Source organism: Microbacterium martis (genome assembly GCF_047246685.1).
Lineage (GTDB): Bacteria > Actinomycetota > Actinomycetes > Actinomycetales > Microbacteriaceae > Microbacterium.
Genome location: NZ_JBFOKT010000001.1, coordinates 1,187,846 through 1,245,516, shown reverse-complemented (window position 1 = coordinate 1,245,516; position 57,671 = coordinate 1,187,846). Strand labels below are relative to the sequence as shown.

Genomic DNA, 57,671 nt, shown 5'->3' with positions numbered 1-57,671 from the left:
CGAGATCTTCTTCGATCGCGGTCCCGCCTACGGCGACGACGGAGGCCCCGCGGCCGACGACACGAGGTTCCTCGAGATCTGGAACCTCGTCTTCATGCAGGACTTCATCGAGAACGTCCGCGGCAAGACCGAGTTCGACATCGTGGGCGAGCTCCCGATGAAGAACATCGACACCGGGATGGGACTCGAGCGTGTCGCGTTCCTGAAGCAGGGCGTCGACAACATGTACGAGACCGACCAGGTGCGGCCCGTGCTCGACCGCGCCGTCGAGCTCTCGGGTCGACGCTACGGGGCCGTGCACGACGACGACGTGCGCTTCCGGGTGATCGCCGACCACGTGCGCTCGTCGCTGATGCTGCTGTCCGACGGCGTGCGTCCGTCGAACGAAGGCCGCGGATACATCCTCCGCCGCCTCATGCGTCGCACGGTGCGCGCGATGCGCCTGCTGGGCGTCGACGAGCCGGTCTTCCCCGAGCTGTTCGCGGCGTCGCGCGACGCCATGAAGCCGGTCTACCCGGAACTGGAGCGCGACTGGGCGACGCTCTCGGCGTCCGCCTTCGCCGAGGAGGAGACCTTCCGCCGCACGCTCGCCGCGGGGTCGACGATCCTCGACCTCGCCCTGGACCAGACCAAGCAGAGCGGGGGGAAGACCCTCAGCGGCCCCGAGGCGTTCCTGCTGCACGACACCTACGGGTTCCCCATCGACCTCACCCTCGAGGTCGCCGAAGAGGCCGGCCTCGACGTCGACCGCGCCGCCTTCGACAGCCTCATGCAGGAGCAGCGCCAGCGCGCCAAGGACGACGCCCGCAATCGCAAGCGTCAGCTCGCCGACGTGTCGGTCTACCGCGATCTGCGCGCTCTGGGCGAGACGGGCTTCGACGGGTACACGGCGCTCGAGGTCGAATCGCGCGTTCTCGGGATCCTCGTCGACGGCGCCCTGGCGCGCAGCGCGACCGAGGGGCAGATCGCCGAGGTCGTGCTCGCCGAGACCACCCTCTACGCCGAGTCGGGCGGCCAGGTGGCCGACAAGGGCACCATCGTCGGGCCGGGCTTCGAGCTCGAAGTGCTCGACGTGCAGCGTCCGGTGCCCGGACTCATCAGCCACACCGTCGAGGTGACCCGCGGAACGGTGGCGGTGGACGATGCCGCGACGACGATGGTGGATGCCGCCAACCGCCGCGCCGCCCGCCAGGCGCACTCGGCGACGCACCTCGTGCACGCCGCCCTCCGCGACACGCTCGGGCCGTCGGCCACGCAGTCCGGCTCGCTGAACCGCGCCGGGTACATGCGCTTCGACTTCGCCTGGTCGCAGGCGCTGTCGGGCGAGACGCGATCCGAGATCGAGGAGATCACCAACCGCGCCGTGCAGGACGCCCTCGAGGTGACCACGCGCATCGTCTCCCTCGAGGAGGCGAAGGATGCCGGAGCCATGGCGCTGTTCGGCGAGAAGTACGGCGACGTGGTGCGCATGGTCGACATCGGCGGCCCGTGGTCGCGCGAGCTCTGCGCGGGCACGCACGTGAGCACCAGCGCCGAGATCGGCCTGGTCAGCGTGGTCGGCGAATCGTCGGTGGGCGCGTCGAACCGCCGCATCGAAGCGCTCGTCGGCGCCGATGCGTTCCGCGAGCTCGCCGCCGAGCGCGCTCTCGTGTCGCAGCTCACGAGTTCGCTGAAGACGCCGCGCGAGCAGCTGCCCGAGCGCATCGCGGATCTCGCGGCGAGCCTCAAGGCGGCGGAGAAGCGCATCGCGCAGTTCGAGGCCAAGGAGCGCGCCGGGCAGGTGCCCGCGATCGCCGACGCCGCCAGGCGCGTGGGCGCGTTCCTCGTCGCGGCGCAGGAGGTCGGCGACGTCGCATCCGCCGACGACCTGCGCGACATCGTGATCGGAGTGCGCGATCGTCTCGGAGCGGAGGCGGCCGTGGTCGCGCTCGGCGCCGTCGTCAACGGACGGCCGGTCGTCGTCGTCGCGACCAACGACGCGGCGCGCGCCGCCGGCGCCAAGGCCGGAGCGCTGGCCAAGCGCGCAGCCGGGATCCTCGGCGGCGGTGGCGGCGGTCGAGACGACGTCGCGCAGGGCGGGGGAGCCGACGTCTCGGCCTTGTCCGCTGCCCTCGAGTCGGTCTCGCAGGAGCTGCACGCCGCGTGAGCGGGTTCCGTCGCGGGGTGCGGCTCGGCATCGACGTGGGGCGCGCGCGTGTCGGCGTGGCGCGGTGCGACCCCGACGGCATGCTCGCGGTCCCGGTCGAGACGGTCGCTCGAGGGGAGCACTCGCTCGACCGCCTCGTCGAGATCGCCGCCGAGCACGAGCCCCTGGAGTTCGTCGTGGGGTTGCCCGTGAATCTGCGCGGCACCGACACGGCCTCCACCGCCGACGCCCGGGAGTTTGCCGCGGCGCTGCAAGAGCGCAGCGGCATCCCCGTGCGGCTCGTCGACGAGCGGCTCAGCACCGTCACCGCGCACGCAGCGCTCCGATCCTCCGGGAGATCCCAGAAGAAGTCTCGTAGCATTGTGGATCAGGTCGCTGCCGTGGTGCTGCTGCAGCAGGCGATCGACACGGAGAAGAGCACCGGGAACCCGGCCGGCGCCACCATTCCGCAGGACGAGGAGCCCGCCTGATCATGTCCGAACGCGAGAGTGCGTCCCCCCAGCACGATCCCGACGCCCGCCTGGGCGACCTGTTCGAGAACCTGCCCGCGCCGACGCGACAGATCCCGACCGTGGACACCAGCGGTCCCGTGCCCGGCTCGCGTCGTGCGGCGCGGGAGGCCGCGGGCCGCTCGGCCGCCCCGAAGGACGCCGATCCGACCGCACCCGAGGGCGCGATGTCGGACGCCGACGACGCACCCAGGGGCGCGCGCGGCGGCGACGAGACATCGACGGCGGCGACGTCGGGTGACGGCGCATCCGCGGCATCCGCGGCGTCCGCCCCTCGCGACGTGCCCGAGGCGCCCGCGCCGCTCGGTGGCGGCCTCGACGACCTCTTCACGCCCACGCGCGATCAGGCGACGACGGCGCGCCCGAAGAAGAAGCGCCGCACCGGCTGCCTGGTCGCCCTGATCGTCGTGGTCGCGCTCCTCGGCGGCATCGCCGCCGGGGGGATCTGGGTCTGGAACAGCTACGGCGACAAGATCAGTGAGGCGATGGGGTGGGGCGAGCCGAAGGACTGGGAGCCCGGACTCGCGACCGGTGAGGCGCTCGTCACGATCAAGGAGGGCGACACCGGTGGTCCGGTGTCGACCGCGCTGTACGAGGCCGGGGTGACGAAGACCGAGGACGTCTTCTACGACTACCTGATCAACGAGAACATCGCCGTGACCTTCTACCCGGGGGTGTACCGGCTGCAGGAGAAGATGACCGCCGAGGCGGCCCTGGCGGCGCTGCGGGACGAGGCGAACAAGCTCGAGAACACGGTGTCGATCGCCGAGGGCGGGACGATCGCCTCGTCGCTGCCGGGTATCGCCGAGACCCTCGGCATCCCGCTCGAGGAGCTCCAGGCCGCCGTCGCCGACCCGTCGGCCTACGGCGTCGCCGCGCCGAGCCTGGAGGGCTGGCTGTTCCCGGCGGTCTACACGTTCGATCCCGAGGTCACGGCGCCGCAGGTCATCCAGCGGATGGTCGACCGCACGCGCGAGTCGCTCACGGCGGCGGGCGTGGCCGACGCCGACGCGGAACGGGTGCTGACGATCGCCTCGATCATCCAGCGCGAGGGCAGGACCGACGATTTCGCGAAGGTCTCGCGGGTGATCCAGAACCGCCTCGACATCGACATGCTGCTGCAGATGGACTCGACGGCCCAGTACGGTTACGGATCGCTGCACGAGGGCGTCGTGTCGAGCTCTGCCGAGGCGCTCGAGAGCGACAACGCCTGGAACACCTACATCCACACCGGTCTGCCCGTGACGCCCATCGCCAGCCCCAGCGACGCGGCCATCAAGGCCGCGATGAATCCCGCCGACGGTCCGTGGCTGTACTTCGTCACGATCAACCTCGCCACCGGCGAGACGCAGTTCTCCGAGACCCTCGCCGAGCACGAGCAGGGCGTGGAGAAGTGGCGGGAGTGGTGCCGTGCCAATCCCGACGGCGGCTGCTGAGACCGTGCCGGCATCCCGACTCGCGGTCTGGGGCGACCCGATCGCGCATTCCAAGTCGCCCGCCCTGCACGCCGCCGCCTACCAGGCGCTCGGCCTCGACTGGGAGTACACACGGCGGCAGGTGACGGCGGAGTCGTTCGCGGCGGCACTCGGCGGGCTCGATGCGACCTGGCGCGGGCTCTCGCTGACCATGCCCCTCAAGGAGGAGGCCTTCCGCGCTTCGGCCACCCGCGATCCCCATGCCGAGCTCACCGGTGCGGTCAACACGCTGCTCCTCTCCGACCGGGTCTCAGGCTTCAACACCGATGTGGGCGGCATCGTCGACGCGCTGACCGAAGCGGGGTTGGACGGTGCGCGGCAGGTGCGCATCGTGGGGGCGGGGGCGACGGCGGCATCGGCGCTCGTCGCCGTCGCCGAGCTGGGCGCCGGACACGTGGAGGTGTCGGCTCGTCGCCCGGAGCGCGCCGCAGGGCTCGTGATGCTGGGCGAGCGCCTGGCGGTGCCGGTCGTCGTCCGTCCGCTCGACCAGCCGACCGCCGCCGCGGAGCTCACCATCGCGACGCTGCCCGGCGGCACGGAGCTCGCCGCCGACACCGTCGCATCGCTGGCCGCTGCCGGCGGGACGCTCTTCGACGCGGCGTACGCACCCTGGCCCTCGGCGCTTGCGACGCAGTGGAGCGGAGGTCCGGCCGTCTCGGGTCTCGGGATGCTGCTGCACCAGGCCGTGCGCCAGGTCAGGATCTTCCTCCACGGCGACCCGATGGTCCCGCTTCGGGACGAGGAAGCGGTGATCGCCGCGATGCGCGCCGCGCTCTGACGGCGACGCGGAGACGGCGCCCGACGAAACGCGGCGCAGGAGCGACGTCGGGGCATGGGAGACTGGGGAGATGCTCCGCGTGCTCACGGCCGGCGAATCGCACGGCCCAGAACTCATCGCCGTCATGGAGGGCCTGCCCTCGGGCGTCCCGGTGTCGTCCGAGGCCATCCAGGCCGACCTGGCTCGTCGCAAGCTCGGCTACGGCCGCGGCTCGCGGATGAAGTTCGAGCAGGACGAGCTGTCGATCTCGGGCGGCGTGCGCCACGGCAAGACCCTGGGGAGCCCCATCGCGCTGCGCATCGGCAACACGGAATGGCCGAAGTGGATCGAGGTCATGAACCCCGAGCCGACCTCGCTCACCGACCGGTCGCGGGGGCGCGGTGCGCCGCTGACACGGCCGCGACCCGGGCACGCCGACCTCGTGGGCATGCAGAAGTACGACTTCGACGAAGCACGTCCGATCCTCGAGCGGGCGAGTGCGCGGGAGACCGCCGCTCGGGTCGCCCTGGGCGCGATCGCCCGATCCTTCCTCGGCGAGCTCGGCATCCGCCTGGTCAGCCACACGCTGTCGATCGGTCCGGTGCGCGTGCCGGAGGGGGCGCCCCTTCCCACACCCGACGACGTCGACACGCTCGATGCCGATCCGCTGCGGTGCTTCGACCCGGCCACCTCGGCGCTGATGGTCGCCGAGGTCGACGACGCCAAGAAGGACGGCGACACGCTCGGCGGCATCGTCGAGGTCCTCGCCTTCGGTCTTCCGCCCGGCCTGGGATCGCACGTGCACTGGGATCGGCGCCTCGATGCGCGGCTGGCGCAGGCACTGATGAGCATCCAGGCGATCAAGGGCGTCGAGGTGGGCGACGGCTTCGAGACCACCCGCCGACGCGGCTCGGCCGCGCACGACGAACTGTTCGCCACGGCTGACGGCATCACGCGCGGCTCGGACCGCGCCGGCGGCACCGAGGGCGGCATGTCCACGGGGACGGTGCTCCGCGTCCGCGCCGGGATGAAGCCGATCGCGACGGTTCCGCACGCGCTGCGCACGATCGACGTCGCGACCGGCGAGGACGCGACCGCCCATCATCAGCGCTCCGACGTCTGCGCCGTGCCCGCGGCGGGCGTCGTCGCGGAGGCGATGGTCGCCATCGAGCTCGCGCGCGCCGTGCTCGAGAAGTTCGGCGGCGACAGCATCCGCGAGACGAAGCGCAATCTCGACGGATACCTCGCCGGCATCCCGTCCGAGCTGCGCACGACTCCCGCGTCCGAAGCGGCGCTCATCGCGCATGACGAGCGAGGCTGACCCGCTCACGCTGGTGCTGGTGGGCCCGATGGCCGCTGGCAAGACCAGCGTCGGTCGCCGCGTGGCCCGACGGCTGCGAGTGCCGTTCATCGACACCGACAAGCGCATCGTGGCGCAGCACGGCCCGATCCCCGAGATCTTCGCCGAGCAGGGGGAGCCGCGGTTCCGTGAGCTCGAACGCGCGGCCGTGGCGACCGCCCTCGCCGACGGCGGCGTCGTCTCGCTCGGCGGGGGAGCGGTGACCGATTCCGGAACGCGCGAGCTGCTGCGGCAGCATCCGGTGGTCTTCCTGACCGTGAGCGCCGAAGCCGTCGCCGACCGGATCCGCGGCGGCAACCGTCCCCTGCTGAAGGGGGAGGATCCGCTGGAGCGCTGGACGCGCATCCTCGAGGAGCGGCGTGGATGGTACGAGGAGGTGGCCGCGGTGACGTTCGACACGTCCCGGCGGCCGATGCAGAGGATCGCCGACGAGATCGTGGCGTGGAGGAGAGAGCAGGGATGAGCACGACGACCATCAGCGTCACCGGGGCCGACGCGTACGACATCACCATCGGACGCGGGGTGCTCGACGACGTCTCCGCGGCGCTCGCACCCGGAGTGCGCAAGATCCTCGTCGTGCACCCGCCGACCCTCGCGGCACGGGCGGCGGAGCTGCGCGAGCGGTTGCTCGCCGATACGGCGAACGGGTCGCGCGAGGTCCTGCTGGCGGAGATCCCCGACGCCGAGCAGGGCAAGCGGGTCGAGGTGGCGGCGTTCTGCTGGCAGGTGATGGGACAGGCCGACTTCACGCGCAGCGACGCCGTGATCGGCTATGGCGGCGGTGCCGTGACCGACCTCGCCGGGTTCGTGGCGGCGACGTGGCTGCGCGGCGTGCAGCTGATCCAGGTGCCGACGACGGTCCTCGGACTCGTCGACGCGGCCGTGGGCGGCAAGACCGGCATCAACACGGCCGAGGGGAAGAACCTCGTCGGCGCGTTCTGGGCGCCGACTGCCGTGATCGGCGACCTCGACGAGCTCGGCAGCCTCAGCGCGAACGAGGCGACGGCGGGCTACGCGGAGGTCGTGAAGGCCGGCTTCATCTGGGCGCCCGAGATCCTCGACATCGTCGAGGCCGACCCCGCCCGCGCGGTCGACACGACGACCGACGAGTTCCGCCGCACGGTCGAGCTCGCCATCGGGATGAAGGCGGAGGTCGTCTCGGACGACTTCCGCGAGGCCGGTCTGCGCGAGATCCTCAACTACGGTCACACCCTGGGCCACGCCATCGAGCATGCGGAGCGCTACCGCTGGCGCCACGGAGCGGCGATCTCGGTCGGCATGCTCTACGCCGCCGAACTGTCCCGCCTCGCCGGACGCCTGCCGGATGCCGCAGCCGAGCGGCACCGAACGATCCTCGAGTCGCTCGGGCTTCCGACCTCCTACCGCCCCGGGGCCTGGCCGCAGCTCCTCGCGACGATGCAACGCGACAAGAAGAGCCGGGGAGGGATGCTGCGCTTCATCCTCCTCGACGACATCGGCAAGCCCACCGTGCTCCAGGCGCCCGACGAGTCGCTGCTGTTCGCCGCGTACCAGGAGGTGGCGGGGTGAGCGTCGTCGTCCGGCGCGTCCGCGCCGATGAGGGCGAGCGGGTGCGCGACCTGCGACTCGATGCGGTGCGTGACGTCGCCGCGCCCATCGCCTTCCTCTCCACCTTCGAGGAGGAGGCCGGGCGGGACGACGACTTCTGGGCGGCCCGGGCGGCAGGCAGCGCCGAGGGAGACGCCGTGGCGCAGTTCGTCGCCGAGACGGCGGACGAGTGGGTCGGGACCGTCACGGTGATCCGCCGCTCGCCGGGCGAGACCGATCACCACGGCCGTCCGGTGACGGCCGCGCGCGGGGACGTCGTCGGCGTGTACGTCCGACCCGAGCACCGCGGATCGGGCACGATCGGCGCGCTGCTCGACGCGGCGGCCGACTGGGCGCGGAGCCGGGGTGATCGTGCGCTCAGCCTCGACGTGCACGAGGACAACGCGCGCGCCCAGGCCGCATACCGGCGGGCCGGCTTCCACGACACGGGCGGTCGCTTCACGGCTTCCATCGGCCCCGAGATCGAGATGAGCCGCCCGCTCATCGCCGAGGGCGGTGCATCGTCATGACCGGCGGTCGACGTCTGCTGCTCGTCAACGGGCCGAACCTGAACCTGCTCGGAACGCGCGAGCCGACGATCTACGGCACCGCGACCCTGGCCGACGTCGAGCGGATCACGGCCGACGCCGCGGCATCGCTCGGATTCGAGGTGCGGGCGGTGCAGAGCAATCACGAGGGCGTTCTCATCGACGCCATCCACGCGGCCCGCGAGGACTGCGCCGGCGTCGTGATCAATCCGGGCGGACTCACCCACACCTCGGTGGTGCTCCGCGACGCGCTCACCGGCGTCTCCCTGCCCTTCGCCGAGGTGCACATCTCCGACGTGTACGCGAGGGAGGAGTTCCGGCACCACTCCTTCCTGCACGACGTCGCGGCGGTGCGGGTGATCGGGCAGGGCGTCGACGGGTACGCGCGGGCGGTGCGAGAGCTCGTCGCCCTCATCCCGTAGAATCGACTGTCGGCTCGGCGCGCTTCGCGCGAGGAGGCCGGCCCCGCAGACTCAGGAACGGAACTCTCAGCGCATGGCATCTACCGCAGACATCAAGAACGGCGTCGTTCTCAGCATCGACGGACAGCTCTGGAACGTCATCGAGTTCCAGCACGTCAAGCCCGGCAAGGGCGGCGCGTTCGTGCGGACGAAGCTGAAGAACGTCGTGTCGGGCAAAGTCGTCGACCGCACGTACAACGCCGGCGCCAAGATCGACATCGAGAACGTGGACCGCCGCGACTTCACGTACCTCTACGCCGACGGCGACAGCTTCGTGTTCATGGACACGTCGGACTACGACCAGATCACCGTGGGCGCGGCGACGGTGGGCGACGCCAAGAACTTCCTGCTCGAGAACCAGCAGGTGACCATCGCCCTCAACAACGGCAACCCGCTGTACATCGACCTGCCCGCGTCGGTCATCCTCGAGGTCACCTACACCGAGCCGGGCCTGCAGGGCGACCGCTCGTCGGCGGGCACCAAGCCGGCGACCGTCGAGACCGGCTACGAGATGCAGGTGCCGCTGTTCGTCGAGACCGGCACCCGGATCAAGGTCGACACGCGCACGGGCGACTACCTCGGTCGCGAGAAGTAAGGCGTGAGCGCCCGGACGAAGGCGCGCAAGCGCGCACTCGACATCCTGTTCTCCGCCGACGTCCGTGGCGACGACCTGTCGGTGACCCTCGCCGCCGAGGCGAAGCGCGCGGCGAGCGAGCCCGCCCGCGAGGCCTCCTGGCTCTATGCGCGCGAGATCGTGGACGGCATCATCGACCAGCGCGACGAGATCGACGAGCAGATCACCACGCACAGCCGCGACTGGAGGCTGGAGCGGATGCCGGCCGTCGATCGGGCGCTGCTGCGCATCGGGGTGTGGGAGATCCTTTACAACGACGAGGTCCCCACGGCCGTCGCCATCGACGAGGCGGTGGAGCTCGCCAAGGAGTTCTCGACCGACGATTCCGGCGCCTTCGTGCACGGCGTGCTCGCGCGCGTGTCCCGCGCCGCCTGACCCGTCGGCACGGCCTCGCGCGGGGCGCACGACTGTCGGTGACAGGGGAGAGGATGGCGGCATGATCCTGCCGCTCGACGCCTCCCCGACGGGTGATCCCTCCGGTGCCGACTGGCGCTCGCTTCTCGGGGCACCCGGCCGCGATGCCGCCGCGACACCGCTCGCTTTGGGGATCGAGCTGCGCATCCGCGACGCGAGCGGCACCAACCCGTGGGCCGCGCGACCGCAGCGCACCGCCACGCCGCGCGACGTCGCGAAGCGCACGGGGGAGGTCGTGCTCGGCATCCGTCCTCTCGAGAGAAGCGCGGCGACCGGCGCGTGGGTGCAGGGTGCGGCCACGTGGGACGCCGTTCGGCGCTCACCCGCACAATACGGTCGCGCGCGCTCACGCTGGTTCGCCGATCTGCTGAGCATCGCCAGGGACACGCTGTTGTCGGGCACCGCGGGGGACTGGCTGGTGGTCGACCTGATCGAGTCGGCTCTGCTCTGGGGGCACCTCCGCACGGCCGCCGATGCCGGGATCCCGCTCGTCGCCGTGCAGAAGAGCACGACGGTGGTGCTGGCCGAGGTGGCCGAGATCACGGCCTCGGTGGAGCGCGACGACGACGGGGACCTCCGAGTGCGCGCGCAGGCCGCGATCGACGGGCGCCCGATCGACGCCGGCGCCGCGCGTCCCATCGGGCTCACCGGCCTCTACGAGGTCGTACCCCACGGCGCGCGGCTGCGGATCACCCTCGCCGAGGCTCCTCTGACCTCCGCAGTGCGCGCACTCCTGGGCGCACCCGGCGGTGTGGTCGTGCCGCGCGACGACGAGGCCGCGTTCCTTCGCGACGCCTACCCGCTGCTCGCCCGTCGCGTCGCCGTGCGCGCGCGTCACGGCGTCGAGCTTCCCGCGCTGCCGCCGCCGCGCGCCGTCCTCCTGCTCTCGTTCCTCCGCGGCGACACGGTGAGGTACGCGTTCGAATGGGACTACCGCGGATTCGGCCGAGTGCCCTTCGGCACCGGAGCCGAGGCGGTGCGCGACGAGGGCGCCGAAGACGCCGGGCGCCGCGCCCTGCACGAGCTCTGGTCGTCGCATCTCGGGGAGGACCTCGCACCGAGCGGCGCGTTCCACGACGTGGCGGCCGCCGAGTTCGTCACCCGGGTCGTGCCCGCACTCGAGTCCGACGGCGTCATCGTCGAGGTGTCGGGCCGCCGCAAGGCCTATCGGGAACTCACCGGAGAGCCCGAGATCATCGTCGAGGCCGTGGAGAGCACCGATCCGGACTGGTTCGACCTCGGGATCCTTGTGAGAATCGACGGCCGCACGATCCCGTTCCAGCCGCTGTTCACGGCGCTCAGCCAGGGACGCAAGCGACTCCTGCTCGTCGACGGCAGCCACTTCTCGCTCGCCCATCCCGCACTCGACCGACTGCGCGAGCTGCTCGACGAGGCCGCCCAGCTCGACGAGTGGGAGACCGGCCCGAGGATCAGCCGCTCCCAGACCGCGCTCTGGGAGGACTTCGAAGATCTCGCCGACGAGGCCGAGCCCGCAGTCGCATGGCGTGAGCTCGCCGACGGGCTCCGTTCGGCGGACGCAGTCCCCGAGGTCGCGGTCCCGAGCGGCCTGCGCGCCGACCTCCGCCCGTACCAGAAGGCGGGATTCGACTGGCTCGCGTTCCTGTGGGGGCATCGGCTCGGCGGCATCCTCGCCGACGACATGGGGCTCGGCAAGACGCTACAGCTGCTGGCTCTCATCCAGCACGCGCGCGAGACCGGAGAGGAGCGCCCGTTCCTCGTGATCGTGCCGACCTCGGTGCTCGCCACGTGGCGTAGCGAGGCCTCGCGCTTCGTGCCCTCGCTCCGACTCCTCGTTCGCGACACGACCCAGGGCGTCGCCCTCGCCGACGCGATCGGCGCGGTCGACGTCGTGCTCACGACCTACGCGATCGCCCGCCTCGACGAGGAATCGTTCGCGGCGCACCGCTGGGCGGGGCTCGTGCTCGACGAGGCGCAGTTCGTGAAGAACCCTGCGACGAAGGTGCATCGGGCCATCGCCTCCTTCCCGGCGGATGCGACCTTCGCGGTCACTGGCACTCCGATGGAGAACAGCCTCAGCGAGCTGTGGGCGCTGCTGAAGCTCACCGCACCGGGGCTCTTCCCGTCGGCGCGGAAGTTCCGCGAGACCTACATCCAGCCGATCGAAGAGGGGAAGGTGCCCGAGAACGAGGAGGGCGCTCCGTACCGGCAGCGCCGGCTCGACCAGCTGAGACGCCGCATCCGTCCTCTCGTGCTGCGGCGCACCAAGGAGCTCGTCGCGCCCGACCTGCCCGCCAGGCAGGAGCAGGTGCTCGAGGTCGAGCTCGGCAGCGCGCACCGCGCCCTCTACGAGACGGTGCTGCAGCGCGAGCGCCAGAAGGTGCTCGGGCTGCTCGACGACCTCGACCGCCACCGATTCATCGTCTTCCGCTCGCTCACCCTCCTGCGCATGCTGAGCCTGGCGCCCGGACTGATCGACCCGGCCGATGCGAAGATCGGCTCCCGCAAGCTCGACGTGCTGCTCGAGCGGATCGTCGAGCTGCAGGCCGAAGGCCACCGCGCCCTCGTCTTCAGCCAGTTCACCTCGTTCCTCGACCTGGCGGCGGCACGGCTGCGTGCCGCCGGCATCCCGTTCGCGCATCTCGACGGCTCGACCCGCCACCGGCAGGACGTGGTCGACGGCTTCCGTGCGGGGGAGCAGCCGGTGTTCCTCATCAGCCTCAAGGCAGGCGGTTTCGGCCTCACGGTCACCGAGGCCGACTACGTCTTCCTGCTCGATCCGTGGTGGAATCCCGCGGCCGAGGCCCAGGCCGCCGACCGCACCCACCGCATCGGACAGACGAGACAGGTCTTCGTCTATCGGATGATCGCCACCGACACCATCGAGGAGAAGGTGCTCGCCCTTCAGCGCCGCAAGGCGCGGCTCTTCACCGCCGTCCTCGACGATGAGGCGCTGTTCGCCCGGTCGCTCACGGCCGACGACATCCGGGGGCTGTTCGATTCCTGACCGACTCTCCCCGACCCGTATAGTCACGGCCTCGTCGGAGGGCTCGTCCAGGCACCCCTCGGTAGACTCGTACGGTTCACTTCCAGGAGGGATGTCATGCGGATCACGGGACTCGGCCACGCGGGGATGTTCATCGAGACGCTCGGCGGCAACATCATCTGCGACCCGGTGCTCGGCCCGTCGTTCTACGGATCCTGGTTCCCGTTCCCCGACAATCGCGGGCTGGACTGGGAGCGCTTCGGCCGCGAGGCCGACTTCCTCTACATCTCGCACCGCCACCGCGACCACTTCGATCCCGCCCTGCTCGAGCGGTACATCCGCAAGGACATCGAGGTGCTGCTCCCGGAGTATCCGATCGACGACCTCGAACAGGACATCCGGGCGCTCGGCTACACGAACATCACCTACGCTCCGGCCGGGCAGGTCATCGAGCGCGGCGACCTGAAGATCATGATCACGCCGCTGCGCGCCCCCAGCGACGGGCCGATCGGCGACTCGTCGCTCAGCGTCGACGACGGCACCGCCTCGGTGCTCAACCAGAACGACTCGCATCCGCTCGACCTCGAGGCGCTGATGAGCTTCGGCAAGCCCGACGCCTACTTCACCCAGGTCTCCGGAGCCATCTGGTGGCCGATGGTCTACGACCTCCCTCTCGATGCCAAGCAGAACTTCGCCCGTCTCAAGCGCGAGGCGCAGAACAAGCGCGCCATGTACTACATCGAGAAGGTCGACGCGGCGCACGTCTTCCCGATGGCGGGCCCGCCGATGTTCCTCCGCGACGACCTGTTCGATTTCAACGGGTTCGGTCGCAACGGCGAGTCGATCTTCACCGATCAGAAGCAGTTCATCGCCCACATGAACGAGCTCGCCCCGCAGTACCACGGTCATCTGTTCGTGCCCGGCACGATCGTGACCGTCGAGGGCTCGTCGGTCACGACCGAGCAGTCGCTGTACACCGAAGCCGAGCTGTCGCACATCTTCGACGAGAAGTGGGAGTACCTCGAGTCGCAGCGGGCGAGCAGGCAGCAGGAGATCCGTGACGAGGAGGCCTCGCGCGCAGAGGTCATCCCGCCCGCCGAGATGCTCGAGATCCTCAAGGGCTGGTGGGAGCCGCTGCTGAAGAAGTCGCGCACCATCCGACTCGGCGTCGGCGGCAACGTGCGGTTCCGCATCGGAGAGCTCGACATGGTCGTCGACTTCCCCCGTGCGAAGGTGCGCGAGTACGCGGGCGAGGAGTGCATCTACTGGTACACGATCCCGGCCGACCTCGTCTCGTCGAACATCCGGGACCGCGAGATCGACTGGTCGAACTCGATCTTCCTGTCGATGCAGTTCCACGTGGGGCGCAGCGGCAAGTTCAACGAGTTCCTGACGACGTTCCTCAAGTGCCTCTCGGTCGACCGCATCGAGTACGTGGAGAACTGGTACCAGGAGCAGACGGATCAGACCGAAGACGCCGAGATCGGCGACTGGGTCGTGCAACGGCGCTGCCCGCACCTGCGCGCCGACCTCACGAAGACGGGCAAGGTCGACGCCGACGGCGTGCTCACGTGCAGCATGCACGACTGGAAGTGGGACCTCACGACGGGCCGCTGCCTCTCGACGAGTGGCCACCCGATCCGTGCGACGAAGATCGACGAGGTCACCGACGCCGCGCTCCGCGAGGCGAGCTGACCTCGACATCTGCAGGTCGAGAACACATCTGCAGGTCGAAACCACCGGTCTCGACCTGCCGTCGTGTTCCGAACCTGCAATCTGCTCCGAGACACCGGAACGGCTCGGGTAGACTGAGCGGGCAAGCAACCTTTAACACCGTCCTGTGAGGCGGAGAAGGGAGCGGCTGATGAGTGCACGCACCGTGCTGCACGAGGCCGATGTGTCGCGGGCTCTGACCCGCATCGCCCACGAGATCCTCGAATCGAACCGGGGAGCGGAGAACCTCGTCCTGCTGGGCATCCCGACCCGCGGCGTGGCCCTCGCTCAGCGACTCGGCCGCCTGATCGGCGAGATCGCGCAGACGTCGGTCCCGATCGGCGCCCTCGACGTCACGCTGTTCCGCGACGACCTCGCGAAGCATCCGACCCGGTCGCCGCATCCGACCGACATCCCGGCGGGCGGCGTCGACGGCCGCGTCGTGGTGCTCGTCGACGATGTGCTCTTCTCGGGGCGCAGCATCCGGGCCGCGCTCGACGCGCTGCAGTCGATCGGTCGACCGGCCGCCGTGCGCCTCGCGATCCTGGTCGACCGCGGGCACCGCGAGCTGCCGATCCGCCCGGACTTCGTCGGCAAGAACATTCCGTCGTCGCGCCAGGAGCGCGTGAACGTGCGTCTGCGCGAGTACGACGGCGCCGAGGAGGTGACGATCGAGGCATGAGGCATCTCCTCGACACCCGCACCCTCGACCGCGCGACGGCCCTGCGCATCCTCGACGTCGCCGAGGACATGTCCGACACCCAGTCGCGCGAGGTCAAGAAGCTGCCGACCCTGCGCGGCAAGACCGTCGTGAACCTCTTCTTCGAGGACTCGACCCGCACGCGCATCTCCTTCGAAGCCGCGGCCAAGCGCCTCTCGGCCGACGTGATCAACTTCGCCGCGAAGGGCTCCAGCGTGTCGAAGGGCGAGAGCCTGAAAGACACGGCGCAGACGCTCGAGGCGATCGGGGCGGATGCCGTCGTCATCCGGCATCCGGGCTCGGGAGCTCCGCAGACGCTGGCCACCAGCGGATGGATCTCCGCCGGCGTCGTGAATGCCGGCGACGGCACCCACGAGCATCCGACCCAGGCGCTGCTCGACGCCTTCACGATCCGCAAGCGGCGCTTCGGCGCCGACAGCCGCGGTCGTGACCTCGCCGGACTCCGCATCGTCATCGTGGGCGACGTGCTGCACTCCCGCGTCGCCCGGTCGAACGTGTGGCTGCTGGCGACGCTCGGCGCCGAGGTGACACTGGTCGCGCCGCCGACTCTCGTTCCGCAGAACGTCTCGCTCTGGCCGGTCCGCGTCGTCTACGACCTCGATGAGGCGCTGGCCGAGGGGCCGGACGCCGTGATGTTGCTGCGCATCCAGCTCGAGCGGATGAACGCCGCGTATTTCCCGACTGAGCGGGAGTATTCACGGCGATGGGGGCTCGACGCACGGCGGGTGGGCGCTCTGCCGGGCGGTAGCATTGTGATGCACCCCGGACCCATGAACCGGGGACTGGAGATCTCCTCCGAGGCCGCCGACTCCGATCGCTCCACCGTGCTGGAGCAGGTGACGAACGGGGTCTCCGTACGCATGGCGGTGCTGTACCTGCTGCTGGCAGGAGAACGAGAAGAGCGAGGGGGAGACCTGTGAGCGAGACCCTCGTCATCACCGGTGCACAGCTGATCGGGGCGGAGAACGCCGACATCGTCGTCGAAGGCGGGACGATCACCGAGATCGGATCGGGCCTGAGCCGGACCGGCGCCCGCGTCATCGACGCCGACGGCCTCGTCGCCCTCCCGGGCCTGGTCGACCTGCACACGCACCTCCGCGAACCCGGCTACGAGGCGTCGGAGACGATCCTCACGGGAACGCGAGCGGCAGCGGCCGGCGGCTTCACGGCGGTGTTCGCGATGCCCAACACCTCTCCGGTCGCCGACACGGCGGGGGTGGTCGAGCAGGAGCTCGCCCTCGGTGAGGCGGCCGGATACGCCACGGTGCAGCCCATCGGCGCGGTCACCGTCGGGCAGAAGGGCGAGCGCCTGGCCGAGCTCGGGGCCATGGCGACGTCGCGAGCGCGCGTCCGCGTCTTCAGCGACGACGGCTTCTGCGTGTCGGACCCGCTGATCATGCGCCGTGCCCTGGAGTACGTGAAGTCGTTCGACGGCGTGATCGCCCAGCATGCGCAGGACCCTCGGCTGACCGAGGGGGCCCAGATGAACGAGGGGACGGTCTCGGCCGAGCTCGGTCTCGCCGGCTGGCCCGCGGTCGCCGAGGAGTCGATCATCGCCCGCGACGTGCTGCTCGCCGAGCACGTCGGCTCGCGCCTGCACGTGTGCCACCTCTCCACGGCCGGATCGGTCGACATCATCCGCTGGGCGAAGAAGCGCGGGATCGCCGTGACGGCCGAGGTCACCCCGCACCACCTCCTGCTCACCGACGAGCTCGTGCGCGGCTACGACGCCCGCTTCAAGGTGAACCCGCCGCTGCGCCGCGAGGAGGACGTCCTCGCGGTGCGCGAGGGGCTCGCCGACGGCACGATCGACATCGTCGCCACCGATCACGCACCGCACCCGAGCGAGCACAAGGCCTGCGAGTGGCAGGCGGCGGCCAACGGCATGGTCGGTCTCGAGAGCGCCCTGCGCGTCGTGCACCAGTCGATGGTGCAGACGGGTCTCATCGGCTGGTCCGACGTCGCGCGGGTCATGAGCGAGGCCCCCGCGCGCATCGGGCGCCTGGCCCGGCACGGCACTCCGCTCGAGGTCGGTGGACCGGCGCACATCGCCCTCTACGACCCCTCGGTCGAGGGCGTCTTCACCGAGGCCGACCTCCACGGTCGCAGCGTGAACTCCCCCTACCTCGGACAAGCCCTCCCCGGGCGCATCGAGTTCACCCTGTACGGCGGTCGGCTGACGGTCGACGGGGGAGCGGTCGTCGAGGAGCTCGGCGCGTGACCCGGGAGATCGCCATCGCGGTGATGATCGCCTTCGCCCTGCTCATCCTCGCGACGATGCTGCTTGCCTGGCGTCGACGCCTGCGCCGCGACGCCGGCCTGACGGCGCCGCTCGGAGTGCCCGAGCACGCCGAGGTCCTTCGCCGCGACGAGGTGCTCTACGTCTCGACCACGCGCCACGACCAGCCGCTCGAGCGGCTCGCGGTGGCCCCGCTGGCGTATCGTGCCCGAGGCGAGCTCGCCGTGACCGACCGCGGGGTCGCTCTCTGCCTCGACGGCACGCCCACCGTCTTCCTCGCAGCCTCGCGGCTCGTGAACATCGATCGGGCGACCGTCACCATCGACCGCGTCGTCGAGCCGGGCGGGCTGGTCCGCATCGCCTGGCGGGTCGACGGCGGCACGGTCGTCGACTCGTACCTGCGCCTGGCGACCGGAGACCCGCACGACCTCTTGACCGATCTGCAGCGGCTGGTCCCTGCAGTGCCCGACCCGGCCGCCACCGACACGGCCGCCCCCGACACAGGAGCCGCACGATGACCTCCCTGCCTGAAACCGCCGTCCTCGTCCTCGAAGACGGCACCCGCCACACCGGACGCGCCTACGGCGCCCGGGGGCGCACCCTCGGCGAGGTCGTCTTCGCCACCGGCATGTCCGGCTACCAGGAGACCCTGACCGACCCCTCGTACGCCGGGCAGATCGTCCTGCAGACGGCGCCGCACATCGGCAACACCGGGATGAACGACGAGGACACCGAGTCGCGCCGCATCTGGGTGGCCGGATACATCGTGCGCGACCCCTCGCGCGTCGTGTCGAACTGGCGCGCGAACGCGTCGCTCGACGACATCCTCGTGCAGGACGGGATCGTCGGCATCAGCGGAATCGACACGCGGGCGATCACGCGCCACATCCGATCGGCAGGGTCCATGCGCGGCGGCATCTTTTCGGGCGCGGATGCCGCGCTCGAGGCCGACGAGCAGCTGCGCATCGTTCGCGAGGCACCCGAGATGGCGGGACAGAACCTCTCCGCCGAGGTGTCGGTCACGAGCGTCCTGGTGACGCCCGCGGTCGGCGAGCGGATCGGCAACCTCGCCGTGCTGGACCTCGGCGTGAAGCAGGCGACCGTCGACAATCTCGCCGCCCGCGGCTTCGAGGTCCACGTTCTGCCGCAGAGCGCCGGCATCGACGACATCCGCGCCATCGACCCCGTGGCGGTGTTCTACTCCAACGGTCCCGGCGACCCCGCAGCATCCGGCGATCACGTCGAACTGCTGCGATCGGTGCTCGACGACGGCCTGCCCTTCTTCGGCATCTGCTTCGGCAACCAGCTGCTCGGGCGTGCTCTCGGCCTGGGCACGTACAAGCTGCCCTTCGGGCACCGCGGCATCAACCAGCCGGTGCTCGACAAGCAGACCGGCCGGGTCGAGATCACGGCCCACAACCACGGGTTCGCCGTCGATGCTCCGCTCGAGGGGGCGTTCGCAAGCCCGAACGGATACGGTCAGGTCGAGGTGAGCCACGTCGGCCTCAACGACAACGTGGTCGAGGGCCTGCGGGCGCTCGACATCCCCGCCTTCTCGGTGCAGTACCACCCGGAGGCCGCGGCCGGACCGCACGACGCCAACTATCTCTTCGACCGCTTCCGCGACATGGTCTTCGCGACCCTTCGACAGGCTCAGGGATCCACCCAGGGAGAAGCTCAGTAATGCCCAAGCGCGACGACATCAGCTCCGTCCTCGTCATCGGCTCCGGCCCGATCGTCATCGGTCAGGCCTGCGAGTTCGACTACTCCGGCACTCAGGCCTGCCGCGTGCTTCGCGAGGAGGGCGTGCGCGTCATCCTGGTGAACTCGAATCCGGCGACGATCATGACCGACCCCGACTTCGCCGACGCGACGTACATCGAGCCGATCACGCCCGCGGTCATCGAGACGATCATCGCCAAGGAGAAACCCGACGCCATCCTGCCGACGCTCGGCGGCCAGACGGCGCTCAACGCGGCCATGGCGCTCGACGCGCAGGGAATCCTGGAGAAGTACGGCGTCGAGCTCATCGGCGCGAAGGTGGAGGCGATCCAGAAAGGCGAGGACCGCCAGGTCTTCAAGGAGCTCGTGCTCGAGGCCGGCGCCGATGTCGCGAAGAGCGTCATCGCGCACACGATGGACGATCTGCTGGCCGGCGCCGAACAGCTCGGCTACCCGCTCGTGGTGCGCCCGTCGTTCACGATGGGCGGACTCGGCTCGGGCTTCGCCTACGACGAGGACGATCTGCGCCGCATCGGCGGCGCAGGTCTCCGCGACTCGCCGACCACCGAGGTCCTCCTCGAGGAGTCGATCCTCGGCTGGAAGGAGTACGAGCTCGAGCTCATGCGCGACACGGCCGACAACACCGTGGTGGTCTGCTCGATCGAGAACGTCGACCCGGTCGGCGTGCACACGGGCGACTCGATCACGGTCGCTCCGGCTCTGACCCTCACCGACCGCGAGTACCAGAAGCTGCGCGACATCGGCATCGACATCATCCGCGCGGTGGGCGTCGACACCGGAGGATGCAACATCCAGTTCGCGGTCAACCCCGAGAACGGCCGGATCATCGTCATCGAGATGAACCCGCGCGTCTCCCGGTCGAGCGCCCTGGCGTCGAAGGCGACCGGCTTCCCGATCGCGAAGCTCGCCGCCAAGCTCGCCCTCGGCTACCGCCTCGACGAGATCCCCAACGACATCACGGGTGTGACCCCCGCCAGCTTCGAGCCGACACTCGACTACGTCGTGGTGAAGGTGCCGCGGTTCGCCTTCGAGAAGTTCCCGGCCGCCGACGCGACGCTGACCACGACCATGAAGTCCGTGGGCGAGGCCATGGCCATCGGGCGCAACTACGCGACGGCGCTGCAGAAGGCGCTGCGCTCGCTCGAGAAGCGCGGGTCGAGCTTCCACTGGGGCACGGAGGACCGCACCGTCGACGAGCTGCTCGAGATCGCGAAGACGCCGACCGACGGCCGCATCGTGACGGTGCAGCAGGCGCTGCGCAAGGGCGCGACGGTCGAGCAGGCCTTCGCCGCGACGGCCATCGACCCGTGGTTCCTCGACCAGATCGTGCTGATCAACGAGGTCGCCGAGCTCGTCCGCACGGCGCCCGAGCTGGATGCCGCCACGCTGCGTTACGCGAAGGAGCACGGCTTCTCCGACGCCCAGCTCGCCCAGCTCCGCGGTGAGACGGAGGCGGAGGTGCGCGGCGTGCGCCACGGACTCGGCATCCGTCCCGTGTACAAGACCGTCGACACGTGCGCGGGGGAGTTCCCGGCGCTCACGCCCTACCACTACTCGAGCTACGACTCCGAGACCGAGGTCGCTCCCTCCCCGCGCACCAAGGTGGTCATCATCGGTTCCGGTCCGAACCGCATCGGTCAGGGCGTCGAATTCGACTACTCGTGCGTGCACGCCTCGTTCGCCCTGTCGGATGCCGGCTTCGAGACCGTGATGGTCAACTGCAACCCGGAGACCGTGTCGACCGACTACGACACTTCCGACCGCCTGTACTTCGAGCCGCTCACGCTCGAGGACGTGCTGGAGGTGCTCGACGCCGAGGCCGCGAGCGGGACCATCCTCGGGGTCGTCTGCCAGCTGGGCGGTCAGACGCCGCTGGGCCTGGCGAAGGGCATCGAGGCGGCCGGCTACACGGTCCTCGGCACGAGCCCCGAGGCGATCGACCTGGCCGAGGAGCGCGAGCTCTTCTCCCGTCTGCTCGACGACGCCGGTCTGCTCGCCCCCCGCAACGGCACGGCCGTCGACGTCGAGGGCGCCGTGCGCATCGCGGAGGACATCGGCTACCCCGTGCTGGTGCGACCGAGCTTCGTGCTCGGCGGGCGCGGCATGGAGATCGTCTACGACACCGCCTCGCTGCGCGACTACTTCGTGCGCACGGCAGGCGAGGTCGTCATCGAAGAGGGCAAGCCGCTGCTCGTCGATCGGTTCCTCGACGACGCGATCGAGCTCGACGTCGACGCGCTCTACGACGGGACTGACCTGTTCATCGGCGGCGTCATGGAGCACCTGGAGGAGGCCGGCATCCACTCCGGCGACTCCAGCTGCACCCTCCCACCGGTGTCGCTCGGTCGCAGCGACGTCGACCGCGTGCGCGAGGCGACCCTCGCGATCGCCGAAGGCGTGGGCGTGCGCGGCCTGCTGAACGTGCAGTTCGCCATCAGCGCGGGCGTGCTCTACGTGATCGAGGCGAACCCGCGGGCGAGCCGCACGGTGCCGTTCGTGTCGAAGGCGCTCGGCATCCCGATGGCGAAGGCCGCGAGCCGGGTGATGACGGGCTCCACCATCGCCGATCTGCGCGCGGAGGGCATGCTGCCCGAACAGGACGGCTCGCGCGTTCCTCTCGACGCCCCGGTGTCGGTGAAGGAGGCGGTGCTGCCGTTCAAGCGGTTCCGCACGGCCGAGGGCAAGACGGTCGACTCGATCCTCGGGCCCGAGATGCGCTCCACCGGCGAGGTCATGGGCATCGATCGCGACTTCCCGACCGCGTTCGCGAAGAGCCAGGCGGCGGCGTACGGCGGCATGCCGACCTCGGGAACCGTCTTCATCTCGGTCGCCGACTCCGACAAGCGCGCCGTGATCCTCCCGGCGCACCGTCTGCAGCAGCTGGGCTTCACGATCGTCGCGACCGAGGGGACGGCCGAGATCCTCTCGCGCAACGGCATCGCGGTGAGCGTGGTCGAGAAGTACAGCGAGACGCAGGAGTCGGGCGCGAAGAACATCGTCGACCTCATCAACGAGGGATCCATCGACATCGTGGTCAACACGCCTTCCGGTGGAGCGGCCCGCGCGGACGGCTACGAGATCCGTGCGGCCGCGGTCGCCGCGGACAAGGCGCTCTTCACGACGATGGCGGTGCTCGGCGCCGCCGTGAGTGGCATGGATGCCGCGCACGAGGGCTTCGACGTCAAGAGCCTCCAGGAGTACGCGCGGGAGCGGACGGCGGCGCGATGAGCGGAGGCTTCGGCGAGCGGGTCCGGGCGGCGCTGCGGTCGCAGGGGCCGCTGTGCGTGGGCGTCGACCCGCACGCGGCGCTCCTCGCGTCGTGGGGTCTGCCCGCGACCGCGGCGGGTGTGCGGGAGCTGGGCCTGCGCACGGTCGACGCCGCCGCCGGTCGCGTCGCGTTCGTGAAGCCGCAGGTGTCGTTCTTCGAGCGCTTCGGATCGGCGGGGTTCGCCGCTCTCGAAGAGGTGCTGGCCGCCGCGCGCGCCGCCGGGCTCATCGTCATCGCCGACGCGAAGCGCGGTGACATCGGATCGACGATGGACGACTACGCGCGGGCGTGGCTGCAGCCGGGGTCGGCGCTCGAGGCCGACGCCCTGACCGTGAGCCCCTTCCTGGGCGTCGGGGCCCTCGACGGCACGTTCGCGCTCGCGCACGACCACGGCAAGGGCGTGTTCGTGCTCGCCGCGACCAGCAACCCCGAGGCGGCCGCCCTCCAGCGCGCGACCGGGCGGAGCGGTGCGACCGTCTCCGCCGACATCGTCGCCGAGGTCTCGGCCCGCAACGCCGCGGCGGCGGCGGACGACGAATGGGGGAGCCTTGGGTTCGTCATCGGGGCCACGGTCGAGTGGACAGACGCCGGCCTCGACCCGTTCGCGCCGGCCGCGCCGATCCTCGCTCCGGGCTTCGGAGCGCAGGGGGCGTCCCCGACCGACGTCGAGGGGCGCTTCGGCCGTGCGGCCGAGATGGTCATCGCCAACGAGAGCCGCAGCATCCTCGCCGCCGGACCCGCCGACCTCGCCGCGGCGATCCGGGCCCGTGCCGCCGACTACCGGGAGGCCGTCCGTGTCTGAACCGCGCCGCACCGTTCCCGAGGTCGATCGTGCCGCAGCCGCTCGCCGAGCCGTCGAGAGGCGACGAGCGCGGGCGTCGCTGAAGCGCGATCTCACGACGCGGGTCGTGCCGCCCCAGAAGGTCCTCCATCGGGCGACCGCGGACGCCGACTCGGTGGAGGGCTCGCTGCGCATCACCGATTTCCTGCTCGCCCTGCCGGCGATCGGCGCCGGCAAGCGCGACCGGGTGCTCGACGAGCTGCGCATCTCGCCGGTGAAGCGCCTCGGCGGCCTCGGGGCGCGCCAGCGCGCGGTGCTGGAGTCCTGGCTGGACCAGAGGTTCCCGGTGCTCGAGCCGCGGGGCGAGCGCAGTCGACTGCTGGTGCTGGCCGGGCCGACGGCCGTGGGCAAGGGGACCGTCGCCGCGCACATCCGCGAGCACAACCCCGAGATCCACCTCTCGGTCTCGGCGACGACGCGCCCCCCGCGCCCGGGCGAGGTCGACGGCGTGCACTACTACTTCGTCGACGACGCCGAGTTCGACCGGCTGATCGCCGACGGTGAGCTGCTCGAGTACGCCGTGGTGCACAACCGCTCCCGCTACGGCACCCCCCGCGCCCCGATCGACGCCGCGCTGGCCGAGGGCAGGACCGTGCTCCTCGAGATCGATCTGCAGGGCGCGCGGCAGGTGCGTCGCGCCGAGCGGGCGGCGACGCTCATCTTCCTGCTCCCGCCCAGCTGGGACGAACTCGTGCATCGACTGGTCGGACGGGGGACCGAGGGACCGGAGGAGAGGGCTCGACGGCTGCGCACCGCGAAGGTCGAACTGGCGGCGCAGAACGAGTTCGACCACCTCATCGTGAACGAGGACGTCGCCGCGGCCGCCCGCGAGGTCGTAGAATTATCTTCGAACTCTGCGCGCTGAGCCATCTCGCGCGCCCGTCACGCCGTCTTCCCGCGACGATCCCGTCGCCCGAATCAGGAGGTCCACCATGGCCGGACACCACACCAACGGAATCATCGATCCCCCCATCGACAACCTGCTCGACCGCGTCGACTCCAAGTACGAGCTCGTCATCTACGCCGCGAAGCGCGCGCGCCAGATCAACGACTACTACTCCGACCTGCACGAGGGGAACCTCTTCGACAACGTCGGCCCGCTCGTCGACTCCTCCGTCGAGGACAAGCCGCTCACCATCGCGCTCCACGAGATCAACGAGGACAAGCTGCGCCTGCGTCACGCGGAGTGATGTTCGCCGATCGGGCCGCCGCGTGTCGGCGGCCCGGTCCAGAATGGGTGCTGCACCCTTTCCCCGTCCGTCCCGTTCTGGAGCTTCGATGAGCGCCCTGCGTCTGTTCACGTCCGAGTCCGTCACCGAAGGGCACCCGGACAAGATCTGCGACCAGATCTCGGACAGCATCCTCGACGGACTCCTCGCGAAGGATCCGGGATCCCGGGTCGCGGTCGAGACACTGGTCACCACCGGGCTCGTGCACGTGGCCGGCGAGATCCGGACCGAGGCCTACGTCGACATCCCCACGATCGTGCGTCAGGTCGTGAACGGCATCGGCTACACGTCGAGCGACACCGGCTTCGACGGAGATTCCTGCGGGGTGAGCGTGTCGGTGGGCGAGCAGTCCTCCGACATCGCCCACGGCGTCGACAACGCGCGCGAGCACCGCGACGGATCGTCGGTCGACCCGCTCGACGGTCTCGGGGCCGGCGACCAGGGCATCATGTTCGGTTTCGCGACGAACGAGACGCCGCAGCTCATGCCGATGGCCGCCTGGACGGCGCATCGCATCGCGGAGCGCCTGACCGAGGTGCGCCGCAGCGGTCTGCTGCCGTTCCTCCGCCCCGACGGCAAGACGCAGGTGACGCTCGGCTACGACGGGTTCACGCCGAAGACGGTCGACGCCGTGGTGCTGTCGACCCAGCACCATCCCGACATCTCCCAGGACGAGCTGAAGGCGCAGGTGCGCGAGCACGTGATCGACCCCGTCCTCGCCACGACGGGCCTCGACCTCGGCGACGTCACGCACTACATCAATCCCGCCGGTCCCTTCGTGACCGGGGGACCCAAGGGCGACGCCGGCCTGACCGGCCGGAAGATCATCATCGACACCTACGGCGGCGCCGCGCGGCACGGCGGCGGGGCGTTCAGCGGCAAGGATCCGTCCAAGGTCGACCGCTCCGGCGCCTACGCCACGCGCTGGGTCGCCAAGAACGCGGTGGCGGCGGGGCTGGCCGACCGCCTCGAGGTGCAGGTCGCGTACGCCATCGGCGTCGCGCGACCGGTGGGGCTCTACGTCGAGACCTTCGGCACGGGCACGGTCTCCGACGAAACCATCATCCGTGCGATCGACGAGGTCTTCGACCTGCGCCCCCAGGCGATCATCGAGCAGCTCGACCTGCTGCGCCCCATCTACGCGCAGACGGCGGCGTACGGACACTTCGGGCGGGAGCTGCCCGACTTCACGTGGGAACGGACCGACCGCGTCGAAGAGCTGCGTCGCGCCGCCGGGCTGTGACGGGGCTGCGGTCCTGATGTCCGCCGAGAGCCGGCGCATCGCGCGCGTGCTCCTCGACTCGCCGCTTCCGCAGCTCGACCGTCTGTTCGATTACGCCGTACCGGCGGAGCTGGGCGAGGTGCCGCCGGGCGTCCGCGTGCGGGTGCCGCTGCGCACCGCGGGCCGAGTCGTCGACGGTTACGTGGTGGAGGTCGGGGTGGAGGACGACGCCGACCGACCGCTGTCGGAGGTCGAGAGCGTCGTCTCCGACGTCTCCGTGCTGCCGGAGCGCCTGCATCTGCTCGCGCGGCGGGTCGCCGATCGCGCCGCCGGATCGGCCTCCGACGTCTTGCGGCTGGTCATCCCGAAGCGGCAGGTGCGCGTCGAGAAGGCATGGTCGGGGGAGAGCCCCGAGGTCGTGCTCGACGAGGAATCCCGTGCCCGCGTCCGGAGTGCGATCGAGCAGTACGACGGTCTCGACGCCGTCATCGACGGCGGCGGACGGGCGGCCGTCGAGGCCATCCCGCAGATGCGCGACGGCGTGGAGGGCTGGGCCCGGATGCTGGCGGCCGCCGCCGCACGGATGCTGGCCGCGGGGCGCTCGACGATCCTCGTGGTCCCCGACCACCGCGACCTCGACCGACTGCTCTCGGAGCTCGGCGCGCTCGTGCCCGATCACGCCATCGTGCGCCAGGACTCGCGGCAGACCAATCCCGAGCGATACCGCGGCTTCCTGAGGACGTTGGAGAGCACCCCCTGCATCGTCGTGGGCAACCGGTCGGCGGTGTACGCCCCGGTCACGGCAGGGCTGGTCGCCGTCTGGGACGACGGCGATCCCCTCCTCTCCGAGCCGCTCGCGCCGTACGTCCACGCCCGTGACGCCGCCCTCCTCCGACAGGAGCTCGAGGAGTCGACGCTGCTGTTCGTCGGTCACACGCGCACCACCGAGGTCGAACGTCTCGTCGCGCACGGGTGGCTGCATGATGTGCGCGCGGCCCGCCGCGTGCTCCCGCGCGTCGTCCTCAGCACACCGCAGGAGATGGAGCAGCCGACGCCGCAGCGCCTGCCGTCGTCGGCGTTCCTGTCCGCTCGCGATGCGGCGGCCGAGGGGCCGGTGCTGGTGCAGGTGTCACGCCCGGGATTCGCGCCTTCGCTGGTGTGCGCCGAGTGCCGCGCCCCGGCGCGGTGCCGCCACTGCGGGGGACCGTTGGGCGCGCGTCACCGCGGAGCCGTCCCCGTGTGCGGCTGGTGCGGGCGCGGTGCCAGCGCCTGGGAGTGCCCGGTGTGCTCCTCGACGAAGGTGCGGCTCGCCTCGTCGGGCAGCGAACGCACGGCCGATGAACTGGGTCGGGCCTTCCCCGGCGTCCGGGTGATCGTGGCCGACGGCGCGCATCCGATCGATCGGGTCGACGCCAAGCCCGCCCTCGTGGTGGCGACCCGGGGCGCCGAGCCGCTCGCGGTCGGCGGCTACCGCGCGGTCGTCCTCCTCGACGGGCCCCGCATGCTGCAGGCGCCCGACCTCCGCATCGGGGAGTCCTGCCTGCGCTGGTGGTCGAACGCGGCGGCTCTCGCCGCCCCCGGGGCTCCCGTTCACCTGGTCGGCGTCGACGGTGCGGTGGCGAAGGCGCTGGCGACCTGGAATCAGGCGGGATACGCGCGCTCCGAGTTGGCGAACAGGGCGCCCCTGCACATGCCGCCCACGGCACGGGTGGCCTTCGTGGAGGGGACGGCGGCAGCCGTGTCGCGTGCGCTGGCAGACCTCGCAGACCTCGGCCTGCCGCGCGACGCGGTTCTCGGTCCCGTGCCGGTGGAGTCCGACGACGTGCCCCCGCGGGTGCGCGCCCTCGTGCGGTTCGAGTACGGAGCCGGTGCGCGCGTCGCCACCGCGCTGCGCGCCGCCGTGGTGGCCGAAGCGGTGCGCGGACGCCGCGGGCGAGCCCGGAACACGCGCAGCGCGCTCTCGGTGCGCCTCGATATCCTCGATCCAGAGCTCTGACCCATCCGGAGAACCTTCATGCGTCTCGTCTTCGCCGGCACACCCGCCGCCGCCGTCCCCACCTTGCAGCGCCTCGCGGGCCTCCACGAGGTCGCCGCGGTGATCACCCGTCCCGACGCTCCACAGGGGCGCAAGCGCGTGCTCACCCCGTCGCCCGTGGCGGATGCGGCCGCCGCGCTCGGTCTGCCGGTGATCAGGGCGGCGCGTCTCGACGACGACGCGACGGCTCGCATCACCGCTCTCGAGCCCGAGCTCGGCGTCATCGTCGCCTACGGCGGGCTGGTGCGCGAGCCGCTGCTCTCGGCCCCGACGCGCGGTTGGATCAATCTCCACTTCTCGCTCCTGCCGCGCTGGCGCGGCGCCGCGCCGGTGCAGCGCGCCCTGATCGCCGGCGACGGCACGCTCGGCGCGAGCGTGTTCCAGCTCGTGTCGGAACTCGATGCCGGCGACGTCTTCGCGATGCGCGAGGTCGACGTGCCGGCGGGCGCGACGGCAGCCGAGGCGCTCGATGTGCTGGCGCGCGACGGCGCAGCGCTCACCGCCGACGTGGTGGCCGGCATCGCCGACGGCACCGCTCGCGCGACACCGCAGCAGGGCGACCCGACGACCGCGCCGAAGCTCGTGCTGGCCGACGGCCTCCTCGACTGGACCCTGACGCTCGAGGCCGTCTTCGCCCGCTTCCGCGGCGTCACGCCCGAACCCGGCGCGCACACCACCGTCGACGGCGAACGACTCAAGGTGCTCGAGGCCGCCCCGGCGCCCGCGGCGGATCCCCTGGAACCAGGCCGCATGGCCGCCGACAGGTCGGCCGTGCTGATCGGCACGGCATCCGCTCCTCTGGCGGTCACGCGCGTGCAGCCGGCCGGCCGGGGAGCGATGAGCGCCGTCGACTGGTGGCGCGGGCGGCGGGGCGCCGACGACCTGCGAGCGGGATCGTGAGCGGACGACCCGGCGCGCACGGCCGGTCGGGTCGCGGCCCGTCGAGGTCGGTGCAGCCGGCGCGCCGTGTCGCGTACGACGCCCTGCGGGCGGTCTCGGAGGACGACGCGTACGCGAACCTGGTGCTGCCGGCGATGATCGCGGAGGCCGGCCTGAGCCCGCAGGATGCGGCGCTCGCCACCGAGCTCGCCTACGGCACGCTTCGTCGCCGAGGAACCTACGACGCGGTCATCGCCGAAGCGGCCGACCGCGCACCGGCCGACATCGATCCCGCGGTGCTGGATGCGCTGCGCCTCGCCGCTCACCAGCTGCTCGCGACGCGCGTCGCCGCGCACGCGGCGGTCAACGAGTCGGTGAACCTGGTGGCCTCGGCGGTGGGCCGCGGGGCGGCGAGCTTCACGAACGCGGTCCTGCGGCGCATCGCCCGCGACTCGGCCGAGCAGTGGCAGGAGCGTATCGAAGAAGGAGCCCGCTCCGACGACGAACGGCTCGCCCTGCGCTCGGCGCACCCGGTCTGGGTGATCCGCGCCCTGCGGCGCGCGCTGGCCTCCGAGGGGCGCGTCGACGAGCTCGACGCCCTCCTCGACGCCGACAACGCCTCGCCGGAGGTCACCCTCGTGGCCCTTCCCGGACTGGCCGAACCGGCGGAGCCGCGCCGACCGTATGCCGCGACGGCCTTCGCGTCGCCCGGCGGAGACCCGCGTACCTCGGTGTCGGCGTCCGGCGGAGCGGTGCGCGTGCAGGACGAGGGCTCGCAGCTCGTCGCACTCGCGCTGACCGCTGTCGCGCCCATCCGGGCGGGGGAGCGGTGGCTCGATCTGTGCGCGGGTCCGGGCGGGAAGACCGCGCTGCTGGGAGCGGTCGCGCGCGAGCACGGTGCCGTCCTCGAGGCGAACGAGGTCGTGCCGGCCCGGGCGAATCTCGTGCGCAAGGCTCTGCGGGCGGTGCCCGGTGAGGTGATCGTGCACGAAGAGGACGGTCGCCGGCTCGCGGCGGCACGGCCGGGGGCCTTCGACCGCATCCTCGTCGATGCGCCCTGCACGGGGCTGGGCGCCCTCCGGCGCAGACCCGAGGCGCGCTGGCGCAAGTCCCCCGCCGACGTCGCGGAGCTGGTTCCCCTGCAGGTCGAGCTCCTCTCCGCAGCGCTCGACGCGCTCGCTCCCGGCGGCGTGGTGGCCTACGCCACCTGCTCGCCGCATCTCGCCGAGACGACGGGAGTGGTGCAGGAGGTACTGCGGGATCGCTCCGACGTGGTCGAACTCGACGCGCGAGCGACCATCGCGGCCGTCTCCCGCTCGCCGATCGACCTGGTCGACGACGGCCGCGCCGGCTCGGGCAGCGCCCAGCTGTGGCCGCACCGGCACGGCACCGACGCGATGTTCCTCGCACTGCTCCAGCGCGACCCGGACGCCGCCACGACAGGGAAGGAACGATAAGACTGTGGAACTGCCACCCGCCCCGCGCATCAACCCGAGCATCCTCGCCGCCGACTTCGTCAACATGCAGGCCGATCTCGCGCGCATCGCGACCGCGGACTTCGCGCACGTCGACGTGATGGACAACCACTTCGTGCCCAACCTCACGTTCGGGCCGCAGATGGTCGAGCGGATCCAGGCGACGAGCCCGATCCCGCTCGACGTGCACCTGATGATCACCGACCCCGATCGGTGGGCGCCCGGCTACGCCGAGCTCGGCGCCGCGAGCGTGACGTTCCACCTCGAGGCGGCGGCCGACCCGATCGCGCTCGCCCGGCGACTCCGCGACATCGGCGCGCGAGCCGGCGTGGCCGTGAAGCCCGCGACCCCCGTCGATGCGCTGTATCCCGTGCTGGACGAGTTCGACCAGATCCTCGTGATGACGGTCGAGCCGGGATTCGGCGGCCAGGGGTTCATGCCCGAGACGATGCCGAAGCTGCGAGCGCTCGCGGAGGAGGCGCGGCGACGCGGATCGGCGGTGTGGCTGCAGGTCGACGGCGGCATCTCGGACAGCACGATCGAACAAGCGGCGGCCGCCGGCGCAGACACCTTCGTCGCGGGATCGGCGGTCTACGGGGCCGACGATGTGGAGGCCGCCGTCACCCGGCTCAGGGACCGCGCCAGAGCCGCTAGCCTGGAATCGTGAAGACTTTCGACGAGCTGTTCGCCGAGCTCAGCGTCAAGGCCGAGACCCGTCCCGAGGGATCGGGCACGGTCGCGGAGCTCGACGGCGGCGTGCACGCGATCGGGAAGAAGATCGTCGAAGAGGCCGCCGAGGTGTGGATGGCGTCGGAGTACGAGTCCGACGACGCCGCGGCCGAGGAGATCTCGCAGCTGCTCTATCACCTGCAGGTGATGATGATCGCGAAGGGTCTCACCCTGCAGGACGTCTACCGACATCTGTGATGCGCTCCGCTCCGACCGCATCCGACTGAAAGACACCATGCTGCGCATCGCCGTTCCCAACAAGGGCTCGCTCTCCGAGACCGCCGCCGACATGCTCGCCGAGGCAGGCTACGCCGGCCGCCGCGACCCCAAGACCCTGCACGTCGTCGACGCCGACAACGACGTCGAGTTCTTCTTCCTCCGCCCCAAGGACATCGCGACCTATGTCGGCTCCGGAGCGATCGACGTCGGAATCACCGGTCGCGACCTGCTCCTCGACGCACGGATGCCGGGCGCTCGGGAGATCGAGGCCCTCGGCTTCGCCGGCTCCACGTTCCGCTTCGCCGCTCCCGCCGGCCGCTACAGCGACGTCGCCCAGCTCGACGGGCTGCGGATCGCGACCTCGTACCCCGGGCTGGTCGACGCCTTCCTCGACGAGCGCGGCATCGCGGTCGACCTCGTGCCGCTCGACGGCGCGGTGGAGTCGGCCGTGCGGCTGGGTGTCGCCGACGCAGTGGCCGATGTCGTCGAGACCGGCACGACACTGCGTCAGGCCGGGCTCGAGGTGTTCGGGCCGGTGATCCTCCAGTCCGAGGCGGTCCTCATCGCGGGGCCGGCCGACGCCGACGGAGCCGACACGCTGTTGCGACGTCTGCGCGGCGTCATGGTCGCCCGGCGCTTCGTCATGATCGACTACGACCTTCCGGCCGCCCTCCTCGACGACGCGGTGAAGATCGCCGGGGGCGTCGAATCGCCCACGGTGTCGCCGCTGCGCGACCCCGCCTGGGTGGCCGTGCGCGTCATGGTCGCGCGGTCGCGCGTGAACCCGGTCATGGACGAGCTCTACGCGCTGGGCGCCCGGGCGATCCTCGTCACCGCCATTCACAACGCGAGGCTCTGATGACGCTCGCCAGCCGCGTCATCCCCTGTCTCGACGTCGCCGACGGCCGCGTCGTCAAGGGCGTGAACTTCGAGAACCTGAGCGACATGGGCGACCCGGTCGAGCTCGCTCGCCACTACGCGGCGCAGGGTGCCGATGAGATCACCTTCCTCGACGTCACCGCGACGGTGGATGCTCGTGCGACGACCTACGACGTCGTGCAGCGCACGGCCGAGCAGGTCTTCGTGCCGCTGACGGTCGGCGGGGGAGTGCGCAGCGTCGACGACGTGGCGCGACTGCTCTCGGTCGGCGCCGACAAGGTGGGGGTCAACTCCGCCGCCATCGCGCGCCCCGAGCTCGTCGGCGAGATCGCGGATCGCTTCGGCGCCCAGGTGCTCGTGCTGTCGCTCGACGTGAAACGCGCGGGCACGACCCCCTCGGGCTTCGTCGTCACCACGCACGGCGGGCGCACGCAGACCACCCACGACGCCCTGGAATGGGCGCGGGAGGCGGCGGAGCGCGGCGCGGGAGAACTGCTGGTGAACTCCATCGACGCCGACGGCACCCGCGACGGCTTCGACCTCGAGCTCGTCCGGCTCATGCGCGAGGTGGCGTCGGTCCCGGTCATCGCCTCGGGCGGCGCCGGCAAGGCGGCCGATTTCGCCCCCGCGATCCGGGCAGGGGCGGATGCCGTGCTCGCCGCGAGCGTGTTCCACACCGGGGCGCTCACGGTCGGGCAGGTGAAGGATGCCATGCGCGCCGAGGGCGTGCTCGTGCGCACCAGCACGCCGAGCGAGGGCGGCGAGGCGCGATGACCGACCTCGAGACCCGCATCGCACAGGTCGCCTTCAACGCCGACGGGCTCGCACCGGTGATCGTGCAGCAGTGGGACACGCACGAGGTGCTCATGCTCGCCTGGGTCGATGCCGAGGCGCTGCGCCGCACCCTGACCTCCGGCCGAGCCACGTACTGGTCGCGGTCGCGTCGCGAGTACTGGCGCAAGGGCGACACGTCCGGTCACATCCAGCGCGTCAAGGAGGCCCGCCTCGACTGCGACGGAGACGCGGTGCTGCTTCTCGTCGATCAGTCCGGTCCCGCCTGCCACACCGGAACGCGCACCTGTTTCGACAGCGCCGACCTCGAGGCGACGGACGGAACGGACGCACCGTGACCGTCGCCCGGCGCGGACGCTCCGTCTCTGTGCTCGGCTTCCTCCTCGCGGGGGCCGTCGGCATCATCTCGTCGACGCAGACGTGGCTCACCGTGGAGCGGGCCGACGGCGGCGAGGCGATCCTCGTGCCCGGGGCGTCGGCGCAGGTGCTCCTGGCTCCGCTCAGCCTGGCCGTCCTGGCACTCGGCGCCGCCCTGGCGATCGCGGCCCGACCGCTGCGCGTCGTCTTCGCCGTGCTCGCCGGGGCGGCTGCGGCATTCCTCCTCTGGTCGACCGTCGGCGTCCTCGTCGCACCCGCTGCGGCCGTCGGCCCGGCCGTGACCGAGGCCACCGGCCTCGCCGGGGGCGACGCGCTGGACGACCTCGTGCGGACGATCTCCCCGTCGGCGTGGCCGTTCATCGCCCTCATCGGATGGGGACTCCTGCTCGCGGCATCCGTGTTCGCGCTGGCGACGTGGCGCGGTTGGAAGGCCGGGGGACGCCGTTACCGCAGCGAGAGCACGGCGACCGGGCACGGCGACGGCCCGGTCGACGCGGTCGATTCGTGGGACGACCTGTCGCGCGGAACCGATCCGACGCGGTGACCCCGATAGACTGATCAGCGGCCCTGCACGTCGTCCCCCGGAGGAGAACATGACCAACCCGATCGCCGACCCCGGTCACGGACACTCGCCCGCGGCCTGGACCGCCGTCGTGATCATGCTCGTCGGCTTCGCGGCGGCCACCGTCGCCTTCTGCTTCGAGCAGCCGCTCCTCGTGTGGATCGCCGCCGCCCTCATCCCGATCGGCGCGATCGTCGGCTGGGTGCTGGCGCGCGCCGGTTACGGCGTGAGAGGCCCCAAGTACTCGCCGAAGGCGCACTAGTGGTCCTCGCCGACCTGACGGCCGGCGCTGTCGCAGACGCCGAGCGTCGGTCGCTCGAACGACCGCTCGACGCCGTGGAACGGGCTGCCCTCGCCCGACCGGCGGCCAAGGACGCGCTGTCGTACCTCGCCCCGGCCGAGCGGGTCAGGATCATCGCCGAGGTCAAGCGCGCCAGTCCATCGCGCGGCGCTCTGGCCGCGATCCCCGATCCGGCTCTGCAGGCCTCGCTGTACGAGGTCGGGGGCGCCTCGGCGATCAGCGTGCTCACCGAGGAGCGTCGGTTCGGGGGCAGCCTCGCCGATCTCGAGGCCGTCACCGCGCGCGTGGCGCTGCCCGTGCTGCGCAAAGACTTCATCGCGACCCGCTATCAGGTGCTCGAGGCCCGCGCCGCGGGTGCCGACCTCGTCCTTCTGATCGTCGCCGGCCTCGCGCCCGACGTCCTCCGCGATCTCTTCGACTTCGTCACCGAACTCGGCATGACCCCGCTGGTCGAGACGCACTCGGCCGACGAGGTCGACGCGGCCGCCGACCTGGGCGCGCCGCTGATCGGCGTCAACGCCCGCGATCTGACGACCCTCGAACTCGACCGCGACCTCTTCGGACGCCTCGTCGACCGCATCCCCGATTCGGCGATCAAGGTCGCCGAATCCGCCGTGCTCACGCCGGCCGACGTCGTGCACTACCGCTCGGCGGGCGCCGACGCCGTGCTGATCGGCGAGGCGCTCGTCACCGGCGACCCGATCGCCACCCTCAAGACCTTCCTGGAGGCGTCGTGACCAGCACCGGTGACGCAGCGCGATCGACGGCCGGACTGCGCGACCAGCGCGGACCCTCGTTCGGCGAGTACGGCGGCCGCTACATGCCCGAGTCGCTCATCGCGGCGATCGACGAGCTGACCGATGCCTACGAGAAGGCCGTGGCCGACCCCGACTTCCGCGCCGAGCTCGCTCACCTGCTGAGCTCCTACGCCGGCCGCCCGTCGGCGATCACCGAGGTTCCGCGCTTCGCCGAGCATGCGGGCGGCGCGCGCGTCTTCCTCAAGCGCGAAGACCTCAACCACACGGGCTCGCACAAGATCAACAACGTCCTCGGCCAGGCGCTGCTCACGAAGCGCCTCGGCAAGACACGGGTCATCGCCGAGACGGGAGCGGGGCAGCACGGCGTCGCCACCGCCACGGCGGCGGCGCTGTTCGGCCTCGACTGCACGATCTACATGGGCGAGGTCGACACCGAGCGGCAGGCGCTCAACGTCGCGCGCATGCGCCTGCTCGGCGCCGAGGTCATCGCCGTGACATCGGGGTCGCGCACCCTGAAGGACGCCATCAACGACGCCTACCGCGACTGGGTGGCCTCGGTCGAGACCACGAACTACATCTTCGGCACCGCTGCGGGGCCGCACCCGTTCCCGGCGATGGTGCGCGACTTCCAGAAGATCATCGGCGAGGAGGCCCGGCAGCAGCTGCTCGACGAGGTCGGCCGGCTTCCCGACGCCGTGTTCGCGTGCGTCGGCGGCGGCTCGAACGCGATCGGCATGTTCGACGCTTTCCTCGACGACGAGAGCGTGCGGCTCTACGGGGTGGAGGCCGCGGGAGACGGGGTCGACACGCCCCGGCACGCCGCGTCCATCGAGCGAGGTCGTCCCGGCATCCTGCACGGGGCGAAGACCTACGTGCTGCAGGACGACGACGGCCAGACGATCGAATCGCACTCGATCTCCGCCGGACTGGACTATCCCGGCGTGGGTCCGCAACACGCATGGCTGGCCGACATCGGGCGTGCGCAGTACATCCCCGCCACCGATGACGAGGCGATGCAGGCGCTCCGGCTGCTCAGTCGCACGGAGGGGATCATCCCGGCCATCGAGTCGGCGCACGCCCTCGCCGGCGCGCTGCGCATCGGGCGCGAGCTCGGCCCCGACGCCGTCCTCGCCGTCTGCCTGTCCGGCCGCGGCGACAAGGACATGGACACGGCGGCCCGCTACTTCGAGCTGTACGACGAGGCGGCACTCGCGCACGACGTGAGCGACGAGAGCGCCGCGGAGGAAGCCGCCTCGAAGGGAGAGCCGCAGCTGTGAGCCGCGTGGAGGAGGCGATCGCCGCCGCGCACGATGCCGGCCGGAGCGCGTTCGTCGGATATCTGCCGGTCGGGTTCCCCGACCTCGAGACCAGCATCCAGGCCGCCATCGCGCTGGCCGAGAACGGTGTCGACATCATCGAGCTCGGACCGCCGTACAGCGATCCGGTGATGGACGGCGCCGTGATCCAGGAGGCGACGACCGCCGCCCTCGCCGGCGGCTTCCGCATGAAGGACCTCTTCACAGCGGTCCGCGCGATCACCTCGGCCACCGACGTGCCCGTGCTGGTCATGACCTACTGGAACCCCGTCTTCCAGTACGGCGTCGACCGGTACGCCGACGACCTCCTCGCCGCCGGCGGAGCAGGGCTGATCACGCCCGACATCACGCCCGACGTCGCCCAGGAGTGGATCGCCGCGAGCGAGCGCACGGGACTCGACCGGGTGTTCCTCGCCGCCCCCACCTCGACGGACGAGCGCCTCGACCTGGTCGTGAGGTCGTCCACCGGGTTCGTCTACACCGTCTCCACGATGGGCATCACGGGGGAGCGGGCCGAACTCGACCGCGCCGCCCGCACGCTCGTCAGCCGTCTGCGCGCGCACGGGGCCACCCGCGCCTGCGTCGGCATCGGCATCTCCACGCCCGAGCAGATCGCCGGCGTCTCGGTGTACGCCGACGGCGCGATCGTCGGAACCGCACTGGTCCGCGCCCTCCGCGACGGCGGCATCCCCGCCCTCGCCGAGGTCACCCGCACCCTGGCCGCCGGCACGTCGTCGGCGCGCCCCGATCCCGAGAACTAGAATCGCACTCATGTCCCTCGCGCTCCACAGCACCGCCTCCGGCGTGCTCGCCAGCATTCCGAGCCCTTCGGTGTCGTACGTCGACCTGGGCCCGATCCGGATCCACTTCTACGCGCTCTGCATCATCGCCGGCATCATCGTCGCGGTGCTGCTGACCAATCACCGCCTCACCAGGCGCGGTGCGGAGCCGTGGGTCGTGATCGACATCTCGATCCTCGCCGTGCCGCTCGCCATCATCGGCGCCCGCATCTTCCACGTGCTGACCCACCCGAACTTCTACTTCGGCGAGGGCAGGAACACCTGGAACCCGTTCGAGCCCGGCTCGGTCTGGGCGATCTGGGAGGGCGGCATCGCGATCTTCGGCGCCCTCATCGGCGGCGCGGTCGGCGCCTACCTCGGCTGCCGGTGGACCGGCATCCGCTTCTGGACCTTCGCCGACGCACTGGCCCCGGGACTGCTGCTGGCGCAGGCGATGGGGCGCTTCGGCAACTGGTTCAACAAAGAGCTGTTCGGCCTCCCGACCGATCTGCCCTGGGGTCTCGAGATCCCGTCCGACAACTCCGCCTTCCCTCCGGGCCTGCCCGAGGGGACGCTGTTCCACCCGACGTTCCTCTACGAGGTGATCTGGAACGGTCTCGGCGTCATCGTGCTGCTGTGGCTCGGACGGAAGCTCTTCTTCCAGTGGGGACGCCTGTTCGCGGTGTACCTGATCTGGTACAGCGCCGGGCGCGTGGTCTGGGAGTCGATCCGCATCGATCCGAGCGAGATCATCCTGGGCCTGCGCAGCAACGTCTGGGCAGCGATCATCGGCATCATCGTGGGGATCGCGATCCTCGTCGTGCAGTCGCGCCGCCATCCCGGCCTCGAGCCGTCGCCCTACCAGCCGGGGCGCGGACGGAGCGACGAGAACGCTGATGTAGAATCGCAGGACAATCCCTCTGACTACGTGGATGTGAGCGAGCCTCCGTCCGCGGCAGTCACCGCAGGAGCCAGCGCCACAAGCGTCGCTCCCACGGACGACGACGGCACCCGATAGCCTCGCGTCCGTGAGGACCCCCACGCATTCACCCGGCCGATGACGCCCCCGGGTCACCTGAAGATCTGAGGACGGTACCGCATGGCATCGAGCGACCTCCGCGCACCCGTCGGGTTGAACCTCCCGGCCAAGCAGGGCATGTACAACCCGGCGTTCGAGAAGGACGCCTGCGGCCTCGCCATGGTGGCGACGCTGCGCGGCGAGGCCGGGCACGACATCATCGCGCTCGCCCTGCAGGCCCTGCGGAACCTCGAGCACCGGGGCGCGATCGGGTCGGATGCCGGAACGGGAGACGGCGCCGGCATCCTCACGCAGATGCCCGACGAGTTCCTGCGCGCCGTGGTCGGGTTCGAGCTGCCGCCGGCGGGGGAGTACGCCGCGGGACTGGCGTTCCTGCCGCGCGACTCGAGTGTGCGCCGCGAGCAGAAGGCCGGCATCGAGAAGATCGCCCGCGCCGAAGGGCTCCGCGTGCTCGGCTGGCGCGAGGTTCCGACCGCCAACGACAACCTCGGAAAGCTCGCCGACGAGGCGCGCCCCGCGTTCGAGCAGCTGTTCGTCAGTGCCGGAGGAGGCAGCCACGCGGATGCTCCGCTGACCGGCATCGCGCTCGACCGCGTCGCCTACCGCCTGCGCAAGCGCGCCGGACACGAGCTGGGCGCCTACTTCGTCACGCTCTCCAGCCGCACGCTCGGCTACAAGGGCATGGTGACGACGCTGCAGCTGGAGCCGTTCTACCCGGACCTGCAGGACGAGCGCTTCGCGTCGGAGCTCGCGGTCGTCCACTCGCGCTACTCGACGAACACCTTCCCGTCGTGGCCGCTGGCCCAGCCGCTGCGGATGCTGGCCCACAACGGCGAGATCAACACCGTCGGCGGCAACCGCAACTGGATGCGCGCCCGGCAGTCGCAGCTCGAGTCCGAGCTGCTCGGCGACGTCGCGCCTCTTCTGCCCATCTGCACCGACGGCGCGAGCGACTCGGCCTCGTTCGACGAGGTGCTGGAGCTGCTGACCCTCACCGGGCGCAGCCTGCCCCACGCGATCATGATGATGGTCCCCGAGGCGTACGAGAAGCAGGCCGACATCTCGCCGGAGCTGCGGTCGTTCTACGAGTACCACGCCAACCAGATGGAGCCGTGGGACGGGCCCGCCGCCCTGATCTTCACCGACGGCACCCTCGTCGGAGCCACCCTCGACCGCAACGGTCTGCGCCCCGGCCGCTGGACCGAGACCACCGACGGGCTCGTGGTCATCGGGTCCGAGACCGGGGTGCTGCAGTTCGAGCCCGAGCGCATCAAGCGCCGCGGTCGGCTGCAGCCGGGCAAGATGTTCCTCGTCGACACGGCGCAGCGCCGCATCGTCGAGGACCACGAGATCAAGCACGACCTCGCCACCATGCACCCGTGGCAGGAGTGGCTCGACGCCGGCGCCGTGCGCCTGGCCGACCTGCCCGAGCGCGAGCACATCGTGCACCCGCCGGCGTCGATCACCCGCCGCCAGCGCACGTTCGGATACACCGAAGAGGAAGTCCGCATCCTGCTGACCCCCATGGGCCAGACCGGCGTCGAGCCGCTGGGCGCCATGGGGTCGGACACGCCGATCGCCGTGCTGAGCAAGCGTCCGCGCCTGCTGTTCGACTACTTCACGCAGCAGTTCGCACAGGTGACGAACCCGCCGCTCGACTCGATCCGCGAAGAGGTCGTCACCAGCCTCAAGCTCGGTCTCGGTCCCGAGAGCAACCTGCTGTCGTGGGGCCCCGAGCACACCCGCACCGTCTCGCTCGACTTCCCGGTGATCGACAACGACGAGCTGGCCAAGATCCGCCACATCGACAAGGCGCTGCCCGATCGTGCGAGCGTCACGATCCGGGGGCTCTACCACTTCGATTCCGGACCCGACTCGCTCGCCGACCGGCTCACCGAGATGTGCGCCGAGGTCGACGAGGCGATCGCGAACGGCGCGGAGTTCATCATCCTGTCGGACCGCGACTCGAACAAGGATCTGACGCCGATCCCGTCGCTGCTGATGGTCTCGGCGATCCACCATCACCTCATCCGGCGCGAGAACCGCATGAAGGTCGGGCTCATCGTCGAGGCCGGCGACGTCCGCGAAGTGCACCACGTCGCCACCCTGATCGGCTACGGGGCCTCCGCGATCAATCCCTATCTCGCGATGGAGACGGTCGAGCACCTCGTGCGCACGGGGTACATCACCGGGATCAGTCCGGAGAAGGCGGTCAAGAACCTCATCTACGCGCTCGGCAAGGGCGTGCTCAAGATCATGTCGAAGATGGGCATCTCGACCGTGTCGTCGTACGCCGGCGCGCAGGTGTTCGAGGCCGTCGGCCTCTCGCAGGAGTTCATCGACGCCTACTTCACCCGCACGGAATCGAAGCTCGGCGGCATCGGCATCGAGGAGATCTTCGCCGAGAACCAGGCGCGTCACGACTACGCCTACCCGGAGGATGCCGCGGCGCGCGCGCACGAGCGCCTCTGGACGGGCGGCGAGTACCAGTGGCGGCGCGACGGATCGCCCCACCTCTTCAACCCGGAGACGGTCTTCAAGCTCCAGCACGCCACGCGGACGCGCCGATACGACATCTTCCGCGAGTACACGCGACTCGTCGACGACCAGGCCGCCGAGCTGAAGACGCTGCGCGGACTGTTCCGGTTGCGCACGGGAACGCGCAAGCCGGTTCCGCTCGACGAGGTCGAGCCCGTCTCGGCGATCGTCAAGCGCTTCTCGACGGGCGCGATGAGCTACGGCTCGATCTCCCGCGAGGCCCACGAGACCCTCGCGATCGCGATGAACCGCATCGGCGGGAAGTCGAACACCGGCGAGGGCGGCGAAGACCCCGATCGGCTGGTCGACCCCGAGCGTCGGAGCGCGATCAAGCAGGTCGCATCCGGTCGGTTCGGCGTGACGAGTCTCTACCTGACCGAGTCGGACGACATCCAGATCAAGCTGGCGCAGGGCGCCAAGCCCGGCGAGGGCGGCCAGCTTCCGCCGCAGAAGGTCTATCCGTGGGTGGCTCGCACGCGCGGAGGAACCCCCGGCGTCGGCCTCATCTCGCCCCCGCCTCACCACGACATCTACTCGATCGAGGATCTCAAGCAGCTGATCTTCGACCTGAAGCGGGCGAACCCCGAGGCGCGCATCCACACCAAGCTCGTGAGCCAGTCGGGCATCGGCGCCGTGTCGGCCGGTGTGGCGAAGGCGCTCAGCGACGTCATCCTCGTGTCCGGCCATGACGGCGGCACGGGGGCCAGCCCGATGAACTCGCTCAAGCACGCGGGCACGCCGTGGGAGCTGGGCCTCGCCGAGACCCAGCAGACCCTGATGCTCAACGGCATGCGCGACCGGGTGGTCGTGCAGGTCGACGGTCAGCTCAAGACCGGACGCGACGTGATCATCGGCGCGCTGCTCGGCGCGGAGGAGTTCGGCTTCGCCACGGCTCCGCTCGTCGTCAGCGGATGCATCATGATGCGCGTCTGCCACCTCGACACGTGTCCGGTGGGAGTGGCGACGCAGAACCCCGCGCTGCGCGAACGCTTCACCGGCAAGCCGGAGTTCGTGGTGAACTTCATGGAGTTCATCGCCGAGGAGGTGCGCGAACTCCTCTCCGAGCTCGGCTACCGCTCGATCGACGAGATCGTCGGGCGCGCGGAGCTCATCGAGGTCGACGCGGCGGTCGAGCACTGGAAGGCCGAGGGACTCGACCTCTCCCCGGTGCTGGACGGGCCGGCCTTCCCGGCGGGCGAGCCGCGCCGCAGCGGCCGGAGCCAGGATCACGAGCTCGACAAGCACTTCGACGTGCAGCTGATCGACATGGCGAAGGACGCGCTGCTGAACGGCGAACCGGTCGTCGCCGAGCTGCCGATCGCCAACACCGAGCGCGCCGTCGGCACCATGCTCGGCCATCAGGTCACCTCTCGTCACGGAGCCGCTGGGCTGCCGAAGGAGACCATCGACGTCACGCTGCACGGCACGGCCGGTCAGTCGCTCGGCGCCTTCCTGCCGCCGGGGATCGTGCTGCGCCTGGAGGGCGACGCCAACGACTACGTCGGCAAGGGGCTGTCGGGCGGCGACATCACGATCCGCCCGCCGCGCGGCTCGTCCATCGCGCCGCACGAGAACGTCATCGCCGGCAACGTCATCGGCTACGGGGCGACCTCGGGCACGATGTTCATCTCGGGCGTGGTGGGGGAGCGGTTCCTCGTGCGCAACTCGGGTGCGACGGCCATCGTCGAAGGCGTGGGAGACCACGCGCTCGAGTACATGACCGGCGGACTCGCGGTCATCCTCGGCACCACCGGCCGCAACTTCGGAGCGGGCATGTCGGGGGGCGTCGCCTACGTGCACGCCCTCGACACCGGCAAGGTCAACGCCCAGTCGCTCGGCAGCGGCGAGCTCCTGCTGGAACCGCTCGACCGTGCCGACCTGGAGGTGCTGCGCAGCCTGCTCGTCAGCCACGTCGAGCGCACCGCCTCGCCGCGCGCGACCGAGCTGCTGGAGGACTTCGAGCAGTCGGCATCCGAATTCGTCAAGGTCCTGCCCCGTGACTTCGCCGCCGTGCGGAGCATGCGCGAGGAGGCCGTGGCCGAGGGGATCGACCCCGACGGCGACATCGTCTGGAACCGCATCCTGGAGGTGACCGGTGGCTGATCCCAAGGGCTTCCTGAAGGTGACCGAGCGGGAGCTGCCCGCCCGGCGACCCGTGCCCGTGCGCATCATGGACTGGAAAGAGGTCTACGAGCCCGGGGACAAGGCCGTGCTCCGCCGTCAGGCGAGCCGGTGCATGGACTGCGGAGTGCCGTTCTGCCACTCGGGATGCCCGCTGGGCAACCTCATCCCCGAGTGGAACGACCTGACCTGGCGAGGGGAGGGGCGCGCGGCGATCGAACGCCTGCACGCGACCAACAACTTCCCCGAATTCACCGGACGACTGTGCCCGGCGCCCTGCGAGAGCTCGTGCGTGCTGGGGATCAACCAGCCCGCGGTCACGATCAAGCAGATCGAGGTCTCGATCATCGACGAGGCGTTCGCGAAGGGCTGGGTCGAGCCCGAGCCGCCGCAGCGTCTGACCGGCAAGACCGTGGCCGTCGTCGGCTCAGGGCCGGCCGGCCTCGCCGCCGCACAGCAGCTGACCCGGGCCGGACACACGGTCGCCGTGTTCGAGCGCGACGACCGCATCGGCGGACTGCTGCGCTACGGGATCCCCGACTTCAAGATGGAGAAGGGCCAGCTGGAGGCGCGTCTTCGCCAGATGCAGGAGGAGGGCACGCGGTTCCGCGCCGGCGTCGAGATCGGCAAGGACATCTCGTGGGCCGATCTGCGTGCCCGGTACGACGCGGTCGTGATCGCCACGGGCGCCACCGTGCCGCGTGACCTTCCGATCCCGGGGCGCGACCTCGACGGCGTGCACTTCGCGATGGAGTACCTCGTGGAGTCGAACCACGCGGTCGCCGGCGACAAGGTCACCGACCAGATCACCGCCGACGGCAAGCACGTCATCGTCATCGGTGGCGGCGACACCGGTGCCGACTGCATCGGCACCGCGCACCGGCAGGGCGCTCTGAGCGTCACGAACCTCGCGATCGGCAAGCAGCCGAGCGCCGAGCGGCCCGACCACCAGCCCTGGCCGATGATGCCGACGGTGTTCGAGGTGGCTTCGGCGCACGAGGAGGGCGGAGAGCGCGTCTTCCTCGCGTCGACCGTGGAGTTCCTCGCGAACGAGGTCGGCGAGGTGCGCGCGCTGCGCGTCGCGGAGACCGAGTACATCGACGGACGCCGTGTCCCGAAGAGTGGCACCGAGCGGGAGATCCCGGCCGACCTCGTCCTCATCGCGATGGGCTTCACCGGCCCGGAGCAGACCGGGTACACCGAGGACACGCTGCCACAGGTCACCGAGCGCGGTGCCTTCCGGCGCGACTCGAGCTACGAATCGACCGTCCCGGGCGTGTTCGTCGCCGGCGACGCCGGGCGTGGGCAGTCCCTCATCGTCTGGGCGATCGCCGAGGGCCGCGCGGCCGCGGCGAACGTCGACCGCTTCCTGATGGGCACGACCGTGCTGCCCGAGCCGGTGCGCCCGCACGATGTCGCGATCGGTCTCCAGCCCGCGTAGGCTGAGCGCGGCACCGTCGCCTGAACTCCCTTCCCCCACATCTACACTGGAGCAATCTGTTGAGACGCGCGAAAATCGTCGCCACCCTGGGCCCCGCCACCTCCACCTATGAGACGGTGCGCGCACTGATCGATGCCGGTGTGGACGTCGCTCGGCTGAACCTCAGCCACGGGGACTACTCCGTGCACGAGAACAACTACGCGAACGTGCGTCGCGCGGCGGACGACGCCGGGCGCGCGGTCGCCGTCCTCGTCGACCTGCAGGGCCCGAAGATCCGTCTCGGCCGGTTCGAGGACGGGCCGTACGAGCTGGCCGTCGGCGACATCTTCAAGATCACCACCGAGGACATCATCGGCAACCGGGAGATCTGCGGCACCACGTTCAAGGGCCTGCCGCAGGACGTCTCGCCGGGCGACTTCCTCCTGATCGACGACGGGAAGGTCCGGGTCGAGGTCGTCGACACCGACGGCGTCGTCGTGACGACGCGCGTCGTCGTGGCCGGTGCGGTCTCGAACAACAAGGGCATCAATCTGCCCGGCGTCGCGGTCAACGTCCCCGCGCTCAGCGAGAAGGACGAGGACGACCTCCGTTGGGGTCTGCGCACCGGCGCCGACCTCATCGCGCTGTCGTTCGTGCGGAACGCGGCCGACGTCACCCGCGTCCACGAGATCATGGCGGAGGAGGGCGTCCGCGTCCCCGTCATCGCCAAGGTCGAGAAGCCGCAGGCCGTCGACGCGCTCGAGGAGATCGTCGACGCGTTCGACGCCATCATGGTGGCGCGCGGCGACCTCGGCGTCGAGCTGCCCCTCGAGGCGGTGCCGATCGTGCAGAAGCGCGCCGTGGAGCTCGCCCGTCGCATGGCGAAGCCCGTGATCGTGGCGACCCAGATGCTCGAGTCGATGATCAACAGTCCGGTGCCGACGCGGGCCGAGACCTCCGACGTCGCCAACGCCGTCCTCGACGGGGCCGACGCGGTCATGCTCTCGGGCGAGACCAGCGTGGGAGACTACCCCGTGGTGGTCGTGGAGACCATGGCCCGCATCATCGAGTCGACCGAGGAGCACGGGCTCGAGCGCATCGCTCCGCTCACGACGAAGCCGCGCACCCAGGGCGGCGCCATCACGCTCGCGGCTCTCGAGGTCGCCGAGTTCGTCGACGCGAAGTTCCTGTGCGTGTTCACGCAGTCGGGCGACTCGGCACGTCGTCTCTCCCGCCTCCGGTCGCGCATCCCGATGCTCGCCTTCACCCCCGAGCCCGACATCCGTCGTCGCATGGCGCTCACCTGGGGCATCCGCTCGACGCTCGTCGACATGGTGCAGCACACCGACCTGATGTACCTGCAGGTGGACGACTACCTGCTCAGCAACGGACTGGCGACCGAGGGCGACAAGGTCGTCGTGATCTCCGGCTCGCCTCCCGGGATCGTGGGCTCGACCAACGACATCCGCGTCCACAAGGTCGGCGATGCCGTGGGCGGTGCCGCGCCGATCTACAAGGAGGCCACCGTCTGATCGGGCGTCGTGCGGCACGAAGGGCGGGATCCTCGGATCCCGCCCTTCGGCGCTCCGCGGACACTGTCAGCTCGGCCGCTCCTCGTCAACCCGCTGCCGCCGGTCGAAGGGCGGGAGGTAGCGTCCTGGACATGGGTCCACAGCGCCGCCGCCTCGACATCGACGGGCTCGCGTTCGAGATGATCGACAGTCCTCGTCCCTCGGGATCGGCAGCCCCGGCGATGGTCCTCGTGCACGGCGTGGGCATGTCGCACCGGTACCTCTCCCGTCTCCACCGACGGCTGGGCGCGTCGACCCGTGTCGTCTCCGTGAACCTGCCCGGCTTCGCGGGGCTCCCCAGACCGTCGGACGACATCGACGTGACGAAGATGGGCCGCGCCCTCGCGCGGGTCGTCGCCGCACTGGGGGAGGACCGGGTGGTCCTCGTGGGCCATTCCATGGGGGTGCAGTGGTCGATCGAGGCGGCGTTGGCGCTCGGGGAGGCGGTCGCCGCCGTCGTCGCGATCGGTCCTGTGTGCGATGAACGGCATCGGACTCTGCCGTCGCAGGCGACGGGCCTGGCCGTCGACACGCTCGGAGAGACCCCGCTCATCAACACCATCGTCTTCACCGACTACCTGCGCTGCGGCATCCGATGGTATCTCCGTCAGGTGCGCCGGATGGTCGCCTATCCGACGGAGAAGCGGATGCGGTCGCTGGGCGTGCCGGTCCTCGTCGTCCGCGGGGAGCGCGATCCGATCGCCGGGCGCGACTGGTGCCGGCGCCTGCGCGACGCCGCCCGTGTCTCGCGGCTCGTCGAGGTCCCGCGACAGCACCACGTCGTGCAGCACTCCGCACCCCACGCCGTCGCCGACGCGATCCTCTTCCACACCGCGGGTGACTGGCCGGATGCTGCGGCCGTGCACGCCCGCACCGCCGCGAGGAACGCGTCGTGAACCCCGTGAGGGCCGCCGCATGGTGGCTCGCCGACTATGCGTACGCCGGCTACTGGCAGGTCCGCGCGGCCTTCGACCGATCCCAGGCGGACTCGTTCGCGTCGGGCGATGCGGCGCACATCGTCGTGCTCCCGGGCGTCTATGAGACCTGGCGCTTCCTGCAGCCGCTCATCGCCGCACTCCACGAGCGCGGGCATCCGGTGCATATCGTGGAGGCGCTGCGGCGGAATCGGCGCCCGATCGCCGAGATGGCCGACGGCGTCACGGAGTTCCTGGAGGCGAACGATCTGCATGACGTGATCCTGGTCGCCCACAGCAAGGGCGGTCTCGCAGGCAAGCTGGCGATGACCGGCAGAGCGGCCGGCAGGGTGCGGGGGATGCTGGCGGTCGCGACGCCGTTCGGCGGCTCGCGCTATGCGCGGCTCATCCCGCTGCCCACGCTGCACGCGTTCGCGCCGGAGGATCCGTCGATCGTGAGTCTGGCGCGTCAGCTCGAGGTGAACGCCCGCATCGTCTCGGTCTACGCCGACTTCGACCCGCACATCCCGGAGGGCAGCGAGCTCGCCGGCGCCAAGAACGTCAGACTCGACACGGGCGGGCACTTCCGCATCCTCGCCCATCCCCGGGTCCTCGCCGAGCTCGCGGTTCTCGCCGAGTGACGGCGCTCAGGACTTCAGCTTGCGCAGCGCCGACCCCCGGTGCGCGGCCCGGTCGCCCGACTTCTCGGACTCGACGATGAACGAGGGCGAGTCCTCCGACGCGGTGAACTTCTGATCCGCGAAGGTGAAGTCGCGGGTCTTGCGCTCGACGACCCTGCCGCGGGTGCGGCCCTGAGACGTGTTCCAACTGACGCGGTCGCCGACGGAGATGTCTGCCATGCGACGATGCTACGGTCGCGGACGACCGCCCGGTCGGGGGTTGACTCAGCGGCGCGATGGTGTCCCGCGGGTCAGTCGCAGTCCGCCGCCGGTGTGCGCGGGCTCCCCAGGGTGGGGAGCCACACGAGCAGATCCGGCAGGGCGGCGTAGGCGGCGAACCCGTGGTCGACGTCGGGATAGCGGTGGAACGTCACGTCGGCCTTCTGGGAGCAGAGCAGCTGCACGTATCCCTCCGTGGCTGTCGGACGCACGAGCTCGTCGGCTTCTCCCTGCCCGACGAACACCGGCACGGTCAGCGGCTCGCCACCGGCGCTGTTCTCCGCCAGCAGCGTCTGCCAGGGCTCGGTGGTCGCGGGATCGCTGGTGACGTACCCTCCGACGAGCGGATCGGCGATCGCGTGGAGCTCCTTGGTCTCGGTGAGCAGGCAGAGCTCGGCCATCCTCGGTGTCGCCTCGGCGCCCGCGGGGGTGAGGATCGCCGTGATCTCCTCCGCGGAATAGCGGTCGGCGTACGCGGCCTCGTACGCCGGGATCGCGAGCGAGGCGATGGTGACGCCGGAGAGATCGATGATGTCATCGGTCATCAGGGCGTTCAGGTTCGCCGCCGGCGCTGCGACCGCCACGCCCTGCACGGTCAGCTCGGGCGCGTAATCGGCCGCCCGCTGCGCCGCGAAGAGCACCGCCTGGCCGCCCTGAGAGTGCCCCCACAGCACGACGCGATCGCTCGCCTGGACGTCGTCGATCTGTCGTGCCGCCCGCACGATGTCGAGCACGCTGTTCGACTCGGGGATCCCCAGCAGGTACGACGAGGCGCCCTCCACGCCGAGTCCCGGGTAGTCGGTGGCGGCGATCGCGTAGCCCTCCGCCAGCAGCTCGTGCAGGCCCTCGATGTACTGGAAGGGGTCGAGGCCGAGCGACGGCGCGCACTTGGTCGCCGCGCCGGTCGTCGGATGCCCCCACGAGACCACGGTGCGGCCGCCGGCGGGCGGGGCGCCGTCCGGTACGATCACGACCCCCGAGACGGCGACGTCATCGCCGGCGAGGTCCTGAGACAGGTAGATCACGCGCCAGGCGCTCGACCCGACGGGTGCGCTCTCGATGGGCTCGATCCGGATGATGGTCCCGGGGTCGCCGGAGGGGAGGGGCGTCGGAAGGGTGTAGAACGCCGGGTCGGTCGCGAGCTCGCGCTCACCCTCGATGTAGCGTCGGGCGAACTCCGCGGCTCCGAGGCCGAGGATGACGACGAGGACGGCGGCGACGATGAGCAGGATGCGCCGCCGCCGGTGCGGGCGCCGCGGTGCAGGCGACGTCGAGCCGAGTGAGACCATACGCCCTGTATATCGCAAAGCGTCGACAGGGCGGGACCGATCGCCCCGCCGGCGTCGCGCCGTTCTCACAGGGTGCCGGCGGTGGGACTCGAACCCACACGCCCTCTCGGACAAAGCATTTTGAGTGCTCCGCGTCTGCCATTCCGCCACGCCGGCTCGTGTGTCGCGTCTTCGACTGTAGCGCAGGGGAGGAGCGGGCCCCCGCCGCGCCCACGGCCGATCGAGGGGCTCTCCCACTAGGATGGTGGTGTGACCGAGCAAGAACAGGCTGAGCAGCCCACGGCATCCGCACCCCGACGCGTGGTCGTCGCCGAAGACGAGTCGCTGATCCGTCTCGACATCGTCGAGATCCTGCGCGACAACGGCTTCGACGTCGTCGGCGAGGCCGGCGACGGCGAGACCGCTGTCGCTCTCGCCACCGAGCTGCGCCCCGACCTCGTGATCATGGACGTCAAGATGCCTCAGCTCGACGGCATCAGCGCGGCCGAGAAGCTGCACAAGGGCAACATCGCCCCGGTGGTCCTGCTCACCGCCTTCAGCCAGAAGGAGCTCGTCGAGCGAGCAAGCGAGGCCGGCGCTCTCGCGTACGTCGTGAAGCCGTTCACCCCGAACGACCTGCTTCCCGCCATCGAGATCGCTCTCGCCCGTCACGAGCAGATCATCACGCTCGAGGCCGAGGTCGCCGACATGGTCGAGCGGTTCGAGACCCGCAAGCTCGTCGACCGCGCCAAGGGCCTGCTGAACGAGAAGATGGGCCTGAGCGAGCCGGAGGCGTTCCGGTGGATCCAGAAGGCGTCCATGGACCGTCGTCTGACCATGCAGGACGTCGCCAAGGCGATCATCGAGCAGCTCGCTCCGAAGAAGTGACCCGCGTCGGCGCTCCGCACGGGGTCGCCGGCGGAGACGGCGTCGTCACTCCGCGACGGATCGGATCATGTTCGTGATGCGGATCGTCGAGCAGCGTCGGCCCTGATCGTCGCTCACGACGATCTCGTGGACGGTCATGCTGCGCCCCAGGTGAATGGGCGTGCAGACGCCGGTGACGACGCCCGACGTGGCCGACCGCGTGTGCGTGGCGTTGATGTCGACTCCCACCGCCAGCCTGCCGGGACCGGCGTGCAGGTTCGCCGCCATCGAGCCGAGCGACTCGCCCAGCACGACGTACGCCCCGCCGTGCATCAGCCCGACGGGCTGCGTGTTGCCCTCGACCGGCATCGTCGCGACGCAGCGCTCCCGGCCGAACTCGACGAACTCCATGCCCATCTTCTGAGCGAGCGCTCCCATTCCGCGGGCCGTCGCCCATTCGAGTCCCTCGCTCGTCGCGACGTCGCTCATCGATCCTCCTCAGCGGGTGTCCGTGGTCCTCGTTAGGCTGACAGGGTGACGGACTCCGCAAAGCCTACCCTCATGGTCGTCGACGGCCATTCCCTCGCCTACCGTGCGTTCTTCGCGCTCCCGGTCGAGAACTTCACGACGAAGGACAACCAGCACACCAACGCCATCTACGGCTTCCTCTCCATGCTGGTCAACCTCATCAAGGCCGAGCAGCCGACGCACATGGCCATCGCGTTCGACACGTCCCGCCACTCGTTCCGCACCGACGAGTACCCCGAGTACAAAGCGACGCGTTCCGAGACGCCGCAGGAGTTCCGCGGTCAGATCCCGCTGCTGCAGGAGTGCCTCGCCGCGATGTCGATCCCCGTCCTGACGAAGGAGGGGATCGAAGCCGACGACATCCTCGCGACGCTCTCCACGCAGGGGGCCGAACAGGGCTACGGCGTGCTGGTGGTCTCGGGCGACCGCGACACCATCCAGCTCGTGAACGACGAGATCACGCTGCTCTACCCGAACGTGCAGGGCGTCTCGCAGCTCAAGCGGTACGACCCGGCGACAGTGCAGGAGCGCTATGGCGTGCGGCCGGAGCAGTACCCCGACATCGCCGCGCTGGTGGGCGAGACCAGCGACAACCTCCCCGGCGTCCCCAAGGTGGGAGAGAAGACGGCGGTGAAGTGGCTCACGCAGTTCGGGTCGCTCGACGAGCTTCTGGCCCGTGCCGATGAGATCAAGGGCGTGGTGGGCGGCAACCTGCGCGAGCATCTCGACGACGTGCGGCGCAACCGCAAGCTCAATCGTCTGCTCCGCGACGTCGAGCTGCCCGTCGGGCCGGCCGACCTCGCCGTCACGCCCATCGACGCCCAGGCCGTTCGCGACGTCTTCGCGCGGCTCGAGTTCCGCACTCTGCTGCCGCGGGTCTTCGAGGCCGTCGGGGCGGGAGAGGTCGCCGACGACCCGGCCGCGACCGTCGTTCTTCCGGAGCCGGCGCAGGTCTCGGCCGCAGACCTGGCCGCCTGGGCTCTGGCGCAAGGCGAAGACGTCGCCGTCCGCATCGCGACGCAGGGCGGCCGCCCCGTCCGGATCGGGGCGGCGACGACCACCGAGCTCCGCGAGTCGGACTGGTCGGATGCCGCGGCCGAGGCGCTGGGCGAGTGGCTGTCGTCCGACGCGCCGAAGGTGTTGCACGACGCGAAGCCGCAGATCAAGGCGCTGCTGCGTCAGGGCTTGCGCCTCAGCGGGCTCGCCTACGACACGAGCCTGGCGGGCTGGCTGCTGCGTCCGAGCTTCCCCGACAAGACGCTCGCCGACCTGGTGCAGCGCTACCTCGGTGAGAAGCTGCCCGAGGCCGACCCCACCCAGCTGGTTCCCGAGACCGAGGGGGCGACCCCGTCGCAGGAGGCGTGGTTCGCGCTGCGCGTGGCCGAGGCTCTCCGAGAAGACATCCCCGAGTCGGTCGCGTCGGTGCTCCTCGACATCGAGCTCCCGACCCTCACGACCCTGGCCGACATGGAGTTCGCGGGCGTCGCGGTCTCGCACGAGGTGCTCTCGACGTTCTCGGGAGAGCTCGCCGTGCGCGCCGACGGCCTCGCGCAGGAGGCGTACGCCGCCGTCGGCCGCGAGTTCAACCTCGGCTCGCCCAAGCAGCTCCAAGAGGTGCTCTTCGACGACCTGCAGCTGCCCAAGACGCGCAAGACGAAGTCGGGTTACTCGACGGATGCCGCCGCCCTCGCTGACCTGCAGGAGACGCATCCGCACCCCTTCCTCGCTCTGCTCCTGCAGCACCGCGAGGCCACCAAGCTCCGCCAGATCATCGAGTCGCTCGACACCGCGATCGGCGAGGACCAGCGCGTGCGCACCACCTACGTGCAGACGGGCAGCCAGACCGGCCGACTGTCCAGCACCGACCCGAACCTGCAGAACATCCCGGTGCGGACCGACGAGTCGCGGCGCATCCGCAGCGCCTTCCAGGTGGGCGAGGGGTACGAGTCGCTTCTGACGGCCGACTACTCGCAGATCGAGATGCGCATCATGGCGCACCTGTCCGGTGACGCGGGGCTGATCGAGGCGTTCAACAGCGGCGAAGACCTCCACCGCTTCGTGGGAGCTCGGGTCTTCGGCGTCGATCCGGCCGATGTCACGCCGGCCATGCGCACGAAGGTCAAGGCGATGTCGTACGGGCTCGTCTACGGTCTCTCGGCGTTCGGGCTCTCGAAGCAGCTGCGCATCGAGCAGTCCGAGGCCAAGCAGCTCATGGTGGAGTATTTCGCCCGCTTCGGCGCGGTCCGCGACTACCTTCGCGCCTCGGTGATGAGGGCGAGGGAGGTGGGATACACCGAGACGATCTTCGGGCGTCGTCGCCCCTTCCCCGATCTCGCCAGTCCCAACCGTGTGCTGCGGGAGAACGCCGAGCGCGCCGCGCTGAACGCCCCGATCCAGGGCAGCGCCGCCGACATCATGAAGATCGCGATCCTCCGCATCCACGACGACCTGCGATCGCAGGGACTCCGTTCGCGTGTGCTGCTGCAGATCCACGACGAGCTCGTGGTCGAGGTCGCGCCCGGCGAGTGGGAGGTGGCCGAGAGCATCGTGCGCACCCGGATGGGAAGTGCCGCCGACCTCTCCGTGCCGCTCGACGTCCAGGTCGGACGCGGCGCCGACTGGAACGAGGCGGCGCACTGACCGACGTGCGGGCGGGGGAGTGCGAAGAGCGGGGCCGACGGCGGCCGAGGCTAGGCTGAGAGGATGACTGCAGCTCCTCGCACTCCCTCTGCCATCGACCGGGTCGCTGACGAGTGGGTCGACACGATCGCCGTCCTCGCTCCGACACTGGGCACCTACATCGGCCGTGACGAGGTGAACGATCGCTTCGGCGATCTGAGCCCGGACGGGCATGAGGAGATCGCCGCTGCGACGCGCGCGACCCTCGATCGGCTGTCGTCGCTGGAGCCGGTCGACGCGATCGACGAGGTCACGAAGGCCGACCTGGGAGCGGAACTGCGGCTCGATCTCGAGCTGCACGACGCGAAGTGGCATCTGCGCGACCTGAACGTCATCGCGTCGGCCGCGCAGGACGTGCGCTCGGCCTTCGACCTGATGCCGACCGCCACCGCTGACGACTGGGCGGTGATCGCGACGCGTCTGGCCGCCGTTCCCGATGCTCTGCGGGGGTACGTCGAGACCCTGCGGTTGGGTATCGCCGAAGGCGTGGTGCCGGCGCGCCGTCAGGTCACCGAGGTCGCCACGCAGATCAGCCGGTATACGGCCGACGACGGCTTCTTCGCCGGGTTCGTGGCGGAGGCCGCGCCCGACGAGGGGCAGCTCCCGGCCTCGCTGGCCCGCACTCTCGCCGACAATTCCGCGGCGGCACGCGTCGCCTACGACGAGCTGCGTCGCTTCCTCGCCGAGGAGCTCGCACCGGAGGCCGGAGAGACGGATGCCGTCGGGCGGGAGCTCTACGCCTTGAACTCGCGTCGTTTCCTCGGCGCGACCGTCGATCTCGACGAGACCTACGAGTGGGGCAGGGAAGAGCTCGCGCGCATGGTGGCGGAGCAGACGGCCGTGGCGGGGGAGATCCTGCCCGGAGCCACGGTCGAGGAGGCCGTCGCGCACCTCGAGTCCGATCCCGCACGCAAGCTCGTGGGCACCGACGCGCTGCAGCGGTGGATGCAGGAGACGAGCGACCGGGCCGTGGCGGAGCTCGGCGCCTCCCACTTCGACATCCCCGAGGCCATTCGCACCCTCGAGTGCATGATCGCCCCCACGCAGGAGGGCGGCATCTACTACACGGGGCCGACAGACGACTTCTCGCGTCCCGGTCGCATGTGGTGGTCCGTTCCCGAGGGCGTGACCGAGTTCGACACCTGGCGCGAGCTCACGACGGTGTTCCACGAAGGAGTCCCCGGACACCACCTGCAGATCGCTCAGGCGGTGTACAACCGCGCCCAGCTCAACAGCTGGCGGCGGCTCCTCGCCGGCACCTCCGGACATGCCGAGGGATGGGCTCTCTACGCCGAACGACTCATGGAGGAGCTGGGCTACCTCGACGATCCCGCCGACCGATTGGGAATGCTCGACGGTCAGCGGATGCGGGCGGCGCGAGTCGTCCTCGACATCGGGGTGCATCTCGGAAAGCCCCGACTCGACGGCACGGGGACGTGGGATGCGCCCTACGCCCTCGACTTCATGCGCGGCAACGTGAACATGTCGGATCAGTTCGTGCAGTTCGAGGTCAACCGCTATCTCGGCTGGCCGGGCCAGGCACCGTCGTACAAGGTCGGCCAGCGCATCTGGGAATATGCCAGGGACGAGTACGCCGCGAAGATGGGCGATGCATTCTCGGAGAAGGACTTCCACAAGCGGGCGCTTGACCTCGGGGGAGTGGGTCTCGACACGCTCAGGTGGGCGCTCCAGGAGCTCTAGACCTCGGAGTGGAGTTGACGCGAAAGGAGCCTCGCGCGAGGTTACTTTCGCGGTCTGAACTGGTGTAACGTGCGCCAGTGTCACTTCTGGGCGGTGTTGGACGCGGCCCAGGAGGGTAAGACAATGCAGACACTTGCGGGATGCCGTCGGCGTACACGGCGCGGAGCTCGTGGAGAGCGCCGTATGTCGATGGCTCGATGAGGTCGGGACGGAGCGCGCCGCCGTCGTCTCGGAGGCGCTGGCCGCCGACGGAGTCGATGGCCTCGCAGGCTTGGCGCTTGCGGGACCGGCACTCGGCGGCCTCGACGCGGACGAGCTCGCGGCGATGCTGGCGCATCTCCCGGACACGGATAGTACGGTCGCTCACGCCGCCTAGGCGGGCGGATGGAACATGATCTAGATGCTCCATCCGCCCTGAGGCCAGGGTAGTCGACCGATCCTGAGGCCCCGTCGCGGTCACTCGTGCGGGGCCGCCGTCGTGCGCGCCGGGACGTCGGCGGCATCTTCTAGACTCGCGGCAAGAGGAGGCTCACACGGCGGTGACGTTTACATGCCCGGCGTGCGGCAAGTCGGCGCGCATCGTGTCGGGAGGCCACGTCGAGGCACACAAGTCGACGCCGGGCGTGGCCTGTAGTTACCTCAAGACGCCGAGCTCGGGAGGAGTCCGCGAGAAGGAGTCCGCCGAGGTGCGGGCGAATCGCGTGGCCCAGCGCAGGGCGGAGGACGCTGAGAAGGCGGCGACCAGAGCGGCTCAGAACGCACGAGCGGCGGAGGCCCGCGAGAAGGCCGATGCGGCTCGGCTTGAGCAGAAGCGGCGGACGGCGGCGCCGCGGGTCGAATGCCCGCGATGCTACGCGCTCGTCCAACCGTCGAAGAAGTCGGAGACCGGCCTCGTCGCGCACACCCGGCCTACCGGGCACTGGTGCAAGGGCGGCGCGGAGCCGAAGGCGAAGCAACGGAAAGTCAAGCGGAGCGTCTGGCCCGTATCGGGCGGTCTGCCCGGGCTCGGGCGTCGATAGCGGCTTGTGGCGTCATCTCGCCCATGATCTCAGCTACGGCGCTTGCTTTGCTTCTGCACCATGGCACGCGCGTACTTGGTCGCGCCCCAGAGGCCGTTCCTGGCCGCCACGGGGTTTGTCCGGTGAAGGTGGTGGACGAGATCGTGGCAGGTCGGGCAGACCGGGACGAGGTCCATGAGTCGCTCCGCTCCGAGGTTCTTGTAGGTGCGGTGGTGGAGGTGCATCCCCTTCTGGCGTGGAGCGTCGCAGACGTAGCACTCGTGTGGAAGCTTGGACGCCCAGTAGCGGGCGCGGACGGCGGCCCACTCTGGAGAGTTGATGTAGGCGCGGTAGCCCGCCTTGGTCACCGTTCCGCGTCCTGTAACTCCCATGCCGCCAGCCTAGACAGGACGGCGTCGGAGTCGGCGACGTGTCCTAGACCCGCGGCCGGTCGGGGGCGGCTTGCCGGGACTGGGTCGGCGGCGCTGAGGTTAGACGTCGGACAGACCACACGGACGTCCGAGAGTCTCCTGGAGTCACGGCACGAAGAGGCTCAGGTCGGGCGGCTACGCCGCTGATGCGAGCCCATAGGTGCCGCACTCACAAACGCCGTCGATCGCCATCGTGTGCTCCTCGTTGCTGGGGCAGGCGATGAGTGACTCGATGCGCCTGGGCTTGCGGGGGACGCGAAGGAGCGGGGGAGTCGACGATGAGGCGTGGGAGTTGGCCCGCGCTCGGATCGGCTGGCGCGCGGCGCGGTGTGCAAGGAGGGTTGCGATGGCGTCGGCGGGAAGTAGGTCGTTCACAGCTTCAACGTTAGGGCGGATATGCACCGTTGATTCTGGAGCGGTTGGGGCGGGGTTCATCGTTGCTCGGGCGGGGAAGGTCGTCGGTGTGGTCTGCATGGCGGCGGAGTCTACGGTCAGTTTCGCCCCGAGGGTCGATGGCGGGAACAGGCCGTGAAAACGCCGAAAGGCCCCAGCGCCGGGGACGATCCGGGCGGGGGTCTTCTGGGTCATGCGACGTGCTTGAGGCGGCGCGCCGCTTCGATCTGGTCCTCGACCTGTTTCACCGCAGAGGTGCGCGGGGGCGGGCAAGATCGACGCTGATACGCTCGTCGCGTCTGTCGCGGCGTGATCGAGCGGGGTGGCCAGCACTAGCATCGGAGCATGGTCTGGGATAGCTGGTCGGCAGGGGACTGGGCGGGCGTACTGGGTACCCTCATTGCCGCCTTCGTCGGCGTTGGTGGCTTGCTCATCGTCCTAGGCGTCGAGCGTTCGGGACGATACGCCGAACGGGTCGATGCGGCCCTCGCCGAGGTCATCGCTGCGCTCGGGCGGCGTGCGGCGGAGCTTGATGTTTACACGTCCGAGGTGTTCTCGCTGAACGACTCCCACTATCAACAGGTGATGGTCTCTCAGCGCCGAGACGCGAGGCGAGCGTCCCCTGGCGGCCCGCTTGACGCCGATCTCCAGACCGCCGCCGAGGTCGCCTGTCTTGCGGCAACGCGACGGCGAGATAGAGCGCCAGTCGAAGCCCTGGCGGCGGCGACGTTCGATCTGAAACAGGCTGTGCCGCTCTGGCAGATGGAGCGCGCGGGGCGAATCGCCGCCGACGTGCGTCGTTGGCGAACGGGAGAGCTCGACTCTCCTGCGTTCATAGCCCGGATGCAGGAGCATCGGTATGGTGCCCTGGCGTCTGGCGAGGCCGCCCTGGCCGCCGGGAACGGTGACTAGTTAGCGCGGCGATTATTGCGGCGAGTCCCGGGAGTGCGTCGACGAGAAGGCGGGTCACGGCGAGAGCGTCAGCGTTGAGCATGGCGCGGAGCCTAAGGGCGCGCACACGGGAAGGGACGGGGTAGTCGCATCGGGGCTCCCCGAAGCGAGGCCAGCACGGTTAGGAATCGGCAGCCCGCGGGCTCGATCAGCTGGGCTACCTCGACGTGTCGCCCAGCGTCAGGTCGTGTGTTGCTCGGTGAACAACGCGTCTAGTGGCTGCACCTGTTCCGGGTGCGGGACCGAGAGGGGACGTCCCGGAGTGGTGACAACCTTGCCGCGGGCGATGATTGCTCGGGACTGCTTCGCCCAGTCGTAAGCCGACCGGATCACGGACTCCGTGGTCGTGATGCGTATCTCCGCGCTGCGGTTGTTGCGAATAGTGCGGATCGCTATCTCACCAAGTGGCTCATCCGGGAGATGGCGAATCTCGACGATCT

The 57,671-nt window shown here is 70.5% G+C and carries 52 protein-coding genes and 1 tRNA gene (2 of these 53 running past the window's edge); 47 read left to right on the top strand and 6 right to left on the bottom strand.

Translation table 11 applies throughout. The features are described 5' to 3' along the window. The 42 genes from alaS to AB3M90_RS05780 form a co-directional block, all read left to right on the top strand. Window positions 1–2,146, top strand: partial view of an alanine--tRNA ligase gene (gene alaS / locus AB3M90_RS05985; protein WP_412950610.1) — the 3' portion only. Its footprint begins 515 nt before the window's first position; the window shows 2,146 of its 2,661 coding nt (coding positions 516–2,661); its start codon lies beyond the left edge, outside the window; the stop codon is at window positions 2,144–2,146. Next, window positions 2,143–2,616 carry a Holliday junction resolvase RuvX gene (gene ruvX / locus AB3M90_RS05980; RefSeq protein WP_412950609.1) on the top strand — a complete coding sequence of 158 codons (474 nt, stop codon included), beginning with the start codon at window positions 2,143–2,145 and terminating at the stop codon, window positions 2,614–2,616. Before alaS ends, ruvX begins: the two co-directional genes overlap by 4 nt. Window positions 2,617–2,618: 2 nt before the next feature. Continuing rightward, the gene (gene mltG, locus AB3M90_RS05975) at window positions 2,619–4,091 is read left to right on the top strand and encodes an endolytic transglycosylase MltG (protein WP_412950608.1); all 1,473 of its coding nucleotides are present in this window, start codon (window positions 2,619–2,621) and stop codon (window positions 4,089–4,091) included. Further along, window positions 4,066–4,908: a shikimate dehydrogenase gene (locus AB3M90_RS05970; protein WP_412950605.1), complete on the top strand. Its 843-nt coding sequence runs from the start codon at window positions 4,066–4,068 to the stop codon at window positions 4,906–4,908. The genes mltG and AB3M90_RS05970 overlap by 26 nt, the downstream gene beginning before the upstream one ends. 70 nt (window positions 4,909–4,978) lie before the next feature. Beyond that, the gene (gene aroC / locus AB3M90_RS05965) at window positions 4,979–6,208 is read left to right on the top strand and encodes a chorismate synthase (RefSeq protein ID WP_412950603.1); all 1,230 of its coding nucleotides are present in this window, start codon (window positions 4,979–4,981) and stop codon (window positions 6,206–6,208) included. Further along, entirely contained in the window at window positions 6,192–6,710 is a 519-nt protein-coding gene (locus AB3M90_RS05960; RefSeq protein ID WP_412950601.1) for a shikimate kinase, read from the top strand. Before aroC ends, AB3M90_RS05960 begins: the two co-directional genes overlap by 17 nt. Beyond that, entirely contained in the window at window positions 6,707–7,795 is a 1,089-nt protein-coding gene (gene aroB, locus AB3M90_RS05955; protein ID WP_412950600.1) for a 3-dehydroquinate synthase, read from the top strand. Before AB3M90_RS05960 ends, aroB begins: the two co-directional genes overlap by 4 nt. Then, window positions 7,792–8,343, top strand: a complete 552-nt coding sequence (locus tag AB3M90_RS05950; RefSeq protein WP_412950598.1) for a GNAT family N-acetyltransferase — start codon at window positions 7,792–7,794, stop codon at window positions 8,341–8,343. Before aroB ends, AB3M90_RS05950 begins: the two co-directional genes overlap by 4 nt. Next, on the top strand, window positions 8,340–8,783 hold the full coding sequence (gene aroQ / locus AB3M90_RS05945; RefSeq protein ID WP_412950596.1) for a type II 3-dehydroquinate dehydratase: 444 nt from the start codon (window positions 8,340–8,342) through the stop codon (window positions 8,781–8,783). Before AB3M90_RS05950 ends, aroQ begins: the two co-directional genes overlap by 4 nt. 73 nt (window positions 8,784–8,856) lie before the next feature. Next, window positions 8,857–9,417, top strand: coding sequence for an elongation factor P (gene efp, locus AB3M90_RS05940; protein WP_116634929.1), 561 nt, complete (start codon window positions 8,857–8,859; stop codon window positions 9,415–9,417). A 3-nt stretch (window positions 9,418–9,420) separates the two neighbouring features. Continuing rightward, entirely contained in the window at window positions 9,421–9,831 is a 411-nt protein-coding gene (gene nusB, locus AB3M90_RS05935) for a transcription antitermination factor NusB (protein ID WP_412950594.1), read from the top strand. 61 nt (window positions 9,832–9,892) lie between these two features. Next, entirely contained in the window at window positions 9,893–12,856 is a 2,964-nt protein-coding gene (locus AB3M90_RS05930; protein ID WP_412950593.1) for a DEAD/DEAH box helicase, read from the top strand. A 96-nt stretch (window positions 12,857–12,952) separates the two neighbouring features. Further along, window positions 12,953–14,530: a Rieske 2Fe-2S domain-containing protein gene (locus AB3M90_RS05925; protein WP_412950591.1), complete on the top strand. Its 1,578-nt coding sequence runs from the start codon at window positions 12,953–12,955 to the stop codon at window positions 14,528–14,530. Window positions 14,531–14,699: 169 nt separating this feature from the next. Further along, window positions 14,700–15,230 (top strand): bifunctional pyr operon transcriptional regulator/uracil phosphoribosyltransferase PyrR, encoded by a 531-nt coding sequence (gene pyrR, locus AB3M90_RS05920; protein ID WP_412950590.1) that lies wholly within the window; start codon window positions 14,700–14,702, stop codon window positions 15,228–15,230. Then, window positions 15,227–16,189 carry an aspartate carbamoyltransferase catalytic subunit gene (locus AB3M90_RS05915; RefSeq protein ID WP_412950589.1) on the top strand — a complete coding sequence of 321 codons (963 nt, stop codon included), beginning with the start codon at window positions 15,227–15,229 and terminating at the stop codon, window positions 16,187–16,189. Before pyrR ends, AB3M90_RS05915 begins: the two co-directional genes overlap by 4 nt. Further along, window positions 16,186–17,490, top strand: coding sequence for a dihydroorotase (locus AB3M90_RS05910; RefSeq protein WP_412950588.1), 1,305 nt, complete (start codon window positions 16,186–16,188; stop codon window positions 17,488–17,490). Before AB3M90_RS05915 ends, AB3M90_RS05910 begins: the two co-directional genes overlap by 4 nt. Next, a complete protein-coding gene (locus AB3M90_RS05905; protein WP_412950587.1) occupies window positions 17,487–18,026 on the top strand; it encodes a PH-like domain-containing protein in 540 nt (179 codons plus the stop codon). The genes AB3M90_RS05910 and AB3M90_RS05905 overlap by 4 nt, the downstream gene beginning before the upstream one ends. After that, window positions 18,023–19,192 (top strand): glutamine-hydrolyzing carbamoyl-phosphate synthase small subunit, encoded by a 1,170-nt coding sequence (gene carA / locus AB3M90_RS05900; protein ID WP_412950586.1) that lies wholly within the window; start codon window positions 18,023–18,025, stop codon window positions 19,190–19,192. Before AB3M90_RS05905 ends, carA begins: the two co-directional genes overlap by 4 nt. Next, entirely contained in the window at window positions 19,192–22,479 is a 3,288-nt protein-coding gene (gene carB / locus AB3M90_RS05895) for a carbamoyl-phosphate synthase large subunit (protein WP_412950585.1), read from the top strand. The genes carA and carB overlap by 1 nt, the downstream gene beginning before the upstream one ends. Further along, window positions 22,476–23,321, top strand: a complete 846-nt coding sequence (pyrF, locus tag AB3M90_RS05890; RefSeq protein WP_412950584.1) for an orotidine-5'-phosphate decarboxylase — start codon at window positions 22,476–22,478, stop codon at window positions 23,319–23,321. Before carB ends, pyrF begins: the two co-directional genes overlap by 4 nt. Continuing rightward, window positions 23,314–24,225: a guanylate kinase gene (gmk, locus tag AB3M90_RS05885; protein WP_412950583.1), complete on the top strand. Its 912-nt coding sequence runs from the start codon at window positions 23,314–23,316 to the stop codon at window positions 24,223–24,225. The genes pyrF and gmk overlap by 8 nt, the downstream gene beginning before the upstream one ends. Before the next feature lie 67 nt (window positions 24,226–24,292). Beyond that, complete coding sequence (gene rpoZ / locus AB3M90_RS05880) at window positions 24,293–24,550, top strand: DNA-directed RNA polymerase subunit omega (RefSeq protein ID WP_042536631.1); 258 nt, start codon at window positions 24,293–24,295, stop codon at window positions 24,548–24,550. 88 nt (window positions 24,551–24,638) lie between these two features. Then, window positions 24,639–25,832, top strand: coding sequence for a methionine adenosyltransferase (gene metK / locus AB3M90_RS05875; protein WP_412950581.1), 1,194 nt, complete (start codon window positions 24,639–24,641; stop codon window positions 25,830–25,832). 16 nt (window positions 25,833–25,848) lie between these two features. After that, window positions 25,849–27,807 (top strand): primosomal protein N' family DNA-binding protein, encoded by a 1,959-nt coding sequence (locus tag AB3M90_RS05870; protein ID WP_412950579.1) that lies wholly within the window; start codon window positions 25,849–25,851, stop codon window positions 27,805–27,807. Window positions 27,808–27,825: 18 nt separating this feature from the next. Beyond that, entirely contained in the window at window positions 27,826–28,746 is a 921-nt protein-coding gene (gene fmt, locus AB3M90_RS05865; protein ID WP_412950578.1) for a methionyl-tRNA formyltransferase, read from the top strand. 50 nt (window positions 28,747–28,796) lie between these two features. Then, the gene (locus tag AB3M90_RS05860) at window positions 28,797–30,182 is read left to right on the top strand and encodes an RsmB/NOP family class I SAM-dependent RNA methyltransferase (RefSeq protein ID WP_412951232.1); all 1,386 of its coding nucleotides are present in this window, start codon (window positions 28,797–28,799) and stop codon (window positions 30,180–30,182) included. A gap of 4 nt (window positions 30,183–30,186) precedes the next feature. After that, on the top strand, window positions 30,187–30,867 hold the full coding sequence (gene rpe / locus AB3M90_RS05855; protein ID WP_412950577.1) for a ribulose-phosphate 3-epimerase: 681 nt from the start codon (window positions 30,187–30,189) through the stop codon (window positions 30,865–30,867). Then, entirely contained in the window at window positions 30,864–31,127 is a 264-nt protein-coding gene (locus AB3M90_RS05850; RefSeq protein WP_412950575.1) for a phosphoribosyl-ATP diphosphatase, read from the top strand. The genes rpe and AB3M90_RS05850 overlap by 4 nt, the downstream gene beginning before the upstream one ends. Window positions 31,128–31,164: 37 nt before the next feature. Beyond that, window positions 31,165–32,007: an ATP phosphoribosyltransferase gene (gene hisG, locus AB3M90_RS05845; RefSeq protein WP_412950573.1), complete on the top strand. Its 843-nt coding sequence runs from the start codon at window positions 31,165–31,167 to the stop codon at window positions 32,005–32,007. Then, on the top strand, window positions 32,007–32,801 hold the full coding sequence (hisF, locus tag AB3M90_RS05840; RefSeq protein ID WP_412950571.1) for an imidazole glycerol phosphate synthase subunit HisF: 795 nt from the start codon (window positions 32,007–32,009) through the stop codon (window positions 32,799–32,801). The genes hisG and hisF overlap by 1 nt, the downstream gene beginning before the upstream one ends. Beyond that, window positions 32,798–33,157 (top strand): phosphoribosyl-AMP cyclohydrolase, encoded by a 360-nt coding sequence (gene hisI, locus AB3M90_RS05835; protein WP_412950569.1) that lies wholly within the window; start codon window positions 32,798–32,800, stop codon window positions 33,155–33,157. Before hisF ends, hisI begins: the two co-directional genes overlap by 4 nt. Next, on the top strand, window positions 33,154–33,741 hold the full coding sequence (locus AB3M90_RS05830) for a Trp biosynthesis-associated membrane protein (protein WP_412950567.1): 588 nt from the start codon (window positions 33,154–33,156) through the stop codon (window positions 33,739–33,741). The genes hisI and AB3M90_RS05830 overlap by 4 nt, the downstream gene beginning before the upstream one ends. Window positions 33,742–33,790: 49 nt before the next feature. Beyond that, window positions 33,791–34,021 carry an HGxxPAAW family protein gene (locus tag AB3M90_RS05825; RefSeq protein ID WP_412950566.1) on the top strand — a complete coding sequence of 77 codons (231 nt, stop codon included), beginning with the start codon at window positions 33,791–33,793 and terminating at the stop codon, window positions 34,019–34,021. Further along, on the top strand, window positions 34,021–34,797 hold the full coding sequence (trpC, locus tag AB3M90_RS05820; RefSeq protein WP_412950565.1) for an indole-3-glycerol phosphate synthase TrpC: 777 nt from the start codon (window positions 34,021–34,023) through the stop codon (window positions 34,795–34,797). Before AB3M90_RS05825 ends, trpC begins: the two co-directional genes overlap by 1 nt. Before the next feature lie 83 nt (window positions 34,798–34,880). Further along, window positions 34,881–36,095, top strand: a complete 1,215-nt coding sequence (gene trpB / locus AB3M90_RS05815) for a tryptophan synthase subunit beta (RefSeq protein WP_412951231.1) — start codon at window positions 34,881–34,883, stop codon at window positions 36,093–36,095. Further along, window positions 36,092–36,895 (top strand): tryptophan synthase subunit alpha, encoded by an 804-nt coding sequence (trpA, locus tag AB3M90_RS05810; RefSeq protein ID WP_412950564.1) that lies wholly within the window; start codon window positions 36,092–36,094, stop codon window positions 36,893–36,895. Before trpB ends, trpA begins: the two co-directional genes overlap by 4 nt. Before the next feature lie 10 nt (window positions 36,896–36,905). Then, the gene (lgt, locus tag AB3M90_RS05805; RefSeq protein WP_412950562.1) at window positions 36,906–37,931 is read left to right on the top strand and encodes a prolipoprotein diacylglyceryl transferase; all 1,026 of its coding nucleotides are present in this window, start codon (window positions 36,906–36,908) and stop codon (window positions 37,929–37,931) included. Between the two features lie 81 nt (window positions 37,932–38,012). Further along, entirely contained in the window at window positions 38,013–42,593 is a 4,581-nt protein-coding gene (gene gltB / locus AB3M90_RS05800; protein WP_412950561.1) for a glutamate synthase large subunit, read from the top strand. Next, the gene (locus AB3M90_RS05795; RefSeq protein ID WP_412950558.1) at window positions 42,586–44,052 is read left to right on the top strand and encodes a glutamate synthase subunit beta; all 1,467 of its coding nucleotides are present in this window, start codon (window positions 42,586–42,588) and stop codon (window positions 44,050–44,052) included. Before gltB ends, AB3M90_RS05795 begins: the two co-directional genes overlap by 8 nt. Window positions 44,053–44,111: 59 nt before the next feature. After that, window positions 44,112–45,563 carry a pyruvate kinase gene (gene pyk / locus AB3M90_RS05790; protein ID WP_412950556.1) on the top strand — a complete coding sequence of 484 codons (1,452 nt, stop codon included), beginning with the start codon at window positions 44,112–44,114 and terminating at the stop codon, window positions 45,561–45,563. A 131-nt stretch (window positions 45,564–45,694) separates the two neighbouring features. Then, complete coding sequence (locus AB3M90_RS05785) at window positions 45,695–46,498, top strand: alpha/beta fold hydrolase (RefSeq protein ID WP_412950555.1); 804 nt, start codon at window positions 45,695–45,697, stop codon at window positions 46,496–46,498. Beyond that, a complete protein-coding gene (locus AB3M90_RS05780; protein WP_412950553.1) occupies window positions 46,495–47,157 on the top strand; it encodes an esterase/lipase family protein in 663 nt (220 codons plus the stop codon). The genes AB3M90_RS05785 and AB3M90_RS05780 overlap by 4 nt, the downstream gene beginning before the upstream one ends. Before the next feature lie 6 nt (window positions 47,158–47,163). Here AB3M90_RS05780 and AB3M90_RS05775 read toward each other — a convergent pair whose 3' ends face one another. The 3 genes from AB3M90_RS05775 to AB3M90_RS05765 form a co-directional block, all read right to left on the bottom strand. Continuing rightward, window positions 47,164–47,376, bottom strand: a complete 213-nt coding sequence (locus AB3M90_RS05775) for a hypervirulence associated TUDOR domain-containing protein (protein WP_412950552.1) — start codon at window positions 47,374–47,376, stop codon at window positions 47,164–47,166. A gap of 71 nt (window positions 47,377–47,447) precedes the next feature. Continuing rightward, a complete protein-coding gene (locus AB3M90_RS05770) occupies window positions 47,448–48,704 on the bottom strand; it encodes an alpha/beta fold hydrolase (protein ID WP_412950551.1) in 1,257 nt (418 codons plus the stop codon). Between the two features lie 73 nt (window positions 48,705–48,777). Beyond that, a tRNA-Leu gene (locus tag AB3M90_RS05765) sits at window positions 48,778–48,860 on the bottom strand. Window positions 48,861–48,953: 93 nt separating this feature from the next. Between AB3M90_RS05765 and AB3M90_RS05760 the strand changes: the two genes are divergently transcribed. After that, complete coding sequence (locus AB3M90_RS05760; RefSeq protein ID WP_025103469.1) at window positions 48,954–49,571, top strand: ANTAR domain-containing response regulator; 618 nt, start codon at window positions 48,954–48,956, stop codon at window positions 49,569–49,571. 45 nt (window positions 49,572–49,616) lie between these two features. On the opposite strand, the gene AB3M90_RS05755 is transcribed toward AB3M90_RS05760, so the two are convergent. Beyond that, window positions 49,617–50,039: a hotdog fold thioesterase gene (locus tag AB3M90_RS05755; protein ID WP_412950550.1), complete on the bottom strand. Its 423-nt coding sequence runs from the start codon at window positions 50,037–50,039 to the stop codon at window positions 49,617–49,619. 45 nt (window positions 50,040–50,084) lie between these two features. Between AB3M90_RS05755 and polA the strand changes: the two genes are divergently transcribed. From polA to AB3M90_RS05740, 3 genes are all read left to right on the top strand, one after another. Continuing rightward, window positions 50,085–52,718, top strand: coding sequence for a DNA polymerase I (gene polA, locus AB3M90_RS05750; RefSeq protein ID WP_412950549.1), 2,634 nt, complete (start codon window positions 50,085–50,087; stop codon window positions 52,716–52,718). Between the two features lie 63 nt (window positions 52,719–52,781). Then, window positions 52,782–54,458 (top strand): DUF885 domain-containing protein, encoded by a 1,677-nt coding sequence (locus AB3M90_RS05745; RefSeq protein ID WP_412950548.1) that lies wholly within the window; start codon window positions 52,782–52,784, stop codon window positions 54,456–54,458. A 133-nt stretch (window positions 54,459–54,591) separates the two neighbouring features. Beyond that, window positions 54,592–54,834 carry a hypothetical protein gene (locus tag AB3M90_RS05740; protein WP_412950547.1) on the top strand — a complete coding sequence of 81 codons (243 nt, stop codon included), beginning with the start codon at window positions 54,592–54,594 and terminating at the stop codon, window positions 54,832–54,834. Between the two features lie 672 nt (window positions 54,835–55,506). On the opposite strand, the gene AB3M90_RS05735 is transcribed toward AB3M90_RS05740, so the two are convergent. Next, on the bottom strand, window positions 55,507–55,848 hold the full coding sequence (locus tag AB3M90_RS05735) for a hypothetical protein (protein ID WP_412950545.1): 342 nt from the start codon (window positions 55,846–55,848) through the stop codon (window positions 55,507–55,509). A 777-nt stretch (window positions 55,849–56,625) separates the two neighbouring features. Here AB3M90_RS05735 and AB3M90_RS05730 point away from each other — a divergent pair. Beyond that, window positions 56,626–57,192 carry a hypothetical protein gene (locus AB3M90_RS05730; RefSeq protein ID WP_412950543.1) on the top strand — a complete coding sequence of 189 codons (567 nt, stop codon included), beginning with the start codon at window positions 56,626–56,628 and terminating at the stop codon, window positions 57,190–57,192. Window positions 57,193–57,411: 219 nt separating this feature from the next. Here the strand turns inward: AB3M90_RS05730 and AB3M90_RS05725 are convergent, their stop codons facing one another. After that, a protein-coding gene (locus AB3M90_RS05725; RefSeq protein WP_412950541.1) for a hypothetical protein crosses the window boundary here: on the bottom strand, window positions 57,412–57,671 show its 3' end. It continues 877 nt past the right edge of the window; the window shows 260 of its 1,137 coding nt (coding positions 878–1,137); the start codon falls outside the window, past its right edge; the stop codon is at window positions 57,412–57,414.

What these genes read in the sequence shown, in the direction of transcription:
- aroC (WP_412950603.1), top strand. Translation starts at nt 4,979, where the DNA reads ATGCTCCGCGTGCTCACGGCCGGCGAATCGCACGGCCCAGAACTCATC.
- hisF (WP_412950571.1), top strand. Translation starts at nt 32,007, where the DNA reads ATGACGCTCGCCAGCCGCGTCATCCCCTGTCTCGACGTCGCCGACGGC.
- fmt (WP_412950578.1), top strand. Translation starts at nt 27,826, where the DNA reads ATGCGTCTCGTCTTCGCCGGCACACCCGCCGCCGCCGTCCCCACCTTG.
- AB3M90_RS05755 (WP_412950550.1), bottom strand. Translation starts at nt 50,039, where the DNA reads ATGAGCGACGTCGCGACGAGCGAGGGACTCGAATGGGCGACGGCCCGC.
- AB3M90_RS05915 (WP_412950589.1), top strand. Translation starts at nt 15,227, where the DNA reads ATGAGGCATCTCCTCGACACCCGCACCCTCGACCGCGCGACGGCCCTG.
- AB3M90_RS05770 (WP_412950551.1), bottom strand. Translation starts at nt 48,704, where the DNA reads ATGGTCTCACTCGGCTCGACGTCGCCTGCACCGCGGCGCCCGCACCGG.
- aroB (WP_412950600.1), top strand. Translation starts at nt 6,707, where the DNA reads ATGAGCACGACGACCATCAGCGTCACCGGGGCCGACGCGTACGACATC.
- AB3M90_RS05960 (WP_412950601.1), top strand. Translation starts at nt 6,192, where the DNA reads ATGACGAGCGAGGCTGACCCGCTCACGCTGGTGCTGGTGGGCCCGATG.
- AB3M90_RS05745 (WP_412950548.1), top strand. Translation starts at nt 52,782, where the DNA reads ATGACTGCAGCTCCTCGCACTCCCTCTGCCATCGACCGGGTCGCTGAC.
- gltB (WP_412950561.1), top strand. Translation starts at nt 38,013, where the DNA reads ATGGCATCGAGCGACCTCCGCGCACCCGTCGGGTTGAACCTCCCGGCC.
- hisG (WP_412950573.1), top strand. Translation starts at nt 31,165, where the DNA reads ATGCTGCGCATCGCCGTTCCCAACAAGGGCTCGCTCTCCGAGACCGCC.
- trpB (WP_412951231.1), top strand. Translation starts at nt 34,881, where the DNA reads ATGCCCGAGTCGCTCATCGCGGCGATCGACGAGCTGACCGATGCCTAC.
- aroQ (WP_412950596.1), top strand. Translation starts at nt 8,340, where the DNA reads ATGACCGGCGGTCGACGTCTGCTGCTCGTCAACGGGCCGAACCTGAAC.
- AB3M90_RS05925 (WP_412950591.1), top strand. Translation starts at nt 12,953, where the DNA reads ATGCGGATCACGGGACTCGGCCACGCGGGGATGTTCATCGAGACGCTC.
- AB3M90_RS05730 (WP_412950543.1), top strand. Translation starts at nt 56,626, where the DNA reads ATGGTCTGGGATAGCTGGTCGGCAGGGGACTGGGCGGGCGTACTGGGT.
- hisI (WP_412950569.1), top strand. Translation starts at nt 32,798, where the DNA reads ATGACCGACCTCGAGACCCGCATCGCACAGGTCGCCTTCAACGCCGAC.
- AB3M90_RS05785 (WP_412950555.1), top strand. Translation starts at nt 45,695, where the DNA reads ATGGGTCCACAGCGCCGCCGCCTCGACATCGACGGGCTCGCGTTCGAG.
- carB (WP_412950585.1), top strand. Translation starts at nt 19,192, where the DNA reads ATGCCCAAGCGCGACGACATCAGCTCCGTCCTCGTCATCGGCTCCGGC.
- carA (WP_412950586.1), top strand. Translation starts at nt 18,023, where the DNA reads ATGACCTCCCTGCCTGAAACCGCCGTCCTCGTCCTCGAAGACGGCACC.
- efp (WP_116634929.1), top strand. Translation starts at nt 8,857, where the DNA reads ATGGCATCTACCGCAGACATCAAGAACGGCGTCGTTCTCAGCATCGAC.
- metK (WP_412950581.1), top strand. Translation starts at nt 24,639, where the DNA reads ATGAGCGCCCTGCGTCTGTTCACGTCCGAGTCCGTCACCGAAGGGCAC.
- rpoZ (WP_042536631.1), top strand. Translation starts at nt 24,293, where the DNA reads ATGGCCGGACACCACACCAACGGAATCATCGATCCCCCCATCGACAAC.
- AB3M90_RS05775 (WP_412950552.1), bottom strand. Translation starts at nt 47,376, where the DNA reads ATGGCAGACATCTCCGTCGGCGACCGCGTCAGTTGGAACACGTCTCAG.
- mltG (WP_412950608.1), top strand. Translation starts at nt 2,619, where the DNA reads ATGTCCGAACGCGAGAGTGCGTCCCCCCAGCACGATCCCGACGCCCGC.
- AB3M90_RS05825 (WP_412950566.1), top strand. Translation starts at nt 33,791, where the DNA reads ATGACCAACCCGATCGCCGACCCCGGTCACGGACACTCGCCCGCGGCC.
- AB3M90_RS05735 (WP_412950545.1), bottom strand. Translation starts at nt 55,848, where the DNA reads ATGGGAGTTACAGGACGCGGAACGGTGACCAAGGCGGGCTACCGCGCC.
- AB3M90_RS05870 (WP_412950579.1), top strand. Translation starts at nt 25,849, where the DNA reads ATGTCCGCCGAGAGCCGGCGCATCGCGCGCGTGCTCCTCGACTCGCCG.
- pyrF (WP_412950584.1), top strand. Translation starts at nt 22,476, where the DNA reads ATGAGCGGAGGCTTCGGCGAGCGGGTCCGGGCGGCGCTGCGGTCGCAG.
- lgt (WP_412950562.1), top strand. Translation starts at nt 36,906, where the DNA reads ATGTCCCTCGCGCTCCACAGCACCGCCTCCGGCGTGCTCGCCAGCATT.
- AB3M90_RS05930 (WP_412950593.1), top strand. Translation starts at nt 9,893, where the DNA reads ATGATCCTGCCGCTCGACGCCTCCCCGACGGGTGATCCCTCCGGTGCC.
- pyrR (WP_412950590.1), top strand. Translation starts at nt 14,700, where the DNA reads ATGAGTGCACGCACCGTGCTGCACGAGGCCGATGTGTCGCGGGCTCTG.